The sequence below is a fragment of the Aquibacillus albus genome (assembly GCF_016908325.1).
Taxonomy (GTDB): domain Bacteria; phylum Bacillota; class Bacilli; order Bacillales; family Amphibacillaceae; genus Aquibacillus_A; species Aquibacillus_A albus.
This window is the reverse complement of the sequence record NZ_JAFBDR010000004.1, coordinates 57,672-115,342: the sequence shown is the minus strand read 5'-3', so window position 1 is coordinate 115,342 and position 57,671 is coordinate 57,672. Positions and strand designations below refer to the sequence as shown.

At 37.0% G+C, this 57,671-nt stretch carries 51 protein-coding genes and 1 pseudogene (2 of these 52 cut by a window edge); 40 read left to right on the top strand and 12 right to left on the bottom strand.

Annotation, left to right across the window (positions count from 1 at the left end; genetic code table 11):
* A protein-coding gene (locus JOC48_RS05280; protein WP_204498027.1) for an ABC transporter substrate-binding protein crosses the window boundary here: on the top strand, nucleotides 1-360 show its end. 645 nt of this gene lie to the left of the window's left edge; 360 of the gene's 1,005 nt are visible here — the last part of the coding sequence; its start codon lies beyond the left edge, outside the window; its stop codon occupies nucleotides 358-360.
* Nucleotides 361-456: 96 nt separating this feature from the next.
* Here the strand turns inward: JOC48_RS05280 and JOC48_RS05275 are convergent, their stop codons facing one another.
* The 4 genes from JOC48_RS05275 to JOC48_RS05260 form a co-directional block, all read right to left on the bottom strand.
* Nucleotides 457-1,824 carry an FAD-dependent oxidoreductase gene (locus JOC48_RS05275; protein ID WP_204498026.1) on the bottom strand — a complete coding sequence of 456 codons (1,368 nt, stop codon included), beginning with the start codon at nucleotides 1,822-1,824 and terminating at the stop codon, nucleotides 457-459.
* A gap of 236 nt (nucleotides 1,825-2,060) precedes the next feature.
* Nucleotides 2,061-2,207, bottom strand: a complete 147-nt coding sequence (locus tag JOC48_RS05270; protein WP_204498025.1) for a hypothetical protein — start codon at nucleotides 2,205-2,207, stop codon at nucleotides 2,061-2,063.
* A 74-nt stretch (nucleotides 2,208-2,281) separates the two neighbouring features.
* On the bottom strand, nucleotides 2,282-2,776 hold the full coding sequence (locus tag JOC48_RS05265) for a hypothetical protein (RefSeq protein WP_204498024.1): 495 nt from the start codon (nucleotides 2,774-2,776) through the stop codon (nucleotides 2,282-2,284).
* 346 nt (nucleotides 2,777-3,122) lie between these two features.
* Nucleotides 3,123-4,745 (bottom strand): ABC-F family ATP-binding cassette domain-containing protein, encoded by a 1,623-nt coding sequence (locus JOC48_RS05260; RefSeq protein ID WP_204498023.1) that lies wholly within the window; start codon nucleotides 4,743-4,745, stop codon nucleotides 3,123-3,125.
* 253 nt (nucleotides 4,746-4,998) lie between these two features.
* Between JOC48_RS05260 and JOC48_RS21750 the strand changes: the two genes are divergently transcribed.
* Together JOC48_RS21750 and JOC48_RS05255 are read left to right on the top strand one after the other, a co-directional pair.
* Nucleotides 4,999-5,112, top strand: coding sequence for a TlpA family protein disulfide reductase (locus tag JOC48_RS21750; protein WP_420829208.1), 114 nt, complete (start codon nucleotides 4,999-5,001; stop codon nucleotides 5,110-5,112).
* 15 nt (nucleotides 5,113-5,127) lie between these two features.
* Nucleotides 5,128-5,778 (top strand): TlpA disulfide reductase family protein, encoded by a 651-nt coding sequence (locus JOC48_RS05255; RefSeq protein ID WP_204498125.1) that lies wholly within the window; start codon nucleotides 5,128-5,130, stop codon nucleotides 5,776-5,778.
* 51 nt (nucleotides 5,779-5,829) lie between these two features.
* Here JOC48_RS05255 and JOC48_RS05250 read toward each other — a convergent pair whose 3' ends face one another.
* On the bottom strand, nucleotides 5,830-6,279 hold the full coding sequence (locus JOC48_RS05250; RefSeq protein WP_338024237.1) for a CBO0543 family protein: 450 nt from the start codon (nucleotides 6,277-6,279) through the stop codon (nucleotides 5,830-5,832).
* Nucleotides 6,209-7,336, bottom strand: coding sequence for a DUF2515 domain-containing protein (locus JOC48_RS05245; protein WP_204498021.1), 1,128 nt, complete (start codon nucleotides 7,334-7,336; stop codon nucleotides 6,209-6,211). Before JOC48_RS05245 ends, JOC48_RS05250 begins: the two co-directional genes overlap by 71 nt.
* 300 nt (nucleotides 7,337-7,636) lie before the next feature.
* Between JOC48_RS05245 and JOC48_RS05240 the strand changes: the two genes are divergently transcribed.
* From JOC48_RS05240 to JOC48_RS05230, 3 genes are all read left to right on the top strand, one after another.
* Complete coding sequence (locus JOC48_RS05240; RefSeq protein WP_239584209.1) at nucleotides 7,637-9,535, top strand: LTA synthase family protein; 1,899 nt, start codon at nucleotides 7,637-7,639, stop codon at nucleotides 9,533-9,535.
* Between the two features lie 248 nt (nucleotides 9,536-9,783).
* A complete protein-coding gene (locus tag JOC48_RS05235) occupies nucleotides 9,784-10,161 on the top strand; it encodes a 2Fe-2S iron-sulfur cluster-binding protein (protein ID WP_239584208.1) in 378 nt (125 codons plus the stop codon).
* Between the two features lie 141 nt (nucleotides 10,162-10,302).
* Nucleotides 10,303-10,776, top strand: coding sequence for a hypothetical protein (locus tag JOC48_RS05230; protein WP_204498020.1), 474 nt, complete (start codon nucleotides 10,303-10,305; stop codon nucleotides 10,774-10,776).
* 341 nt (nucleotides 10,777-11,117) lie between these two features.
* On the opposite strand, the gene JOC48_RS05225 is transcribed toward JOC48_RS05230, so the two are convergent.
* Entirely contained in the window at nucleotides 11,118-11,966 is an 849-nt protein-coding gene (locus JOC48_RS05225) for a family 1 encapsulin nanocompartment shell protein (protein WP_204498019.1), read from the bottom strand.
* Nucleotides 11,959-12,570 carry an IMEF encapsulin system ferritin-like cargo protein gene (locus tag JOC48_RS05220; RefSeq protein ID WP_204498018.1) on the bottom strand — a complete coding sequence of 204 codons (612 nt, stop codon included), beginning with the start codon at nucleotides 12,568-12,570 and terminating at the stop codon, nucleotides 11,959-11,961. The genes JOC48_RS05225 and JOC48_RS05220 overlap by 8 nt, the downstream gene beginning before the upstream one ends.
* A 510-nt stretch (nucleotides 12,571-13,080) precedes the next feature.
* Here JOC48_RS05220 and JOC48_RS05215 point away from each other — a divergent pair.
* The gene (locus JOC48_RS05215) at nucleotides 13,081-13,665 is read left to right on the top strand and encodes a nitroreductase family protein (protein ID WP_204498017.1); all 585 of its coding nucleotides are present in this window, start codon (nucleotides 13,081-13,083) and stop codon (nucleotides 13,663-13,665) included.
* Between the two features lie 124 nt (nucleotides 13,666-13,789).
* Entirely contained in the window at nucleotides 13,790-15,967 is a 2,178-nt protein-coding gene (locus JOC48_RS05210; RefSeq protein WP_204498016.1) for a DNA topoisomerase III, read from the top strand.
* 199 nt (nucleotides 15,968-16,166) lie between these two features.
* Here JOC48_RS05210 and JOC48_RS05205 read toward each other — a convergent pair whose 3' ends face one another.
* On the bottom strand, nucleotides 16,167-18,173 hold the full coding sequence (locus JOC48_RS05205; RefSeq protein ID WP_204498015.1) for a beta-galactosidase: 2,007 nt from the start codon (nucleotides 18,171-18,173) through the stop codon (nucleotides 16,167-16,169).
* A 248-nt stretch (nucleotides 18,174-18,421) separates the two neighbouring features.
* On the opposite strand from JOC48_RS05205, the pseudogene ribB reads away from it, so the two are divergent.
* The 6 genes and pseudogenes from ribB to JOC48_RS05175 all read left to right on the top strand — a co-directional run.
* Nucleotides 18,422-19,018: pseudogene (gene ribB, locus JOC48_RS05200) on the top strand (3,4-dihydroxy-2-butanone-4-phosphate synthase); the annotation flags it as partial.
* Nucleotides 19,019-19,563: 545 nt separating this feature from the next.
* Nucleotides 19,564-20,550, top strand: coding sequence for a carbohydrate ABC transporter permease (locus JOC48_RS05195; protein ID WP_204498013.1), 987 nt, complete (start codon nucleotides 19,564-19,566; stop codon nucleotides 20,548-20,550).
* 17 nt (nucleotides 20,551-20,567) lie between these two features.
* A complete protein-coding gene (locus JOC48_RS05190; RefSeq protein ID WP_204498012.1) occupies nucleotides 20,568-21,392 on the top strand; it encodes a carbohydrate ABC transporter permease in 825 nt (274 codons plus the stop codon).
* A 116-nt stretch (nucleotides 21,393-21,508) separates the two neighbouring features.
* Entirely contained in the window at nucleotides 21,509-22,834 is a 1,326-nt protein-coding gene (locus JOC48_RS05185) for an ABC transporter substrate-binding protein (protein ID WP_204498011.1), read from the top strand.
* Nucleotides 22,835-22,962: 128 nt separating this feature from the next.
* On the top strand, nucleotides 22,963-23,907 hold the full coding sequence (locus JOC48_RS05180) for a nucleoside hydrolase (RefSeq protein ID WP_204498010.1): 945 nt from the start codon (nucleotides 22,963-22,965) through the stop codon (nucleotides 23,905-23,907).
* Nucleotides 23,897-24,823 (top strand): nucleoside hydrolase, encoded by a 927-nt coding sequence (locus JOC48_RS05175; RefSeq protein ID WP_338024236.1) that lies wholly within the window; start codon nucleotides 23,897-23,899, stop codon nucleotides 24,821-24,823. The genes JOC48_RS05180 and JOC48_RS05175 overlap by 11 nt, the downstream gene beginning before the upstream one ends.
* Nucleotides 24,824-25,030: 207 nt before the next feature.
* On the opposite strand, the gene JOC48_RS05170 is transcribed toward JOC48_RS05175, so the two are convergent.
* Nucleotides 25,031-26,089 carry a LacI family DNA-binding transcriptional regulator gene (locus JOC48_RS05170; RefSeq protein ID WP_204498009.1) on the bottom strand — a complete coding sequence of 353 codons (1,059 nt, stop codon included), beginning with the start codon at nucleotides 26,087-26,089 and terminating at the stop codon, nucleotides 25,031-25,033.
* A gap of 412 nt (nucleotides 26,090-26,501) precedes the next feature.
* Between JOC48_RS05170 and JOC48_RS05165 the strand changes: the two genes are divergently transcribed.
* The 10 genes from JOC48_RS05165 (at nucleotide 26,502) to JOC48_RS05120 (ending at nucleotide 39,150) form a co-directional block, all read left to right on the top strand.
* A complete protein-coding gene (locus JOC48_RS05165) occupies nucleotides 26,502-27,938 on the top strand; it encodes an L-fucose/L-arabinose isomerase family protein (protein ID WP_204498008.1) in 1,437 nt (478 codons plus the stop codon).
* Between the two features lie 51 nt (nucleotides 27,939-27,989).
* The gene (locus JOC48_RS05160; RefSeq protein WP_204498007.1) at nucleotides 27,990-28,820 is read left to right on the top strand and encodes a transketolase; all 831 of its coding nucleotides are present in this window, start codon (nucleotides 27,990-27,992) and stop codon (nucleotides 28,818-28,820) included.
* Nucleotides 28,817-29,782, top strand: coding sequence for a transketolase family protein (locus JOC48_RS05155; RefSeq protein WP_204498006.1), 966 nt, complete (start codon nucleotides 28,817-28,819; stop codon nucleotides 29,780-29,782). The genes JOC48_RS05160 and JOC48_RS05155 overlap by 4 nt, the downstream gene beginning before the upstream one ends.
* A gap of 15 nt (nucleotides 29,783-29,797) precedes the next feature.
* Nucleotides 29,798-31,300: a glycerol kinase GlpK gene (gene glpK / locus JOC48_RS05150; RefSeq protein WP_204498005.1), complete on the top strand. Its 1,503-nt coding sequence runs from the start codon at nucleotides 29,798-29,800 to the stop codon at nucleotides 31,298-31,300.
* Between the two features lie 250 nt (nucleotides 31,301-31,550).
* Nucleotides 31,551-33,059, top strand: coding sequence for a DUF1593 domain-containing protein (locus JOC48_RS05145; protein ID WP_204498004.1), 1,509 nt, complete (start codon nucleotides 31,551-31,553; stop codon nucleotides 33,057-33,059).
* A gap of 305 nt (nucleotides 33,060-33,364) precedes the next feature.
* Nucleotides 33,365-35,665 carry a glycoside hydrolase family 3 C-terminal domain-containing protein gene (locus JOC48_RS05140; RefSeq protein ID WP_204498003.1) on the top strand — a complete coding sequence of 767 codons (2,301 nt, stop codon included), beginning with the start codon at nucleotides 33,365-33,367 and terminating at the stop codon, nucleotides 35,663-35,665.
* A 337-nt stretch (nucleotides 35,666-36,002) separates the two neighbouring features.
* The gene (locus tag JOC48_RS05135; protein WP_204498002.1) at nucleotides 36,003-37,394 is read left to right on the top strand and encodes an MFS transporter; all 1,392 of its coding nucleotides are present in this window, start codon (nucleotides 36,003-36,005) and stop codon (nucleotides 37,392-37,394) included.
* 149 nt (nucleotides 37,395-37,543) lie between these two features.
* A complete protein-coding gene (locus JOC48_RS05130; RefSeq protein WP_204498001.1) occupies nucleotides 37,544-38,026 on the top strand; it encodes a DUF2975 domain-containing protein in 483 nt (160 codons plus the stop codon).
* 10 nt (nucleotides 38,027-38,036) lie between these two features.
* Nucleotides 38,037-38,264, top strand: coding sequence for a helix-turn-helix domain-containing protein (locus JOC48_RS05125; RefSeq protein ID WP_204498000.1), 228 nt, complete (start codon nucleotides 38,037-38,039; stop codon nucleotides 38,262-38,264).
* 67 nt (nucleotides 38,265-38,331) lie between these two features.
* Nucleotides 38,332-39,150 (top strand): DUF817 domain-containing protein, encoded by an 819-nt coding sequence (locus tag JOC48_RS05120; protein ID WP_204497999.1) that lies wholly within the window; start codon nucleotides 38,332-38,334, stop codon nucleotides 39,148-39,150.
* Between the two features lie 145 nt (nucleotides 39,151-39,295).
* Here JOC48_RS05120 and JOC48_RS05115 read toward each other — a convergent pair whose 3' ends face one another.
* Complete coding sequence (locus tag JOC48_RS05115) at nucleotides 39,296-42,193, bottom strand: alpha-L-rhamnosidase (RefSeq protein WP_204497998.1); 2,898 nt, start codon at nucleotides 42,191-42,193, stop codon at nucleotides 39,296-39,298.
* A gap of 146 nt (nucleotides 42,194-42,339) precedes the next feature.
* Between JOC48_RS05115 and JOC48_RS05110 the strand changes: the two genes are divergently transcribed.
* The 4 genes from JOC48_RS05110 (at nucleotide 42,340) to JOC48_RS05095 (ending at nucleotide 46,684) form a co-directional block, all read left to right on the top strand.
* Nucleotides 42,340-43,572 carry a helix-turn-helix domain-containing protein gene (locus JOC48_RS05110; RefSeq protein WP_204497997.1) on the top strand — a complete coding sequence of 411 codons (1,233 nt, stop codon included), beginning with the start codon at nucleotides 42,340-42,342 and terminating at the stop codon, nucleotides 43,570-43,572.
* Nucleotides 43,573-43,667: 95 nt separating this feature from the next.
* The gene (locus JOC48_RS05105) at nucleotides 43,668-44,999 is read left to right on the top strand and encodes a glycoside hydrolase family 30 protein (RefSeq protein ID WP_204497996.1); all 1,332 of its coding nucleotides are present in this window, start codon (nucleotides 43,668-43,670) and stop codon (nucleotides 44,997-44,999) included.
* 144 nt (nucleotides 45,000-45,143) lie between these two features.
* Nucleotides 45,144-45,452 (top strand): PTS sugar transporter subunit IIB, encoded by a 309-nt coding sequence (locus JOC48_RS05100; RefSeq protein WP_204497995.1) that lies wholly within the window; start codon nucleotides 45,144-45,146, stop codon nucleotides 45,450-45,452.
* A 128-nt stretch (nucleotides 45,453-45,580) separates the two neighbouring features.
* Nucleotides 45,581-46,684: an alpha/beta hydrolase gene (locus tag JOC48_RS05095; RefSeq protein ID WP_204497994.1), complete on the top strand. Its 1,104-nt coding sequence runs from the start codon at nucleotides 45,581-45,583 to the stop codon at nucleotides 46,682-46,684.
* Between the two features lie 66 nt (nucleotides 46,685-46,750).
* Here JOC48_RS05095 and JOC48_RS05090 read toward each other — a convergent pair whose 3' ends face one another.
* A complete protein-coding gene (locus JOC48_RS05090) occupies nucleotides 46,751-47,263 on the bottom strand; it encodes a hypothetical protein (RefSeq protein ID WP_204497993.1) in 513 nt (170 codons plus the stop codon).
* Nucleotides 47,264-47,429: 166 nt separating this feature from the next.
* On the opposite strand from JOC48_RS05090, the gene JOC48_RS05085 reads away from it, so the two are divergent.
* The 12 genes from JOC48_RS05085 to JOC48_RS05030 all read left to right on the top strand — a co-directional run.
* Entirely contained in the window at nucleotides 47,430-47,726 is a 297-nt protein-coding gene (locus tag JOC48_RS05085; protein WP_204497992.1) for a metal-sensitive transcriptional regulator, read from the top strand.
* A 21-nt stretch (nucleotides 47,727-47,747) separates the two neighbouring features.
* On the top strand, nucleotides 47,748-47,960 hold the full coding sequence (gene copZ, locus JOC48_RS05080; protein WP_204497991.1) for a copper chaperone CopZ: 213 nt from the start codon (nucleotides 47,748-47,750) through the stop codon (nucleotides 47,958-47,960).
* Nucleotides 47,961-48,038: 78 nt separating this feature from the next.
* A complete protein-coding gene (locus JOC48_RS05075) occupies nucleotides 48,039-50,474 on the top strand; it encodes a heavy metal translocating P-type ATPase (RefSeq protein ID WP_204497990.1) in 2,436 nt (811 codons plus the stop codon).
* Between the two features lie 238 nt (nucleotides 50,475-50,712).
* Nucleotides 50,713-50,955 (top strand): SHOCT domain-containing protein, encoded by a 243-nt coding sequence (locus tag JOC48_RS05070; protein ID WP_204497989.1) that lies wholly within the window; start codon nucleotides 50,713-50,715, stop codon nucleotides 50,953-50,955.
* Between the two features lie 192 nt (nucleotides 50,956-51,147).
* Complete coding sequence (locus JOC48_RS05065) at nucleotides 51,148-51,876, top strand: urease accessory protein UreH domain-containing protein (RefSeq protein ID WP_204497988.1); 729 nt, start codon at nucleotides 51,148-51,150, stop codon at nucleotides 51,874-51,876.
* 39 nt (nucleotides 51,877-51,915) lie between these two features.
* On the top strand, nucleotides 51,916-52,626 hold the full coding sequence (locus JOC48_RS05060) for a cytochrome c biogenesis CcdA family protein (RefSeq protein WP_204497987.1): 711 nt from the start codon (nucleotides 51,916-51,918) through the stop codon (nucleotides 52,624-52,626).
* Nucleotides 52,627-52,701: 75 nt separating this feature from the next.
* Complete coding sequence (locus JOC48_RS05055) at nucleotides 52,702-53,907, top strand: F510_1955 family glycosylhydrolase (protein ID WP_204497986.1); 1,206 nt, start codon at nucleotides 52,702-52,704, stop codon at nucleotides 53,905-53,907.
* 30 nt (nucleotides 53,908-53,937) lie between these two features.
* Nucleotides 53,938-54,639: a response regulator transcription factor gene (locus JOC48_RS05050; RefSeq protein WP_204497985.1), complete on the top strand. Its 702-nt coding sequence runs from the start codon at nucleotides 53,938-53,940 to the stop codon at nucleotides 54,637-54,639.
* Nucleotide 54,640: 1 nt separating this feature from the next.
* Nucleotides 54,641-56,017 carry a HAMP domain-containing sensor histidine kinase gene (locus JOC48_RS05045; protein WP_204497984.1) on the top strand — a complete coding sequence of 459 codons (1,377 nt, stop codon included), beginning with the start codon at nucleotides 54,641-54,643 and terminating at the stop codon, nucleotides 56,015-56,017.
* 11 nt (nucleotides 56,018-56,028) lie between these two features.
* Entirely contained in the window at nucleotides 56,029-56,241 is a 213-nt protein-coding gene (locus JOC48_RS05040; RefSeq protein ID WP_204497983.1) for an LPXTG cell wall anchor domain-containing protein, read from the top strand.
* A gap of 77 nt (nucleotides 56,242-56,318) precedes the next feature.
* Complete coding sequence (locus JOC48_RS05035) at nucleotides 56,319-56,909, top strand: class I SAM-dependent methyltransferase (RefSeq protein ID WP_204498121.1); 591 nt, start codon at nucleotides 56,319-56,321, stop codon at nucleotides 56,907-56,909.
* A 39-nt stretch (nucleotides 56,910-56,948) separates the two neighbouring features.
* On the top strand, nucleotides 56,949-57,671 hold the start of the coding sequence (locus JOC48_RS05030; RefSeq protein ID WP_204497982.1) for a copper resistance protein CopC. It continues 1,188 nt past the right edge of the window; the window shows 723 of its 1,911 coding nt (coding positions 1-723); it begins with the start codon at nucleotides 56,949-56,951; its stop codon lies beyond the right edge, outside the window.

Sequence of the window (57,671 nt, the reverse complement as noted above, 5' to 3'; positions counted from 1 at the left end):
TATGGGGTGCCTAGCTTTTATGAGCTTGTATTTGTAACAAATGATACGACTTGGGAAGAAGAAAGTGATGTTATCCGTGCCTTCTGGCGTGGGGCTACAAAAGGTTACGAATTTATGGTAGAGAATCCAGATGAAGCCCTTGCTATTTTATTAGATAACCAAGATGAATCTAATTTCCCACTTAATGAAGAAGTAGAAAAACAAAGCTTAGAAATCCTGTTGCCAAAAATGGAATCTGAAGATGGGTTTGGAAGTCAAGATGCTGAGTCTTGGCAAGAAACAATTGACTGGATGAAAGAGTACGAACTAATTGATTCTGAACCATCACTAGAAGATATTTATGTAAATATTGTAGAGTAAATGTTAATAGACCACACCCTGAACATGATGTGAGCAATGCTTTTCATCATGTGCGGGGCGTGGTCTTTTTGATAGGAATAAACCCGATTACCCTTTTTAAGACAAAGCGTAATCCGTTTTTGCTCTTTCTTTTTCATTGGCCAGTGCTTCTAACGCTACTTGGTTTAAATAGTTCCAAGGCTTGTTGTAATGTGGTTGGAAAAAGAAGTCAGTTAATGCCAACTGTTCGATTGTCATATTGTTAGCAATGCTCACGCTTAGCGTATTGATTGCTTGGGTGAAGTCTGCATCAGAAATGACCTGTGCCCCTACAATTCTATGCGTACTAATCTCATATACTAACTTTAGCTTAATCACAGCATTATCTGGCATGAAATCTGGACGATACGTGTCCTCGATAAAGGAGTTGCGTACGTTCATACCAGCTAAACGTGCTGCAGATTCCGTTAGGCCTGTAGATGCAAGGTTATGCTGATAAATTTTTAGTCCAGATGTTCCTTGTGTTCCGGGATGCGGTAAAACAGGTTCTGTTAAATTGTGTGCAACTAACGTACCCATCCGAACTGCATTTGTTGCTAAAGGAATATAAGCCGGTTGGTTTGTAGCATTATTATGAACAGCACAGCAATCTCCAGCCGCATAAACGTCCTTCGCACTTGTTTGCATGTACTCATCAACAATAATAGCACCGTTGTCCAACATATCCAATTGCCCTTTTAGTAGGTTCGTATTTGGACGGAAGCCAATACACATAACGACAAGGTCGGCATCGTATTCTCCTTTATCCGTAACCACTTTTTCTACATATCCTTCTCCGGTAAAGGTTGAAACAGTTTGACCAAGTGCTAAGTTAATTCCACGTTCCTCAAAAGATTTTTCTACTGGAGCAGTAAACTCCTGATCTAAATATTTGTTTAAAATTCGGCTTTCACTATCAATTAATGTTACATTTTTTCCGTTTTCTTCAAAAGCCTCAACTAATTCTACTCCAATATAGCCAGCTCCAACTACGACAACATTTTGTACGGATTCCGCACGCTTCATAATTTCTTTAGCATGACCAAAGTTTTTACAAAGTAGTATGTTATCAAGATCTGCACCAGGAATTGGTGGAGTTACCGGCCATGACCCTGTTGTAACAATGAGCTTATCATACTTGTAACGAGTAATGACGTCTGTTTTCATATCCTTTGCTAATAATTCCTTGGTAGCTGTATTACAAGATAAAACCTCATGCTCCATGTGCATGTGTACACCATTTTTTTCGAATTGTTCTACAGATGCGTAAAACAGTCCATTCGCGTCTGTTACTACACCACCAACGTATAGGGCGATCCCACAAGATAAAAACGATACATTATCATTCTTCTCAAAGACGTCAATTTCTGCCTCGGGGTACCTGTTTAAAATAGTTGAAATTGCTGCTGTTCCTGCATGTGTACAACCAATTACTGCTACTTTCATCTATCATCAACCTCCAAAAATTTTATTGTTCATCACTTCACATGTAAATGTGATAAAATTCACAATCGATTTATAAACTTATTATACGACTATGTTAAACAATTCACAAGTAGTTTGTTCAAAAGTTCACATATCTGTCAAACATGGAGATAGCTATGGCTGTTTTTAAAAAAGACCAACCCTTAGTGGATTGGTCTTACTTTTCTTGTATTGGCTTATAACGGGACTTAGAGGTTTTATGTATCGGTTTTTTTCTGTCTACCTGGCTTATCTGCATTATTTTTTTGATGTTGTTTGGTGATATCGGTGTTCATTTGTAAAGTTGAATCGTCTAAATTATTATTTAATGCAGCTTCTTCATTAAGTCTCTCTTTTTTCGCCATATCAATGTTCCCTCCTTTTAAAAAAGTGATTACATTAATTTGCCCATACCATTCAATAAAATGTATTGGCTAAGTTAATTTTTATCTTTAATAAATTTAATGTGCCACGGAAGAAAAAGAAAGTACATAATCAAATAAAAAGGTATAGAATACCAAATTTCCCACCCCTTTTGTATTAGGAAACCAACATTAACTAGAAGATACTCCGCACTCAAAGAACCAACAGTAAAAATAGTTGCAAGAACCCATTTTGATTTTGAGGAAATATAATAATTACAATAAATCACACTAATACAAGCCGGTGCAATCGCAAACATAATTGTGTCTGGAATGCTTCCTATGGAGGGTTTTCCCGAATCAAGAAAATCGAATTGGTAGAAAAATATAATGTTTCCAAGCCATGCTAGGAATCCTACTACTCCAAAAGTTGTGTACCACTCTCTCCATGTGAGGTTTTTTCTTAAGAAAAGAGAAAAAGGTATTAAGATTGCACCAGCTAGATATACCAGCCATACGCCTTCAGGTGTCAAGTCTAAACGTTTTATGAATTCACTCCAATAATTACTCATAAATGTTCTTTCCCTTCTTATACCTTTGGACTGGCAATTTAGGTATTCTTCAAAAGTCCTATAAAAACGGGTTCAAAAAATCGATAAATCAGAAACAAGAAGGTTGAGGCGGCGTAGTTTTGAGGACCGGACTTATCATTTGAAGACCTCTTGTACAAACTTATAACTACACCAACCTTTCAATTTGTTAGTATTGTCTCCGTTTTCTCTTTAACTATCCAGATGTTTCACAAGTATGCTAAGAGATTCAAATGTTAAGCTAAGAGATTCAAAATTTAAAAAGCCCTGAATTTAGATGGTATTAAAAAAATGGCCACCCATTCCGGGTAGCCATTTTCTTCATTCTTTAGACTGCATACATCTCTTCAATTTGCTTTTGTAAACCTTTGTCCGCTACATATTCATCATAGCTCATCTCTTTATCGATAATTCCGTTTGGTGTAATTTCAATCAAACGATTTGCGATACTATTCACGAATTGGTGGTCATGAGATGTGAACAGCACAGATCCCTTAAATTTGATCAATCCATTATTCAAAGATGTGATGGATTCCAAATCCAAGTGGTTCGTAGGCTCATCGAGTAACAACACATTCGCATTACTAAGCATCATTTTTGACAACATACAACGAACCTTTTCTCCACCAGACAATACATTAGCTTTTTTCAATGCTTGCTCACCGGAGAATAGCATTCTTCCTAAGAATCCACGCAAGAACGTTTCCGTTTGATCATCTGGTGAAAATTGACGTAACCAATCTACTAAAGTCATATCGACATTTTCGAAATATTTGGAGTTGTCTTTCGGGAAATAAGATTGAGAAGTTGTTACTCCCCATTTATAGCTTCCTTCGTCCGGCTCGATTTCACCCATCAAAATACGTAACAACGTCGTTTTGGCAATTTCGTTTTTACCAACAAGCGCAATTTTGTCATCTTTATTCATGGTAAAGCTAACGTTATCTAGCACTTTTTCGCCATCAATCGTTTTTGAAATCCCTTCAACACGAAGCAGGTCATTTCCAATTTCACGCTCAGGAGTAAATGCAACGTAAGGGTATTTACGAGACGATGGTTTAATATCATCTAACGTAATGTTATCCAGCATCTTTTTACGAGACGTTGCTTGTTTTGACTTCGATGCATTAGCACTAAAGCGAGCAATAAAGTTTTGCAGCTCTTTCATCTTTTCTTCTTTCTTCTTGTTTTGCTCCTGGGCCATTTTCAACGCCAATTGACTAGATTCATACCAGAAGTCATAGTTTCCAACATAAATTTCAATTTTTCCGTAGTCAACATCGGCTATATGCGTACATACTTTATTTAAAAAGTGACGGTCGTGTGAAACGACAATAACGGTGTTTTCGAAATTTATTAAGAACTCTTCTAACCATTGAATCGCTTGAATATCTAGGTGGTTGGTAGGCTCATCCAGCAGTAAAATATCTGGATTTCCAAATAGCGCTTGTGCAAGTAGTACTTTTACTTTTTCTGAACCAGGCAGGTCAGCCATTTTTTTCGTATGAAGCTCTTCATTAATACCTAGACCCTTTAATAGAACAGCTGCATCGGATTCAGCTTCCCAGCCATTCAGTTCGGCAAATTCACCTTCCAGCTCTGCAGCTTTCATTCCGTCTTCTTCGGTAAAATCGCCTTTCATATAGATGGCATCCTTCTCTTGCATAATTTCATACAAGCGTTCGTGCCCCATAATGACGGTTTGAAGTACTTCCTGTTCTTCATAAGCAAAATGGTCCTGCTTTAATACAGCTAATCGCTCATCCTTGCCAAGAGCCACTTGCCCTGTTTGCGGTTCAATTTCACCAGAAAGGATTTTTAAGAAAGTGGATTTACCGGCACCGTTCGCACCAATTAATCCATAACAATTACCAGCAGTAAACTTAATATTTACATCCTCGAATAACTTTTTGTCCCCATATCTTAAACTAACATTCGTAGCTTGCAACATATTTTAATAATTCCTCCAAAATAAACGTAATCAAGGTTAGCTTAAGCGATTTAGGCGTTGAAGTCAATGGAAGGAGTTCTCAGTACAATAAATCAATCTCAGATGTGCTTATCTTATTCGTCTTGAAATTTCAGTTCAAAATGGTTTAAAGCCATATGGTTGGGTGTTTGCATTCATGGAAGATTTAATGAGTAAATGATTTGTGTCCATACTATAGAAAGAAGTAGACTAATGAGGAAGGAGGGTGACATAAATGCTATTAGAAAAGCTTGAGAATATGCAGTTTTCTGATTTAGAAGGAAATCAAGTGTCTATTGATGATTTTCGTGGAAAAAACACATTGATTTTCATGTGGGCGTCCTGGTGACGTTGTAGAGATCAACTGCCTGGATGGCAGGAATTTTATGAAAAATACAAAGGTGAGGGCTTTGACATATTATCGGTGTCCGTTGATATTCAAGGTGCAGATGTAGTAAAGCCTTATGTACAGGATACAGCTTTTACGACGGTTGTCGATGCTGAAAATAAGTTGGCTAATTTGTTTGGATTTAAAATTGTACCAAATGGTATCTTTATGGATAAAGAAGGAACGATTCGTTTCATTAAACAAGGGTTTCAGGTTACAAATGAAGAACATGTTGAAGCCATTAGAAAATTAATCTTTGGTGAAGTGGAAAAAGTTGAGCTGGATGATCAGTATTATACCCCGATAGATATAGCGAGTGATGTTGAGAAGCAGCTTGCTCAAACAAAGTTTAAATTAGGGATGGAATATTCCAACAACGGAAAGAAAGAGGAAGCATTAAAAGAGCTGGATGAAGCCTTACTTCTTGATTCCGATAATTTTTTAATCCGTAAACAACGCTGGTATATACGCTATCCCGAAAAGTTTTCGCCAACGATTGATACGGAATGGCAACAAAAACAGTTAGAAAAAGAAAAAGCAGAAGAAGCGCAATTAAAAGGGGATATGATCTGTGGTCCGGAAGGCTGTGTCATCCCTGGAACAACCAATAATAAAAAGGATAAATAATTTAGAGGGCAGATAATCTCTGCCCTCTAAATCATGTTAGGGAAAGTGCGTTTAACCTTGGTCACACACCCAACGATAAAACAACCATATAACCCAAATGAATAAAAAATATCCAATAATCGAATACGAATGATTCCATGTGTTCGCATGGATAAACAATCCAAGTAATTCAGCGAAGTGCTCACCAATAGCTATTAGTACACTTATTGAAATACTTACCAATAGCTGTAATCCTTTGCGGAGTCTTCTAAACAAATAAATAATGAAGAAGCTGAACATAGGTAATAGAATAATTGTAAATAAAATATTGATCGAAAATACCGCAGGAAAAGGTCGAGCAGGGAACGAATAATACCCTCTTCCCACGAACGCTAAGTCAAGGTAGGTACCAATAAGCGAGGCGAAAATGAATGTACATACATAGGCTTTATTATTTGGTTGAAAAGGTTTCCTTTGCGAGGATAGCGAGCTCAATCCTCTCCAGCGTTTCACAATACTCATCGTAAATATCCCCATCCACTGTTTGATGATATGGCTTTAAATAATCAATAACTTTCCAATTGGAGTACCAATCTCCTTTTTCTGCTTTTTCATGATCTATCTTTTCCCAGGCATATTCCAATCTAGGACTATATATTCGACTGGAACCAGGCTTTAACTGACAGTTTTTAATTCTTCGATGATGTGCTTTCCCTGGAACGGATTCGTTAATATCATTAAATAACTGTGGCCAATAATCCTTTCGTGATCCAGTGTGCCGGTTTGCAGAAGCCCACGTAAAGAACTTAGGGTGGTTTTCCTTGTCAAAAAGCAATTGATATAATCGTTTTCCTAATAAAATTCGTTCATGTAGCGAAGCGAACTGATGAATCGATTGTCCGCTGATTTTTACCTTATTTCCTTCCTTGTAGGGAAAAAGGATTTCATTCAAATTTAAAATATCTTGAAGCTTAAATTCTATTGTTTCTAATACAGTGTTCTTATAATGAGCATGTTGCATGACCCTTTTCTCCAAATAGCTTTGCTCATTAATAACGAGTGCAATCGCTAACAGGTAGGTATCTTTATTACCGAAAAAATAATTCCAAATGACTTCCATAAACTTCGAAACCCCGAAACAGGATAATAAGTAAAATAAGTTGGTATTTCTTTTTTTACTTTCCTCATATAATAATAGCTGTGGAAACACATCCTGAAAAATTAACCAGTTACCGCGCTCGAGAAACTGGAAAAAATTCGTTTGCTCCTCTTCAGATAATATTTTTGCTAACAAGTCGCCTTTAAGATCTGTCATATTCCAGCCACCATTACGAGAAACCATATGACCTAAAAAAGCCCAATGAATTTCAGGAAATTGCTTGTAATAGTCTAAATAGGCTTCTGTTCTAGTGATATTATTTAGATTTCTTTTTGCTGTTTCATTTTTAATACGATGAATAAGCTGCCGATTTTCTACAGCTAAATCTGCTTCTGAAATGGGCTGATGGTAGGCTTTTAAATCCTGTTTTATTTGTTTTAAAGGAGGAGGCAGTCTATTAGTGATAGATGGAAATCCCATTTGTTCACCTCTGTCTGATTCATATAGGTGTGATGAAAAAGATACTTATCTATATGCGACGAATCCACCAAGCATGAAATTTCGTTGGGATAAAAGAGGTGTTTGATAGATATGAATACCATGTCAATGGATGTAATATTAATAATTGATTAAATTTTTTACATTCAAATGAAACTTATTTCATTTTGATAACGTCTTATTTATATAGGTTTACTTAAGGTTGACAGTGGTATATAAATAGAAATTGTAACAATTTTTTTGTTTATTTTTAATAGGTGCTTTCGTGAGGGGGAATGAAACATGATGTTTAATAAACGAAATGTTCCATTATATATATTGGCAAGTGCTCTATTTGGATTAAAGACATATATTGTTTATCGTTTTCTATTTAATATTTCAATAGAAAACTTCTTGCAGGAATTGATCTTATTTATCAATCCGTTTGCGTCTGCATTCATCCTTTTTGCTGCAAGTGTTTGGTTCAAACAGAAGCGACAAATGGGATTTCTGCGTTATTCGGCGTTAATAGGAACAATCATTCTTTATTTTAATGTAATGTTTTACCGAAACTTTACCGACTTTATTACGATTCCAGTATTGTTTCAGGGCAGTAATGCAGCTGATTTAGGGTCTAGTTTTCTAGCATTAATTAATATTCCAGATATTCTCCTATTTGTTGATGTAGCAATTATTTGGTATCTCAGCAAAAGGTATCCTGGCTCTGTAGCCGTTAATTACCCAAAGAAAACGAAAATGACTGCATTAGCAACATCCATTGCGATCTTACTAGGAAACTATATTTTAGCAGAGATTGAGCGTCCGCAGTTGTTACAAAGAACGTTTGATAGAGAGTATTTAGTGAAAAACATCGGTGTATTTAACTATCATATTTACGATGTAATTTTACAATCAAAAACAAAAACACAACGAGTATTTGCTGATGGCAATGAAATGTCTAAAATTGAAGAATATGTAGATGAAGAAGCAACCAGTGAAGAAGAATCGAAATTGTTTGGTGTTGCTGAAGATAAAAATGTCATTATTGTTTCACTAGAGTCTGTCCAAAGCTTTGTGATTAACAACACAGTAAACGGTGAGGAAATCACGCCATTTCTTAATGAACTAATAGAAGAAAGCTATTATTTTGAAAACTTCTACCACCAAACAGAACAGGGAAAAACATCAGATCATGAATTTTTGATTGATAATTCCCTGTATCCTTTACCTAGAGGTGCGGTATATTTCACGCATAGTCAAAATGAGTACAATTCTGTTCCAGACATTTTAAAAGAACATGATTATAACTCTTTTGTCTTCCATGCCAATAATAAAAGTTTTTGGAATCGTGATGTCATGTATGAGAATACAGGCTATGCACATTATTATGATCAAGCGGCTTATGAGATTAATGAAGCAAACTCCGTTGGCTGGGGATTGAAGGATAAAGAATTCTTTGAGCAGTCGATAAAGTATCTACAATCATTGCCAGAGCCGTTTTATTCTAGATTTATCACATTGACGAACCACTATCCATTTGAATTGGGAGAAGAGGATGCTTCCATTGAACCGTACAATTCTAATTCGAAAACATTAAATCAATATTTCCCAACTGTTCGCTATACGGATGAAGCATTGGAACAGTTCTTTGATGATTTAAAAGCTTCGGGGGTTTACGAAGATTCAATTATCATTGTAATGGGAGACCACTATGGAATTAGTGACTTTCACAATAAAGCAATGAGTCAGTATTTAAATAAAGAGGAAATCACACCATATGACCAGGTACAGCTACAACGGGTACCATTTTTGATTCATATTCCGGGCCATGAGGGAGAAAAATATTCAAAAATTTCTGGTCAAATTGATGTGAAACCAACATTGCTTAACCTGTTAGGGATTGAAAATGACGATGATATTACGTTTGGTACAGATTTATTCACGAATGATAGAAAAGATTTTATAGCGTTAAGGAACGGAAGCTTTATCACGGATGATTATATTTACAGCAAAGATCAGTGTTTTGACCGAGAGACGGGTAAGTTATTAGCAATCGAAACAAACGTGTTGCAAGGTTCACCCGAAGAAAACGCCAATGCATGTGAACCATTCAAAGAAAAAGTTGAAAAAGACTTATCCTATTCTGACAAAATCGTATACGGAGATTTATTCCGATTTTATGACTTTAACAGCAGCGAATAACCGCTGCTGTTTTTTTGATGCCTGTCACCACCCGATTAGACCAGGTTAACTTAAAATTGTTGCAAATGGTTTATCAAATGGATAGAAAGGAAATTACTATAAGTACGTGTTCAAAAGTTGACGATTAGAAACAAGCTAACGATGTGATTCGCTGTTTATCATTTGGTGACTTTTTGAACAACCTCTATAATTAATAAGTATAAATGGATAGTTTAGTATGTATAAATCTCAAAACAGGTGGTATGAACATGGATACACGTCGATTAACAGTTGGCTCTTTAAAAGAACGTCCAGCCAAACCTTCAGTGAATGTAACAGCAGTTGAGAAAGGGCCGACAAAAGTTATGAAAAGAAAAAAGCCGGTCCCAAGTATTAAGGTGTTACAAAATAATAGCGTTTATAAAGTTATTCCTAAAGCAAATCAAACACTGCTTGATACAGCACTTAATCAAGACCAAATGCTTTCCTTTAAGTGTAAAAAAGGAACGTGTGGAAAGTGTATGGTCAAAGTGTTAAACGGGATGGAATGTTTAAGGGAACCTACGATACAAGAGGATAAAAAACTAGAAACCAAATTGAATCAAGGCTACCGCTTGGCCTGTCAGGCAGTGGTGAAGGGAAGGTAATATAAAAAAATAGCTGGGTATAATCATAGTTATTTTGTTTTCAGAATTTTCCATTGACGATTTATTGATTTTCATATAGAATGAGAATCAATATCAATGATAATGAGATTCGTTCTCATTGAATTCGTGGAGGGGCGGAAAATGGGAAATCAAATTAACGGTTACTATGATTTTTACACAGTTATTTCAAATGAGCGGAAAATTGGTGGGGTGATTGAAGCTGAAGAAATTCAACTTCGGTCTGGGGAAAGCTTCCAATTTCCAGTTTTTACAAATATTGATTATTCAGGTTCAACGTTTTATACGATTTGTTTCATCACAGATAATTGTACGAAAATGATCGTTCATGTGGATGACATTCGTTCAATTAAATCACCGGTTCATAAACGAATTCAAGATATTAAGAATGAATACTACCGGGAAATTAAAATTAATGAAAAAGTAAATTACTTAAAGCGATTATGTCAAGCAGACCAAGGGGCATATACGAAGCCTTTTGTAGAAGAAGCTAAGCTTGTCATTGATGATATAGGGTATAAAAATGTAGAAAACTTAAACGATGTGAATATTAAGTTATTAACGAAGAGTGAAGATAAGGTCTTTAAAATAGCATAACCGAGGATGTCAAAAAGTCACTAAATGATAAGCGGCGCATCTCTTTGTTGGCTCGTTCTTCCGGTCCTCATGTAGGGAACAGCATCAGAGGAGCTTCTACTAAGAACGTGCACGTCCTGTGCACAACGTAGAAGTCAGCACATCCTGTGCAAGTCCGGTCCTCAGAAGCTTCGCCGCCTCGACCTGCTTGCTTCTAATTTACCGACTTTTTGAACACATACTAATCGAATTAAATACTTGTAACTTTAAAGAGCCAAAGCAAAGGATTTTCAGTTGATAATCCTCCGTTTTGGCTCTTTTTTGATTAACTGTGTTAAAGTTTGGATAATTTTTGTTTCAATTTACTCATTGGGATTCTCTAATGTGCAAATAGCACTCGGACGTTTAATTCTAGGTACAATACATTCATATATTCTAAATAAATGGTTCATTTGCTCACTGTCCATATAGGCTGTTTCCATATCTTCAGCAATAGCTAAATCCAGATTATGCCTTCCTGTTGCAACTAACAAACCAGTTTGCCCTTTTAATACTGGGGACTGGAAAACACCATCTGTGACTAGTTCACGAACATGTTCAATCTCAAGCACATTTGTCCCTTGGTGAACCCGGTGAAGCAGTGCATAGAGGTCAGGAGATAATACTAAGGCATATGGTCCACTATGTCCCATTTGCAGCAGTTTATTTCGTCCCTCAACAATGTCGTTAAATGCATTTCCTGATTTCATCCAATCCGAGCGAATATGAGACAAGTGTCCTTTTACGTTAGACAGTCCAGATATATTAAATTCGGTTGATCCATTAAAGATTAGATCATCTTCTAACAGTGCGCATTGCGTGACAGCATTAGCAGCTTGAGAAAAATCAATCGGGATATCTAACGCTCTTGCTTGCTCTAAATCACGCCAAAACAAGGTGAAATCTTTATATAACAATGGAATCGTTAAATGGATCCGTTTGGTGGAATTAGATGTTTCCAGTTCTTCTCCATGAAAACTTAGCTGTCCTCTGCCTGTTTCATCAAAAACGTCATTGATTACCGATTGAACCCCTTGTCCCAATGGACCATAAATATCTATAAAGCGTCTTCCGATTAAGTTTCTACGAGCGTTTTCAATGACAACTTCTTCCAGTCTCTCCCATTCTTTTTCCGATAATGGCGCATCATGATATTGTTGTACTTTATTCATCTATTAAAATCCTCCCATTATTTTTTAGGCTACCAACGGTTAATTGTTTCGTGGGTTTATTTTCGTAAAATGTTGTTTCTTCACGATCATTTGTTATATATTTTTCAATTTTTAATTGTTGATTCACATCTTCTTTTTCATCAGTCGGTACGGAACCTGGTGCGGATGCAGCCCCATCAAACGTATCATTCAGATCAGATAAAATGACTTTTATTGTTTGGTAATCTGTATCCGTGGAATTTCGCATCCGAGTTAAATTTTCTGCATGCTCTGTATCTTTAAATGTAAACAAAGCTAAGTCAAGGTGTTCTAAGAAATTATGTAATCCAAACTTTTCAAGACTAATATCCTGCAGTATATGTATAAAATCGAAATTATCAGCTGATCTAGCATTGTCGTTGTCGATAAAGTAATCCAGCTTAGGAATTAATGCATTTAATCGATCCAGCCGTTGTTCCTCTTCTTCATAAATATGGTGGTAATAAAGACGTTCATGATCATCTTTAGCGTTTTCGATACGTGGCGTTAAAATAGCCATAAAATCGTGAATATTCTCTCTCGTTCTCAAAAATATCTCATTTAATTCCGTAAAGGAGTTGGCCATATGTCACTTTTCCTTTCTATTTGATAATCAGGCGCGGTTTTAATAGATAAACGAAACATATTATTAATTTTGACCAAATTTTTATAAGAATAAAACAAATTATTCAAAAAAGAGTGAGGGGTAACCTTCAAAACGGTTTATCTAGATAGGAGTTTGACAATGAGAATAGTTATCACTTATACTTAATAACAGATAATGATAATCATTCTCATTATATTTCACTAGCTGGAGCCCGAATACTTTCACTCAACCCCCTTTAAAAATTTATTGCCTTCGGGTTCCTGCTAAGCTTTCACTTACACCTAGTCCATTTTAGGAAAACATTTGAAGGAGGGAATGAATGATTTGTTATTGGTGCGGGTACATATTTCAAGATGAGGAATATCTAAACAATAACTATCAATGCCCTTGCTGTGAGGTGTATGATATTGAAAATAATCACAATTAAAAAATGATGTGGAGTTAATCTATAGGTTCATTATAATAGAGTTAAAAAAGAGGTTGAAAAATATGGATGTATTTGAAGCAATACAAAGTAGAAGAAGTATTGGAAAGGTTAAACCTGACCCTATTGATGAGGGAACAATTAAAAAGCTATTAGAAGCTGCAACATGGGCTCCGAATCACTACCATACGGAACCGTGGAAATTTTTTGTTTTAACAAAAGAGGGCAGACGACCATTGGGAAGAACGTTAGCAGAAATAGCAAAAGAAAAAATGGAAGATCCGACAGAAGAGGAAAACCAGCTCATACTCAAGAAGCAGGAGAATAAAGCATTTCGCGCTCCTCTTATTATTGCAGTGGCTGTTGTACCATCAGATAATCCAAAAGTGGTACCGGTTGAAGAAATTGGAGCTGTTAATGCAGCGATACAAAATATGTTACTTGCAGCTCATGCCTTAGGGCTTGGGGCTATTTGGCGAACAGGAAATCCATGCTACCATCCGAAAATGAAAAAATTATTTGGTTTATCAGGAGATTCTCAAGTTCTAGGCTTCGTTTATATCGGGTATCCAGACATCAGTAAAACAGAAAGTCCAAGGATTTCTTTTGAAGAGAAAACAGTATGGGTGAATTCTGACACTGCGTATTGATGGTGTCTGTCACCAACCGGATTTTGTCAGATTTTGTCGGTTCTCTTATGGTGGGGATTTGTTTCATTTTCAAGTAGAAGGTGTGTTAAAGTGGAGGGAGTAGCTTTCGAAAGGAATGGAATAAATGAGTAAAACCGTAGTTTTAGCTGAAAAGCCTTCAGTCGGAAGAGATATTGCCAAAGTTCTACAATGTAATAAAAAAGGAAATGGCTTTTTTGAAGGCTCTAAATATATCGTTACTTGGGCGCTCGGGCACTTAGTTACCCTGGCAGATCCAGAGGTTTATGATGATAAATATAAGACATGGAAGCTTGAAGACTTGCCGATGCTTCCAGCTCACCTAAAGCTTGTCGTCATTAAAAAAACAGGCAAGCAATTCAATACTGTTAAAACACAATTAAATCGGAAAGACGTGCAAGATATTGTTATTGCAACCGATGCCGGCCGTGAAGGGGAGCTTGTGGCACGTTGGATTATTGAAAAAACCCGCGTGAAAAAGCCAGTGAAGCGACTGTGGATTTCGTCTGTCACGGATAAAGCAATCAAAGACGGTTTCCAACATTTAAAGCCGGGCAAACGTTATGAAAATTTATATGCCTCTGCTGTTGCTCGCTCTGAAGCAGATTGGTATGTCGGCTTAAATGCCACTCGGGCATTAACGACGAAATTTAATGCCCAGCTATCTAGTGGACGGGTACAAACACCGACACTTGCAATGATTGCAGCTAGAGAAGAAGAGATTAAAAGCTTTAGGCCAAAAGATTTTTACGGGATGAAAGCAGAAACGAATCAAGGCTTTTCGTTAACCTGGAGAGGTGCGAATAATGAAACGCGAATTTTTTCTAAGGAAAAAGCGGAAAAGCTAGTAGAAGCATTGGCGAATCAGCCAGCTGTTATTACAGAAGTCGATAAAAAACATAAAAAGAGCTTTGCACCGCAGCTTTATGATTTAACAGAGCTTCAACGGGACGCTAACCGCATATTTGGTTTTTCAGGAAAACAAACACTGTCGCTCATGCAAAAACTCTATGAGCAGCACAAAGTTTTAACCTATCCAAGAACGGATTCTAAATATATATCAACGGACATTGTCCCGACATTAAAGGATCGCCTGAAAGCTTGTGGTGTTAACCAGTATGCAAAGGTAGCTTCATCGATTGCGAAGCGAAGCATTAAGACGAACAAGGCGTTTGTTGATGATAATAAAGTTTCGGACCACCATGCCATCATACCAACAGAGCAGCCGGTTTATTTATCAGAGCTAAATGATAAGGAACGAAAAATTTATGATCTCGTTATCAAGCGATTCTTGGCTGTACTTTCTCCTGCCTTTGAGTATGAGGAGATTACATTAACAGCCAAAATTGGAAAAGAGACATTTACTGCCAAAGGTAAAAATGTAATCAAGCAGGGCTGGAAGGAAATCTATCATGACCGTATCGATGATGAAACAGCGGATGAAAAGGATCAGGTACTTCCAAAAATCGAAAAAGATACGAAAATTAACGGAGTAAAGCTTAAATTAACAAAAGGGCAAACAAAGCCACCAGCTCGATTTACCGAGGGGGAGCTGCTGCAGGCAATGGAAAACCCGGCTAAATATATGGAGCAAAAGGATAAGGGACTTGCTCAAACCCTGAGCCAAACAGGTGGACTTGGAACCGTTGCAACGCGAGCCGACATCATAGAAAAGTTATTTAACACCTTCTATATCGAAAAAAGAGGGAAGCATATTTTTATTACGTCCAAAGGAAAGCAGCTGCTTGATCTAGTTCCGGCTGATTTGAAATCGCCAGTACTAACAGCAGAATGGGAACAAAAGCTATCCGCCATTTCGGAAGGGAAGTTAAATAAAGACGCCTTTATTAAAGAAATGAAAAGCTACGCGAAAAAAGTCGTTGTCGATATCAAAAATAGTGAAACGAAATTTAAGCATGACAATATCACCGGAACAAAGTGTCCAGAGTGTGGCAAGTTAATGCTCGAAGTGAATGGGAAAAAAGGTAAAATGCTCGTCTGTCAGGATCGTTCATGTGGGGAAAAGAAAAACATCGCAAAGGTCACCAATGCCAGATGCCCAAAATGCCGCAAAAAGTTGGAACTACGTGGAGAGGGAGAAGGCCAAATGTTTACCTGCAAGTGTGGCCATCGAGAAAAGCTATCCACATTTAATGAACGGAAAAAGCGCGAGCAAAAGAATAAAGTCTCTAAAAAAGATGTAAACAAGTATTTAAAGAAACAGGATGACGGATTTAAAAATAACGCCTTAGCGGATGCATTAGAAAAGTTGAAGTCGAAGTAAGGGACAGAGGGACAGGTTCCGTGTCCCTCGACAAAATATGACAAAACTCGGGTGGTGACAGCACCGTTAAGTAAAAACACTATTTTCCGCAAAAAGCGGAAAATAGTGTTTTTACTTACTGTTCTTACGTTATAAGAAGAAGTTCCTATCTAACAATCCTTAATTCGGAGTGGGACGAGGGACCTGTCCCTCCGTCCCGCTATTGTTCTTCTAAGATGATGATTCCCCATGGGTCTATCTCTATTTCTTGGTTGTCATCGATTACTTGATCAGTCAACAGCGCTTGTGCTTTTCTGTGCGGGTAAGTGAAAGATAGTGTGTCATCTGAATAGTTAAAGTAATAACGAATCGTATTCCCCGTTTGATTTGTCCCTTTTTTCGTGATGAGTGGGAATCTCAATTCCTGATCAACACCCCATAATCCAGCATCCTTCACCGCATTTTCTAGCACTTTAGCCATAATTGCTTCACTTGGAATACAAGCGATATAAGTTGCAACGCCTTTTCCGAAGTTGTTTTTCGTAATCGCTGCATATTTACCCCAATGCGGATGGTCATAGTAGGCTAACACTTCAGCAGTTGTAGGAGTTACAAGCTCCATCCATGTGTCAACTGTATTATTTTCTTCTCCAACCTGATAAGGGTCATCTTTTAAGGAAACATTTTTTGGTTCAACAAACATGTTGTAATAGATGCCGCAAGCTTCATCAATGATTCCGGGCTGATGGGCAGTTCGTACTTTTACATTTTCATCGGTGAATCCGCTCTTGAATGTATAGACGATGTGACCGCCATTTTCAACGAAAGTATTTAATTGCTTCAACAGCTCGTCTGATGCTGTGTAAAGCGCAGGAACAATTAACAGATCATAGGAATCTATATTTTCGCTAATTGGACTTACAAAATCACATTCTATGTTCATTTTATATAACTGATCATACGTTAAGCGTATGATATCATTGTAATTTTTCGTGCTCGTAAAATTAAATTTAAACCATTCCATCGCTGTTAACGATTCATTGCTTACTAGAATCGCCACTTTGTTGTCTTTCTTGGCATTCACTAGTTTTGGAGAAAGCTTAGCAAAATCCCGCCCAATCGTTTTTGCTTCGTTATAAACTGGATTCGGTTCAAAGTCGTGACTTAATAGCCCTTTCCAGTAGGTTTCTAGCGAATTATGAATCGAATGCCAATGCCAATATGCTACCATGTTCGCACCGGAGGCAACATGGCTAAATGCTTGCAAGCGTAACTGACCTGGGTAGGGTGTCCAGTGGGTAAACGCTTGAGCTTCCGTTTCTAAAACAAAGTAATTTTTCCCCTTTGTAGAACGTGCAACATCACCGCCAAAGGAAATTTCAATCCCTGTTAAATCATCCTGTGATGGATGATAAATATCAACACCGGTATAATCAAAGGCTTTCGATGCCTCAAAATGATCAACGTCCGGTTGAATCCCGTACGAATACCCTCTCCACTCAAAATCAAAATTTTGGGTAACGAATTGATCGGAATGCTTATACTCATTAACAATAGACACTTGCCATTCCAAGAAGTCCTTCACGAGCTTTCGTTGGAATTTTGAAAACTCGGAGCCTAAGCTGCCATTAATCGTCCCAACAACAGACGGGAAGTCCTCCCAGCTGTTAATTCTATTACTCCAGTAATCTAATCCGAAAGCTTTATTAATATTATCGAGTGTTTCAAATTTCTCTCTCATATACTTTACAAATTGAACTTGTACATTAGGACCAACGGTGTTGTAGTGTTTCGTTTCATTGTCCGTTTGGTACCCAATCACAGCAGGGTGATCCTTCACACGACTAATTAACTTGCGAATTATTCGCTCAGCATAATAGAGGTACGTTGGATGAGTAATATCCATAATCTGTCTAGCACCATATTTCCCTTTTCCTGCAGGGGTTTCAGCTAGTACATCCGGATGTTCTTTTACCATCCAAGTAGGAACTGCATAGGTTGGAGTGCCGACAATTACTTGAATACCTGCATCATGCATTGCATCTAGTACACGATCAACTGATGAAAAGTCAAACACACCATTTTGAGGCTCGTGCGTGCTCCAAGTGGATTCTGCAATCCGCACCATATTAATGCCGGCATCTTTCATCATTTGGATATCTTTCTCCAGCCGATCATACGACATGTACTCGTCGTAGTATGCGACACCATAGATAAGTTTTTCCATTATTCAATTCCTCCTAAGTTTAAAAGTTATACTGAGAAGTAAGTGATAAATAGCTATATACAAGATTAACCGCGAACATTCTATTATAATAGTCTAATTATTGGAATGTTTATTGTTTTATTTTAACCATTTTAGTAATTTATTAATATATAACATAAATAAAAGGTCTGAAGAACGTATTTTGACAAACAGAAATATATTTTTTACATTAAAATATAAGAATATTATAAAAATGAAGGAGTGTTAAAATGTTTAGCAGTATTTTAGAGGCAGTTGACGTTTTAAAACAGGGAAAGATGATAATAGTAATAGATGATGAAAATAGAGAGAATGAGGGCGACATTTTAGCACTTGCAAATAATGTATCCATGGAAACAATCAATTTTATGATTACATATGGCCGTGGTTTAGTCTGTTGCCCTATAACAGCAGAAAGAGCTAAGAAGTTAAATTTACCTTTAATGGTATCAAATAATACTGAAAACTTACGAACTGCATTTACTGTTTCTGTTGATCATGTTTCAAATACAACGGGGATATCTGCTTCGGAACGGGCAGAAACGGTAAGGGCATTAGCAAGCGACGAAGCCAAACCGGTAGACTTTAAAAAGCCGGGGCATACTTTCCCGTTGATTGCTACTGATGGAGGCGTTCTAGAACGACCAGGACATACAGAAGCTGCAGTAGATTTAGCTAAATTATGTGGTGCTGATCCATCAGGTGTAATCTGTGAAGTTATTAAAGATGACGGAAGTATGGCACGTTTACCGGATTTAATTACTTTTAGTGAAAAACATGATTTAAAAATAGTTACTATTGCAGATTTAGTTAAATATCTTAAAAACTAAATCAGACGAACAAAAGAGTTTCAGTCTGAATCAAAAAAAGCCGTAGTCCTATATAAAGGGTTGCGGTTTTTATTTTATATATAGTGGAATAAAAGTGTAATCACTAAACAAAGAGTTTAGTATAAAAATATTAATATACAATCTAAATTTTTTATAAACATAAGTTCACTTCTGTTAAACAAATAAACTTTTTTATATGTTTTTAGTTATTTTAGTGAGTTGGTTGGGTTTTATAAGATTGTCATTTTTAATGGGGAGTGAATTGACCCCGTGCATTGAATAGGGAATGACGAACAAGTATATATTTAGTAATGCGATGTTTTTTTAGTTTATCTTAGAATTTAGTTTATCTTTTGTTTAGTTAAGAAGAGTGTAATAACTAAAAAAATTCATAAAAAACATTGACGTTAAGTATAATTTGTTATAAAATTCAATTAACTTATTAAACTAAATTTTCTGGTTTTTTCTTCGTAAAGATGTTAAAAAAGTTTAGTTTTATATTTAATCATTTTTTGAAAACGCTTTAATCAGGAGGGGGATTTATGGGACAAGAATCAAACCAAGTGGATACGTCTCTAGAGCTGAATACTGAAAGACCACTTGAAGTAAAGAAAAACAATAATCTTAAATTAGAAATTAAGTCACAAAGAAGATTAAAGTTACAAAGAAGTCTAAAACCGTTCTATTTTATGGCGCCAGCTTTGTTCATTTACTTGATGGTCGTAGCGGGGCCTGCCTTCTACACGATGTATTTAAGTTTTTTTGAAACAAATGGAATTAATGCTGCAGGCAAAGTATTTATAGGATTGGGAAACTATATTGAATTGTTTACAAATGATTCTGTGTTTATAACAAGTCTGAAAAATAATATCATTTGGACTGTTTGTTCACTAGCATTTAATTTAACTTTTGCTTTAATGTTGGCACTAATGCTAAACAGAAGTTTTAAAGGTAGAACAATTTTTAGAGCAGTTTTCTATTTTCCGTTTATATTATCAAATATTGTTGTCGCAATGATTTGGGTTTGGCTGTATCACCCGAATATAGGGTTATTCAATGAAATTCTTAGTGTATTTGCAATTGAACCAGTTGGTTGGCTTTCAAATCCAGATTTAGCTCTGTTTTCAGTTTTTGCTGCCTCTTCATGGCAACATGTTGGTAGCTCTATGATCATTTTTTTAGCAGGGTTACAAACTATTCCTAATGAACCATATGAGTCAGCAAAAGTAGATGGTGCAAATAGGATTCAGGCTCTTTGGTACATAACACTGCCACTTCTACGAGAGACTTATATTATTGTGTTTGCTACTACTCTATTTTATTCTATGAGGGTTTTCGATATTATTTACGCCATGACCGGCGGTGGACCTTCACAAAGTACACAAGTTCTGGGTTCGTGGATGTATTATCAAACGTTTAATCATAATAATGTAGGCATTGGTTCTGCAATTTCAGTAATCTTGCTCATAGTTGTAATGGCTGTAGCTATTCCTTATATATTATGGCAACAGAAAAAATCTCATGTTTAATAGGGGGAGGTTAAACGATGAAAAAACAACCGGCACGAGTTCTATTTTACATCTTCATTATTACTTTTGGTTTAGTATGGTTAATTCCAGTTTTCTTTTTAACGATTACGGCATTGAAATCTAATGGGGATTTATTCTCTAACCCTTTGTATGCACTACCATCAAAATACCACTTTGAGAACTTTATTGAAGCGTTCAACGAGGGAAATATGATCGTTTACATGAGAAATAGTGCATTTATATCTATCATCAAAGTTCCTTTGGGAATCCTTGTAGCAGCACTAGCGGCATTTGGATTAACTAGACTTAGTTTTAAATGGGAAAAACCATTTTACATCTTTTTTATATTAGGTATGACAATACCATTTCAAGCATGTTTAGTTCCTCTAGTAATTATGTTAACGAAAGCAAATTTAATGAATACGTATGTTGGTTTAATCTTCATTTACATTGGTTTTGGAATTCCTTTCGCGATGTTAATTTTAACAGGATTCTTTAAGGGGATTCCAAGAGAACTAGATGATGCAGCAAGAATTGATGGTTGTAGTGATTTAGGATTGTTTTTCCGTATTATATTACCAGTTGCAAAACCAGCGATAGCAACTTTGATAATCATGGACTTCCTTGCGACTTGGAATGAATTTCTATTAGCTCAAATCTTTATTTCTTCTGATAACTTGAAAACGGTTACTACTGGAATTATGAGTTTTACAGGAGAATATTCAACAGATTATCCGTTAATGATGTCAGGGGTTCTATTATCAGTCTTACCAGTTTTACTAGTCTATATCATATTCCAAAAACACTTTGTTAAAGGTTTGGGTGGAGCTGTCAAAGGTTAATTTTCTAATGATAATATCAACTCAATTAATTTTGGGAGGTGATCTGCTAACCAATCTTGCTGTTATTGTATTATCTTATTTAGGGAGACGAGAAAAGTTAATTAGGAGGGTTCAATTTGAAAAAGAATCTATTAAGTTTATTGCTAGTGTTTGCAACTATCTTAGTATTAACTGCATGTAATTCGGGTACGAGTGGAGACCAATCTGATGGCGTTGATCAATCGAGTGGAAGCAATTCAAGTGATCAGAGTAGTGACAGTGGAAATGATAATGGTAGTGAGTCAGTAACAGTAGAATTTTGGACGCTTGATGATGACAAGCCTATGTATGAACCAATTATTGAAGATTTTGAAAATGAAAATTCAGGGATTACTATTAATATGTCTACTCGAGCGGTTGATGCACATAAAGAAGGGCTAAAAGTTGCTGCTTCTTCTGGAACATTGCCTACGGTTTGGTTTAACTGGGGTGGAACATTAGGTAGTTTCTATCCAGAGAATGGATTGACTTTAGATTTAACGGAATATGCAGAAGCTAATGATTGGAGCGAAAAGTATCAGGAAGCTGCTGTAAACTTAGTTGAGTATGAAGGTCAATTAACAGGTGTACCTACTTCACTGAATGGCTTAGCAATCTTCTATCGTAAGGATATTTTTGAAGAACAAGGTATTGAAGTGCCAACGACATTTGATGAATTTGAATCTGTGATGGCTACGCTAAAAGATAATGGCGTTACACCAATCTCAGTTGGTGGAAAGTTTGGTTGGCATACAATGAGATTTACGGAAGTAGTTCTTGAACATTTTGCAGGTCCTGAATTGAAAGATAGCTTAATCAATATAGATGAGTCTTGGGACAACGAAGTAGTTCTTAAAACTTATGAAAAACTAAATGAATGGAATGAAAAGGGTTATTTCCCTAATGGCTTTATTACTACTGACCCTTCAGAGGCAAAAATTCCATTTTACAGTGGCGACGCTGCAATGGTTTTAGAGGGACCTTGGTTTGATTCGAATATTATTGCAGATGAATTTGATATGGATAAAGTAGGAGTATTTGCATTCCCAACTGAACATAATCCACAACGTGTTTCTAGTTTCGTTGAGATGCTTCAGATTAATGGAAGTGCAACTGAAGCTGAACAAGAAGCTGCTGTTAAGTTTGCGGAGTATGTTACTGCTCCAGAAGTGGTTGAAAAATATCAAGATGGCTATAGAAACTTCCCATTACCAAGAAAGAATGGGCTTATTCTAGAATCAACTCCTCATGTTGCTGATATCAATGAATTAATGTCTGAAGGTAACTTCCTGATTACTGACCAAGCATTACCTCAAGAGCTTGTAACGAAGTTCTTTGAAGCTCAAGATAAAATTATTACTGGAGAGATGACACCAGAAGAAGCAGTTGATTTCATGGCTGAATCTGCTGAAGAATTTAAATAAACATTCAGTGGTACTTAAATAAATAGAATAGAGAAGGAACGTTATAGTATTAATGTCTATTGAGTATGTTCCTTCTCTATTTGGAATTACTTAAATATACTTCTTATTATTGAAAGGAGTTATCTAGATTGAATTATAATTATCAAGTCCCAGAACATAAAAAATTAAGATTAATTATTAACACAGATGCTAAAAATGAAGCAGATGATCAGTTTGCTATCGTGCACGCGTTGCTTACACCAAAATTCGATATAAAAGGTATCATCGCTGCTCATTTTGGTGAAAGAAAAAGTGACCGATCAATGGAAGATAGTTACGATGAAATAGAAAAATTGCTAGGACTAATGGATCTTCAGTCAGAGGTTAATGTAGTGAAAGGTGCTCCTAAGGCAATGCCTGGTGAGGAAACCTCAGTTATGTCAGATGGTGCGCAATTAATTATTGACGAAGCGATGAAGGATGACTCTAAACCGCTTTATGTAATTTTTCTAGGACCAATAACCGATTTAGCTTGCGCTTACTTACAAGAACCCAAAATTGCTGACAAATTAACGGCAATATGGATTGGTGGCGGTGTATATCCGGAAGGTGATAGAGAATTCAACTTGTCAAACGATATATCTGCTGCAAATGTCATTTTAAAATCCGCAATTCCTTTATGGCAAGTTCCAAAAAATGTGTATCGCATGGTGAAAGTAGGCATTGCAGAATTAGAACATAGAATTAGACCACATGGAGAAATTGGGAACTATTTATTTGAACAATTAGCAGAATACAATCATAGCCCTTACTGGAGAAATCCGTGGGGAGATAGTTGGTGTCTAGGTGATTCACCAGCTGTATCACTTCTTATTGATGATCATCCATTTCATTACGAGGAAAAAGATGCCCCATTAGTTACAGAAGATATGTGTTACGTAAGTGGAGCAAGTAATAGTAGTAGAAAAATAAGAGTCTATAACTATATTGATTCTCGCTTTACGTTAGAAGATATGTTTGCAAAGATAGCATTAAATTACCCGGAAAAGAGTAAAACGTTATTAAATAAAGAGGTGGTTAATAGTGAAAACTAATTACAGCATGCCAGAACATAAAAGACTTAGACTTATTATTAATACAGATGCTAAAAACGAAGCGGATGATCAATATGCAATTGTTCATGCCTTGCTTACACCCAAATTTGATATAAGAGGGATTATTGCAGCTCATTTTGGAAAGTATCGTTTTGGAACAGTTCCGGTAGATGATTCGATGGAACAAAGTTATGATGAGATTAACAAAGTGCTACGCCTAATGGATTTAGAGGGCAAAGTAACTGTGAAAAAAGGTGCTGAGGAAGCATTAGTAGATGAATCAACTCCCCTAGTATCAGATGGAGCAAGATTGATAGTAGAAGAAGCTTTAAAAGCGGACGAACAGAATCCACTTTATGTAATTTTTCTAGGGCCAATAACGGACTTAGCTGCTGCTTACTTAATGGAACCAAGTATTGAAGATAAGGTTACCGCGGTATGGATCGGTGGTGGTAAGTATCCTGAAGGTGGAAGAGAATTTAACTTATCTAATGATATTAACGCTGCTAACGTTATTATGAAGTCAAATATTGAGCTATGGCAAGTTCCGATTAATACTTATCGTCTAATAAGGACAAGTATTGCAGAATTGGAACTTAAAGTTAGGCCACATGGTGAACTAGGAAAATATTTATTTGATCAGTTAGCAGAACTAAATAGTGATCCAGCTTGGCCGCTTCCATTCGGCGAGAGTTGGTGCTTAGGAGATTCACCTGCAGTGTCCCTGTTGGTCGATGATCATGATCATCATTATAGAGAAATTGCTGCACCACGTATCACGAAGGATATGAGATATGTCCACTATCAAAAAGAAAGAAAAATCAGAGTTTATGACTATGTAGATCCACGATTTACATTGGATGATATGTTTTCAAAAATTGCAGTGAATTTCCCGGCAGAAAAAGAAAAAGTTTGATTCTTGTAGATTTAATAGTTGCTTATTCATATTGCTAGGTTAATAACGCCTAAACCAATATAAGATTTTGTATTGGTTTAGGCTATGTTTGTTAACAAAATCAAAGTTAAAGTGTCTAATACTTTGCTCAGTAATGTATTTTATGGTAACTAAAAATATTAAAAAGGACCAACAGTAATTTAGCTACAATTGATCCAAAACTTATTTTTAGTTATTGGCAACCTTTTGGGTCACACTGTGTACCTTACAAGAACCACGTTCAACCAATTCTGTATCCACTATTAATTTACTTTTATCATTTTCATCTTCATTAATAAATTTTATTAGCTTTTCAACAGCTAGGGATGCGATTTTATCCTTTTTTACATTAATGGTAGTCAGCTCTGGTGTAATTACTTTAGATTCAAATATATTATCAAAACCAATGACAGAAATATCATCTGGTACGTTTATATTTAGTTCAGTTAAGGTTTTAATTACGCTGATTGCCATATAATCACATTCACAAAATAGTGCAGTTGGTAAAGTTTTTTTGCGCCTTTGAATTTCCTGTTTGAATTTATCCTGTGATGAAATATCGGTTGGAGATAGTTTAAAAAAATCGTTGTTAGCTACTGATAAATTATGTTCAGATAGTATCTGGAGAAATCCTTGTTTTCTCATGTCAAAGTTATACATTCTTGTATTCGATTCAACATACCCTATATCTTTGTGACCTAATTTTATTAAATATTCTCCAGCCTGATAAGCACCGAATAGATTATTCATAACTACAAAATTCGTATCAAGTGTTTCATAACATGTATCTAAAACAACTAAATTAGGCTGAACGTTAGATATAGTCTTTATTTGTTCCTTAGTTAGATTTGTACCTAATAATAAAATACCAGCAGATTTTTGTTCACTTTCTAATCTTGTTATTTCATCTCGCAAGTTTTCAATATTTATTGAAGACACCATTAAAGAGTATCCACTTGATCCAGTGTGTTTATCTATACTATTAAATAGCTCATTAAAGAAAGGTAGAGATTCATACTGCTCAGTAACAATACCGGCATTTGTACAAGCTACTAACCTGAGAATTTTTGGTTTTGATTGTGAATATTGACTGGCTTTTATTATTGGACGAGGAATATAGCCATGTTCTTGAGCGATCTTTAAAATTTTCTCTCGTGTTTGCTCGCTAACTCCATTTTTTCCATTTAAAGCTAATGATACAGCAGATTTTGAAACATTAGCTATTTTCGCAATGTCATCTATCTTCATAAAATTTTACACCTACCCTATTTATATAAAATATGCTGTTTATAAACACTCATACTGTTATTATATCATAAAGTAAAAAGTTTTAGTTATGTTTAGCTATCAAATATTAATGAATCTTAAAGTAAAAATGTAATTTATAGGTTGTTTTTGTAAGGGTCAGAGTCACATCAACTAAAATACTTTATTTTTTTACCTGTTATTAACTAAAAAAATTCATTAAAAATCATTGACTGTTTAGATGTGAATTGCTATTATACAATCAAAGCAATAAACTAATCAACTAAACACTTGGTAAGAGTTAGAAATGATTGTTTTAGTTTAGTATTTATGTATGCGCTTAATTTAGTGTGTTCACGTAACTAAATTAATAGACAAGTAAATTCGTAGAATTATAAAACTGGAGGTAAGGGGAATGGACAAAATTAAATTAGGATTTGCGCCTACAAGACGTTTTGTATTTAGTAAGGAAGATGCGTACAAGTATAAAGGTTTAATTCGAGACCAAATTGAAAGTTTTGGATTAGATATTGAGATTGTTGATTTAGAAGGGATTAACGACGAAGGGTTACTTTACAATCGGGCAGAGGAACCACAGGTCATTAAACGCTTTAGAGATGCAGGTGTAGATGCTTTGTTTTTCCCGCACTGTAATTTTGGAACGGAAGATATTGTTGCTCGTGTTGCACAAGCTATAGATAAGCCAGTCTTGCTCTGGGGACCAAGAGACGAAGCGCCATTAGAAAATGGAATGCGACTACGTGATACGCAATGTGGAATGTTTGCAACTGGGAAAGTGCTTCGAAGGTTTAATGTTCCATTTACATATATCACAAACAGTGCAGTTGATTCACACGTGTTTGAAAGAGGATTTAAGAATTTCATTGGTGCAGCTAACGTTGTTAAGCGATTCAAGGAATTAAGAATATTACAAATTTCCACTCGTCCTTCTGATTTTTGGTCAGTTATTTGTAATGAAGGTGAATTGCTCGAAAAGTTTGGAATTCAAATTCATCCGGTAACGTTAGATGACGTAAAGCAAAGAACGCTAAGGGTGGAAAAAACAGATAGTCCAGAACTAGATGAAGCAATTAAATATATAAAAGATACGCTTGACTGGAGTGAGGTTGGCGATGAACATGTTCGTCGAATCGCTTCATTAAAGGTTGCAATGAAGCAAATGGCCGATGAAACTAGCAGCTCGGCAATTGCGATTCAATGTTGGTCAACATTACAAGACATTATTGGAATCATGCCATGCTTAGCAAACGCAATCTTAACGGATGAGCAAATTCCAGTTACTTGCGAAACGGATATTCATGGTGCGATTACATCGATTATGGTTCAGGCAGCAACTTTAAATACGTCACCAACATTTTTTGCTGATATCACGGTTAGACACCCTGAAAATCCAAATGGAGAATTACTATTCCATTGTGGAAACTTTCCGGTATCACTGAGTGAAGAAGAAAAACCGAAGTTGAAAAGACATTTCTTGTTTGAAGACCATTCACCTGGAACACATGAAGGAAAAATCAAAGGTGGAGATATGACAATTGCACGATTTGATGGAGATCACGGGGAATACTCGATCTTCTTAGGAAAAGCGAAAGGGATTGAAGGGCCGTACTCAAGAGGTTCGTATGTGTGGGTAGAAGTGAACGATTGGCCATTGTGGGAAGAAACACTAGTAAAAGGGCCTTATATTCACCACTCAACAGGTATTCACGCTAATGTTATTCCGGTTATATATGAGGCTTGTCAGTACATTCCAGGATTGAAACCAGACCCAGTTGATCCTACAGAACAAGAAATTAAATCCTGGTTACGTGGAAGTGACATAAATAAATAAAGATAAAGGCTCACTTTTGCATATGGAACAATACTTAAGGAGGGTGTAAATATGGTAGATGATTTATTTTTGAAGCGAAAAGCAGCTCAAATTCGAAAAGATTTAATCAAGATGATTTATGAAGCAGGTACTGGCCATACAGGTTCATCATTATCAAATACAGATATTTTAACAGCTTTATATTATGGGGTTATGAATGTCGATCCTAAAAATCCGAATTGGGAAGATCGAGATCGTTATGTTCAAAGTAAGGGCCATGCTGTCGAGTCCTATTGGGCAGTCTTGGCGGATAAAGGTTTCTTTCCAAAGGATGAACTAAGCACATTCTCACAATTTAATTCTAGATTAATCGGACATCCAAACAATAAAGTGCCAGGTGTAGAAATGAATACAGGTGCGCTAGGACATGGATTATCGATTTCAGTAGGTATGGCCTTAGCAGCTAAAATGGACAACAAAGCTTACCGTGTTTACACATTGATGGGCGATGGAGAACAAGCGGAAGGATCTGTTTGGGAAGCGGCAATGTCTGCTTCACAATATAAACTGGATAATTTAATAGGTATTATTGATCGAAATCGTCTGCAAATTACTGGTAGCACATCAGATGTTATGAGTAATGAGCCGTTAGATGAAAAGTGGAGAAGTTTTGGTTGGGAAGTAGTGGAAGTTGATGGTAACGATGTAGTTGAATTAGTTAATACTTTCAAAAAAGCACCATATGCATCTGGAAAGCCAACACTGGTACTTGCAAACACAGTGAAAGGTAAAGGCGTTTCATTAGCGGAAAATGTAGCTGGTTGGCATCACAAAGTTCCTAGCCAGGAAGAGTATGAACAGGCGATGGGTGAGCTAACAAAGCAATTGGAGGTATTACAATGAATAATGTAGCGCTTAAAGCAAACAGTGGAAATAAAATAGCAAACCGCAAAGTAGTTAGTGATACGTTATTAGGGTTAGCAAACGTAAATAAAGATATTCTTGTTTTAACGAGTGACTCTAGGGGATCTGCATCCATGGTTCCATTCGCAGAAGAGTTACCGGATCAGTTAGTAGAAGTAGGAATTGCTGAGCAAAATTTGGTTGGAATAGCAGCTGGGTTGGCTGCTTCAGGAAAAAAGCCATTTGTAGCTTCACCGGCTTGCTTTTTAAGTATGAGAAGTATTGAGCAAATTAAAGTTGATGTTGCTTACTCGAGAACCAATGTGAAATTAATTGGTATTAGTGGTGGAGTAAGTTATGGGGCGCTAGGTATGTCACACCATTCCGTACAAGATTTAGCTGTAACCCGAGCAATTCCTGGTTTGCATGTCATGATGCCAGCCGACCGTCATGAAACGAAAAAAATGATTGAAGCGCTGATAGATTATGACACACCTGTTTATCTAAGAATTGGCAGAAATCCAGTTGAAGATAGCTACTTAAATGATGACTATCATTTCGAAATCGGCAAAGCAGTAACAATGAAAGAAGGAAATGACATTACCATCATAGCAACTGGTGAAACAGTACGTGTAGCTTTAGATACAGCAGAAGCACTGCAAAATGATGGTGTTAGCTGTCGAGTGCTTAATATGCATACCATTAAACCGTTAGATGAAGCTGCAATTATTAAAGCGGCTAAAGAAACGGGTAGGATTATTACGATGGAAGAACATAGTATTTATGGAGGGTTAGGGGCTGCTGTATCAGAAGTAGTTTCACAGAATCAGCCCGTACCAATGAAAATTATTGGTATTCCAGATGAACCAGCTATTACTGGCAAAACACCGGAAGTATTTAATCATTATGGAATAAGTGCTGCGAATGTTTCCAGGATAGCAAAACAAATGATTGGTAATTAAACGAGGTGTCTTATCATGAAAACAGACTATATCCTTGGATTAGACCAAAGTACTTCTGGAACAAAGGCACTAGTTGTTAATTCAGAAGGACAAATTATTTTTAAGGAATCAAAACAACATAAACAGTACTATCCACATGATGATTGGGTAGAGCATGATCCATTAGAAATCTATGAAAATGTAAAAAAACTTCTCAACGAAGTGATTGATACAGCACCAATCAAAGCTGGAGAAATCAAGGTCTTGTCCATTACAAACCAAAGAGAAACGGTTGTTGTATGGGATAAAGATACGGGTGAGCCAATTTACAATGCGGTTGTTTGGCAATGTAGACGAACGACAACTATTTGCCAACAATTAAAAGATCAAGGTTATGAACGTACGGTTAAATCAAAAACTGGTTTAACGATTGATCCTTATTTCTCAGCCTCTAAGGTAAAATGGATACTTGATCATGTAGAAGGTGCAAAGGAAAAAGCTGCAAAAGGTAAGTTACTATTAGGCACAATCGATAGCTGGTTAATATGGAAATTAACAGAAGGAAATGTTCATGCAACAGACGTAACGAATGCGAGTAGAACGCTACTATTTAACATACACACCTTACAATGGGATGATGAATTGCTTGAGATTTTTGATATTCCGCGTTCTATGTTGCCAGTTGTGAAAAACTGTGATTCGATGTATGGCGAAACGACGGATCTAGCATTACTCCAAGTACCGATATCAGGTGTAATTGGTGATTCCCAAGGTGCCTTGTTTGGCCAACGTTGTTTTGAAAAAGGGATGGCTAAAGCGACCTTTGGAACAGGAACATCCTTATTAGTTCATACAGATGACTTGGTAGAAACGAAGAATGGATTAGTTACTTCAGTAGCATGGGGATATGAAGGAAAAGTTAATTATGCACTAGAGGGAATTATTCGGGCAACAGGCGATGTCATTAATTGGATGTATAAGGACCTTGAGTTATTTAATGATTTTGAAGAAGCTGAACATTTAGTAAAAGATCTTTCTAGTAATCAAGGAGTCTATTTAGTTCCTGCATTTGTTGGTTTGGGTGCACCATATTGGAGCCCGAATACACGTGCTGCAATCATAGGGATGAGTCGAGCTACTGGCAAAGCACATATTATTCGAGCTGGGTTAGAAAGTATTGCCTATCAAGTGAAAGATATCATTCATTTAATCGAAAAAGAAGCGGGAATAAAAATAAAATCACTAAAGGTTGATGGTGGTGCAACGAGCAATCAATTCTTAGTACAATATATAGCTGATATGTTAGGGATTAGTGTAATAGCCTCCAATACAGCTGAGCTGTCAAGCATGGGGTCCGTATACCTTGGTGGTTTAGGGGTAGGTATTTGGAATTCAATAGATGAGATTATAGATTTAAATCAGAGTAATAAAGTTTATCTAGCTGAAATGGCTGATGAATATAGAGTAAGATATTATCAGGAATGGAAAGCGGCTGTGGAAAGTGTCTTAGTAGAAGATGACTTTATGGTGAGTAAATAAGTCATATATAAATTATAAAGTATCAACCATAGAAAATTTATGAACAAAATTGGTGTTACTGAACCTTTCCATCGGTATAAGAGAGATAAGAATGATTTAAACAATGGTGGAAAGAAGTACTCATCTGTCTTATAAAAGTTTGGAGCTTTTCTAGTTGACCGGAACATATTCCTGGACTAGGAGAGCTCTATATTTTTACTAAGAGGTCCTAAAAATTGATTTTAGATGAATAAGGGTTGGTGATTTTGAAATGGTATTTAAAGATGAGGAGCTTAAATTAAAACTTGAATCGAGACCTCGTACAGTTGTGACAACAGACGGAGAAGTAGACGATATGAACTCTGTTATCCGTTTTCTTCTGTATTCAAATGAAGTGAATTTGGAAGGGATCGTGCTTACTAGCTCTATGTACCACTATGCTGGTGATGAAAAACGGGGCATTGAACCGTTTAGATGGACAGGAACTCAATGGTTATTTGACATAATTGATGCTTATGAGGAAGCTTACCCTAATTTAATAAAACATGCAGTTGGTTATCCTGAGCCAGACTATATAAGAAAAGTGACTAAGATTGGAAATATTTCTAATGCGGGTGAAATGGAAAAAGTAACTGAGGGCTCAGAATTTCTAAAAGAATTATTTTTGGATAATGATGACAGAGATTTATATGTGCAAACATGGGGAGGGACAAATACAACAGCTAGAGCACTAAAGTCAATACAAGAAGAGTACGAGAATACGAGTGATTGGGAGTCTATCAAGAAAAGGGTAAGTGATAAATTAGTGATATATATTATTTTGGATCAGGATGAAAGTTATAGCTCCTACATTGCGGAAAATTGGTCGGACATTAGAATTATAAATGATCAATCAAATTTTTGGCATTTCGCTTATGCATGGAAGTTTCATGCAGACGAAGTGAATAGTAAGTTACAAGGAGATTGGAATTATGAACATATTAAGAAAGGTCATGGAAAACTACTAGAATTATATGCTCTCATGGGGGATGGCAATATCATCGAAGGAGAACTTCCAGAAGAGCAACGTGGTAGTGATGAATATTTAACAAATAACCCTCAATACAACCGCTATGATTTTATATCGGAGGGTGATTCACCATCATTCTTCTACCTAATTAATAATGGGTTAAGAAGTATAGAAGATCCATCTTATGGTGGATGGGGTGGACGTTTTGGTGTTGTGAATGAGAGGCTATATAAAAACACCGTTTTAGATTACGATGTATACACAAATCGATACGAAGCTGAGTATAGCTTAATGAGATGGTTTGATGATATTCAGAGTGACTTTGCTGCACGCGCAGACTGGGTAGTAGCCTCCAATTATGAGGATGCAAACCATAATCCTACTCTTACAGTTAAAGAAGGGCTAGATTTAGAGGTTGAGCAAGGTGAAGAAGTTACTCTCCATGCAATCGGCACAGATCCAGATGGGGATCATTTAACATACAGTTGGTGGAGGTATTTTGAGGCGGATACGTATGAAGATTCAAAGGTCTCGCCATTAAAAGTAGAACAAGTTCTTCAAGGTGATATGCAATTTGGGCTTCATCGAGAATTAAATAGCGGGGAAGTAACTGATAGTATTACTCTTTCAGGTAGTGATACGGATACTGTAACCTTAACAATTCCAGAAGACGCAAAGTCAGGAGACACAATTCATATAATAGCGGAAGTGAAAGATGATGGTATGCATGAACTAAAACATTACCAACGAGTGATTTTGACAGTTAGATAGCAAGTGAAAGTGTATCTATGAGTCTAATAATTGAAAAAGCAAATATTTAAGTGCTACCGTTTTACTAATAACTTAAACAATTAAGAGGCTTCTCATTATTGATTGTTACAATTTTGAAGGCCTCTTTTTTATTGGCTAGTAATTCTATGTTAATAGTAATTTGTAATTTTTAATGACTACACTAATGAAACGGGTATTAATAAAACGATAAAATAATTAAAAAAATACAATTTTTATTTGCATGTAAGCTTTATAATACTCTACATAGAAAGCGTTTACCGATTTCTTTTTTAGGAGGCAGGACAATGAGTAGAGATATAAAATCAATTATTTCACAAATGACATTAGAAGAAAAAGCAGGGATGTGCTCTGGATTAGACTTTTGGCATTTAAAAGGTGTAGAGAGGCTAGGAGTTCCTTCTGTTATGGTTACGGACGGACCGCATGGGTTGCGTAAACAAGCAGAGGATGCGGATCATTTAGGTTTAGCGAATAGTGTACCAGCGACCTGTTTTCCTTCTGCTGTTACATTAGCTAGCTCATGGAATAAAGAATTAATGAAAGAAGTTGGTGTAGCTTTAGGGGAAGAATCTCAAGCAGAAGATGTAGCAGTTATCCTCGGACCAGGAGCTAACATTAAACGTTCTCCACTTTGTGGTCGTAACTTTGAGTATTTTTCAGAGGATCCATTCCTATCATCAGAAATGGCAGCAAACCACATCCTTGGTGTACAAAGCCAAGGGGTAGGAACTTCGTTAAAACACTTTGCTGCGAATAATCAAGAGCATCGTCGTATGTCAACGAATGCAGTGATCGATGAAAGGACACTACGGGAAATCTATTTAGCAAGCTTTGAAAATACGGTTAAAAAAGCACAACCATGGACAGTGATGTGTGCGTATAACAAAATAAATGGCGAATTTGCATCAGAAAATAAAAATCTATTAACGGATATTCTTCGTGATGAATGGGGATTTGACGGTTTTGTCGTTTCTGACTGGGGAGCTGTCAATGAAAGAGATAACGGTTTAGAAACTGGATTAGACTTAGAAATGCCAGCAAGTAATGGCTTAGGAGAGAACAAAGTCATGGAAGCTGTGAAGAGCGGCAAGCTAGTCGAAGAAAAACTTGATTTAGCAGTGGAACGAATTCTAAAAATCATTTTTATGGCTGTAGACAATAAAAAAGAAAATGCAACGTATGATAAAAAAGAACACCATCAATTAGCAAGAAAAGCTGCTAGTGAGGGCATGGTTCTTTTAAAGAACGAGGACCACGTACTACCTTTGGCAAAAGATAAAAAAGTGGCGGTTATTGGAGCATTTGCTAAAAAGCCTAGATATCAAGGCGGCGGCAGTTCCCATATTAACCCTACAAAAATCGACAATGTATTTGAAGAGATTACAAGTCTAGTAGGCAACGATGCCCAGGTGAACTATGCTGAAGGATATCACTTGCACGATGATCAAATGGATGAACAGCTAATAGAGGAAGCGAAGCAAGCAGCTACACAATCCGATTCAGCTGTACTATTTGTTGGCTTACCAGATCGTTATGAGTCAGAGGGTTATGACCGTGTGCATTTGAATATTCCAGAAAATCACCGAATCTTAATCGAAGCAGTGGCTGAAGTACAACCGAACGTAGTGGTTGTCCTAAGTAATGGTGCTCCAATTGAAATGCCTTGGCTTGATAAGGTTAAAGGTTTACTTGAAGGATATTTAGGTGGACAAGCAGTTGGTGGAGCTGTTGCCGATATTTTATATGGAAATGTCAACCCGAGCGGAAAGCTTGCGGAAACATTCCCGATAAAAATAAGCGATAACCCGTCCTTCCTTAACTTCCCAGGCGAAGGAGACACGGTAGAATACAAAGAAGGCATCTTTGTCGGATATAGATATTATGATACAAAGGAAATTGAACCATTATTTCCATTTGGATATGGGTTAAGCTACACGAATTTTACGTACAGCAACTTACAGATTAGTGAAAAGCAAATCAAAGATACCGATACAGTAGATGTGACGGTTTCTGTTAAAAATACTGGGGAAATAAAAGGAAAAGAGACGGTGCAATTATATGTAAGAGATGTAGAAAGTAATGTTGTTCGACCTGCAAAAGAATTAAAAGGGTTTGAAAAAGTAGAATTAGAGCCTGGTGAAGAAAAATCGCTAATATTCACATTAGATAAGCGTGCTTTTGCTTATTACAATGTTGATTTACAAGATTGGCATGTCGAAACAGGTGAATTTGAGATTTTAGTCGGAAAATCATCGAGAGATATTGTGCTAACAGACACAGTTTTTGTAGAATCTACGGTTCCAGTGCGTGTAACAGTGCATCGAAACACGCTAGTAGGTGACTTGATGGCAAATCCAACACTTGCACCATTAGCAACCGAGCTATTAAAAGAAGCAAATAAAAACAATCCGCTCATGGATGTAGCGGACAATAATGAAGATATGGCAGAGATGATGGAAGCAATGATGAAGTACATGCCGTTACGTGCATTAGCAAACTTCAGTCAAGGTCACTTTACAGAAGAAATGCTTACAGAGATGATCGATAAGTTAAATCAAGCTAGTAAGGAACAAGTAGTTCAATAGATTAAATTAATCTTTACGAGTGTTTATAGGGAGGAATTAAAACGCAAATAATCCTCCCTATAAACACAGTTATTGTAAGAAAAGGATTCTGTAAAATGCGAAATTTGTCATAATTTTTAAAAAATAAAAGAATGATTATAAAATTACTAGTATTATTAAAAAAGTACCAAAAATAGAAAGCTAGAATAAGTAAACTAGCACCATAGGTAATAGTAAACGTTTTCGAACTCCACAAACGTTAATAATACTTTTATCTGTTTTATATGAAAAAAGAAAGCGCTAATCAGTAGTAAATTTGAAAGCGTTTATAAACAGCAAGGAAAAGGGAGTGTTAACCATGGCAAAGCCAGCACAACAAGTAGATTCCTTTAACAATCAAGGAAACAATGGGAAGATTGGTTTTACGGAAAAATTAGGTTATGGTTTCGGTGATATGGCTAGTAACATCATCGTAACAGCTGCAACGTCCTTTCTAACATTTTTCTACACAAATGTTGTCGGTGCATCAGCTGCCGCGATTGGTACCATTATGTTACTGTCAAGAATTTTTGACGGTGCAACTGACTTAGGAATGGGTGTTCTAATCGATAAGACAAAATCGAAACACGGGAAAGCTAGACCATGGATCTTATGGATGGCTATTCCAATGGCAATTATCACCATATTAACCTTTGCCGTACCACAAGGTTGGAGTGAAACAGGGAAGCTCGTCTATATTGCAATTACGTATAATTTATTATTCCTAGTTTATACTGCCATTAATGTTCCGTATGGCACACTGAATTCAATGATAACGCAAGATCAGCATCAACGTTCTATCCTAAACTTATTTAGAATGAGTATGGCTCTGGCAACAGCAATTATTATTACAAATGTTACGATGCCAATTGTAAACGTATTCGGTGGAGGTCAAAGCGGTTGGGTGATCGCATTCGCTATTTTCTCAGCTGTCGGTGTCGGTTTATTCTTAATCACATTCTTTACAACAAAAGAAAGAGTTCGTCCAGCTCAATTAGAAAGTGCAAGTACTAATATTCCGATGAAAGAAGGTATAAAAGCATTATTTAAAAATAAATATTGGGTGATCATGGTAATTATTATGGTGACAGTATTTGTATTCTTTGGTGTCATCACAGGTGTAACGATTTATTATGCACAATATTTGTTAGGTGATCCAGGACTTGTAGGTCTGTTAACAATGGTTTTATTAATCCCAGCAGTTGCGGCAATGTTTGTCCTATCTCCCATCTTAAAAAAGTTTGGAAAAAGAAATACAATGATGGGTGGATTAATCCTCATCATTCTTGGAAGTCTATTAATGCTAGTTAATCCAGAGAACTTAATCCTTATCTATGTTGCAACCGCTTTACGAGGTATCGGTTTTGCTCCATTAGTCGGTACAATCTTCGCAATGTTAGCAGATACAATCGAGTACGGCGAGTGGAAAACAGGTCTTCGTACAGAAGGTTTAGTATATAGTGGTGGTAGTTTTGGTACAAAAGTTGGTGGCGGTCTTGGTTCTGCATTAATTGGGTGGATTTTAGCAGCAGGTGGATTTATCAGTGATGGCAATGCTACGCAACCAGAATCAGCAATATTTGCAATCCAATTCATGTTTACATGGGTGCCAATTATCATAAGCGCGATCATGTTACTAATTTTACCTTTTTATAAATTAGATAAAATGTACCCACAAATTGTGAAAGACTTGCAAGAAAGAAACAGCTAATTAAGAATGTAGAGCATTTCTCTGTAATGAGGAATGCTCTTTATTTTGTTTAATACAATAATATTTTTACTATATTAAATAAAAATTTATTGTTAATCGATAAAATATGTGTTAAATTCAAATGGATAACAAATAAAGTGAGGTGCGTTATGAAACGAGGATCAACACTTTTTTTAAAGATAGCTGTTATTTTTATTGGAATGCCAGTTCTTGCTTTGTGCATATTTTTAGTGCCTAAGATAGCGGATTTTGGAGCAGAATTATATCCAGAAATTGCTTCTATGAAATATCTCGTTTCCATCGATTTGTATGCAACGGCCATTCCTTTTTACTTTGCTTTGTATCAAGCTTTTAAACTATTAAGTTACATTGATAAAAACATTGCTTTCTCGGAATTATCTGTCAGAGCTTTAAAGAAAATAAAACTCTGTGCAATTGCAATCAGTATCATGTATGTGGTAGGCATGCCACTCTTTTATCTCATTGCGGAGAGAGACGATGCCCCAGGTATCATATTAATCGGTATGGTCATTATTTTTGCTTCAATGGTTATCGCAGTATTTGCTGCTGTACTCCAAAGACTTTTAAAAGAAGCCATTAATATAAAATCAGAAAATGATTTAACGGTCTGAGGTGAATAACATGGCAATTATCATTAATATAGATGTGATGCTGGCAAAAAGGAAAATGAGCGTAACAGAACTTTCGGAAAGGGTTGGAATAACAATGGCTAACCTTTCTATATTAAAAAATGGAAAGGCAAAAGCAATTAGGTTTTCAACGTTAGAGGCGATTTGCAAGGCTTTAGACTGTCAACCTGGAGATATTTTAGAATACCGAAGTGATGAAGATATCCAAGATCAAGATTAGTTAAGCGGGATATTTGAGAAAGGGAAAGAAAGTAATCCATGAATCAAATTCATAAAAGGGGATACTTATGAATTTAACTATTCAAAATGATTCTCAGAAAAAAAGTATAAATTACAGGAGAGTATTAAAACAGTTCGTACGTTTTGGTTGGGAGCAGGCCTTATCATGTTTATTTCCTGTCGTTATTTTTGCCTCTTTGGCTTTCACACAAATTATATCACTTCCCTTCCTGCCTCGGTATGACTGGCTGCTCATCATCTGCCTTCTGATGCAGGTGTGGATGGTGCGATCTGGGCTTGAAACACGGGATGAACTAAAGGTTATCACATTATTCCACCTTATTGGGCTTGCTCTTGAACTTTTCAAGGTACATATGGGCTCCTGGTCTTATCCAGAGGAAGGATATTCTAAAATCTTTGGAGTGCCTTTGTATAGCGGATTCATGTATGCAAGTGTAGCGAGTTATCTTTGTCAGGCGTGGAGGAGGCTTAAGGTTGAACTCGTTAAGTGGCCGCCGTTTTTGGTAGTTGTACCCCTTGCGGCTGCGATTTATTTGAATTTTTTCACACACCATTATTGGATTGATGTTCGATGGGGCTTATCAGGACTTGTAATGATTGTCTTTTGGCGATCATGGGTCACATACGAGGTGAATGAAACGCGTTACCGTATGCCACTTGCACTTTCTTTTGTGCTTATCGGATTTTTTATATGGATAGCTGAAAATATTGCAACGTTCTTTAGTGCTTGGGAATATCCAAGCCAAACCGATGCATGGAGTCTCGTTCATCTAGGAAAGGTGAGTTCATGGCTTTTATTGGTGATTGTTAGCTTTCTTATCGTAGCGACGTTGAAGCGGGTTAAAAGGAAAACTCCATTAGGATAGACACTACTTTTTCATTAACAGATGCTTTAGTGTAACAACCAAATGTTAAATTATTAAACAACGCTTGGATAAGAATTTATTTCTATCCAAGCGTTGTTCATGTTGGTATGTTATTTTAAGTTTTCTACATGGGCAGCCCATACAATTATAATTTAATATTCTTTAATTTTTCATCCAGCTTAGCAAATTTGTCTTCTGACACAAATTGAGAAATGATCGGCATCGTTAGAAAATCTCGAATTGGTGTTTCCAGGTTTTGTTTTTTAGCTATTTCGTTATGGGCAATCTCCGGTAATTCTTTGTAAAAAATTTCTCGTGCTTGATTATTCCCTAGCAAATCTTTAATCGAGCTCTTCGAACTATAAGACAGCTGATAAGATTTTTTCGGTGTGTAATCAAAAACATAGGTGCCAGGTACAAGCTCGCATTTTACATTTTCTTTTGCTTGTACTGCATCCAGGTTAGTTCTGGAAAGGGCCTCTCCATTAACCTGTACCTCTTCCAAGTTAGCATGTGGCAGGACTAACTCAGCAGTTGTATCAAATGGAACGACAAAGCTAAAGATTAGCGATCCATCGGCTTTTAATTCCCAGCCGCTTTCGATATAGCCAGAAGCCGATTCTACCGAAGCTTTCGCATAGCTTAGTTGACCGTTCGGTTTTGGTGTGAGCGTCATTTTTTGGAATCCTGGTGACTGTTCGGCTGGATTAATCCCGCACATATGACGATACATCCATTCTGCAATAGATCCGTACGCATAGTGGTTCAGCGAGTTCATTCCAGTGCCGCTGATGCTGCCGTCTTCTAGTACAGAGTTCCATCTTTCCCAAATCGTAGTCGCCCCTTGTTTTACAGCAAATAGCCAGCTTGGATAATCTTCATTTAATAATAACGTGTAAGCAAAGTCATTTAAACCATTTTCGGATAATACATGACATAAATAAGGCGTTCCTACAAAACCAGTATTTAAGTGTAGACCGTCATCTAGCAGCTTTACTTTTAGATCTTCTATTAATCTAGGACGTTTGGATTCTGGGATTAAGTCCATGTACAATGCTACAACCATAGCCGTTTGTGTTGGAATTGCGCTGCTTCCATTTGCTGTAAAGTATTCATTGTAAATGGCTTCCTTAATCTCTTCAGCAAGCTGGTTGTATTCCTTTTCGATAGCAGTTTTGCCTATGACGTTGGCTGCTTTCGCTACAAGCGTTGCTGAATAACAATAGTAGGCTGATGCAATATAGAAGGGATCTGTCCCACCCATAAGTCCAGCAGGATCCTTGCCATCTAATGCTAACCAGTCACCAAAGTGGAAATTCACTCTCCACAATCGGTTTGAACCAGTTTCATCATCTAACCTTTTAATGTAATCGACCCAGTCTTTCATTGTATCGAACTGTTCTTCAAGTAATGCCTTATCACCGTAATGCATATACAGTGTCCATGGGATGATCGTTGCCGCATCTCCCCATGCTGCAGAGCCATTTCCGGTTACAAAACCAGGGTCATTCTCGGGCTTGATGGTTGGCACGATAAATGGAACGGATCCGCCAATTCGTTTTTGTTCTTCGCGTAAATCATACATATATTTGTTATAAAAAGCAGGGGAGTACATGTTATAACAAGCAGTTGAAGCAAAAATTTGAGCATCTCCTGTCCAGCCCATACGCTCATCTCGCTGTGGGCAATCGGTTGGCACATCAAGGAAGTTACCTTTTTGCCCCCACATCGCATTTTTAAACAACTGGTTGACGAGTGGATTGGATGTCTCAATTCTTCCTGTTTCCTCAATATCACTATACATAACACAGCCGGTAAAATCATCGATACTAATGTCTTCTGGAAAGCCAGTTAGTTTGACATAACGGAACCCATAAAAGGTGAAATGCGGCTGGACTTCTCGTTCACTGCCATCGGAAATATAGGTGTATTCTGCTTTTGCTGTCCGTAAGTTTTCGTTATAGAAATTACCATTTTGCAGGATTTCTCCATATTGAAGTTTTAATTTTTCATCTTTTGCAGCTTTTGCTTTAAAGCGCACCCATCCAGTCATGTTTTGACCTAAATCAAGTACGGTTTCTCCTGCTGGTGTGTGAATGATTTCGATTGGTTTTCTTTCTTCTTTAATTTTGACCGGCAAGCTTAAGCGTGCTTGAAATTCTTCAGTATCAACAGTCGTCTCGTGTACACCTGTCCAATCACTGTCATCGAAATTTGCGGTTGACCAGTTGGTTCTTTCTTTATTTGCATCATAAACTTCTCCATCATAAATGCCGCTAAACGCAATTGGAGATGCAGCACTTTTCCAGTCTCGATCACTGCCAATCACTTTTGTTGTACCATCAGCTAATGTGACGACTAGTTCAACGATTGCTGCGAATGTATCACCATATAGTTCATGATAGCCGCCATCAAAGCCGAATCGACCTTTGTACCAGCCATTTCCTAACATAATGCCAATCGCATTGTCTCCATTCGTTAATAAATCTGTTACATCATAGGTTTGATATTGCAACCAGAAATCATAGGCGTTAAAGCCTGGAGCAAAGTATTCATCACTAATTCTTGATCCGTTAATTTCAAGTTGATAGATTCCTAGACCGCAAACATAAGCTCTGGCAGTTACAACATCGCTAGGTAACGTGAAATTTTTTCGTAGTAATGGGTGGACTTCCTTATCAAGGTCAGGGGTAATCCATTTTCCTTGCCAGGATTCGTCTATTTTTCCAGTTTCAAACCAAGCAATCGAACTAGTAGCCTGTTCGTCATGCTCTCCCCAAATCGTCACTTGCCAGTAATAACGGGTTCGCGGCTTCAGTTGAATATCCGGTTGAAAAGCTAAACGATTGATATCGTCTCGTTTTCCACTATCAAAAATGATATAAGTTAAATCTGCATCTGTTGCAATCTGTACTTGCGCTGCTGATTGAAATAATGATTTGTCCGTTTCTTCTACTTTCGTAACCCAGGATAGAGTTAATCGATCATATTCAAATCCTAGTGGGTTTTCCATTTGGTTTGTTCTTAATTTAGTTATTTTCATAGGGAACCTCCTGCATTTCCGCTAATTGATCATCATTGGGTAGCGCTTTCTTTGTTCTAGTATAACGTAAATCGAATAGATTTTATGGTGTAATCCTTATATTTTTTGTAGAATATTAATATAGGCGTATAAAGGAGAATGGTAGCATGTTACCGAACAGTGAACATTTAAATTATATATGTAAGATCATCAGTCAATCTTATGACCTTCCTGTTTTTTTATTAGATAAAAATGGGAAGCTGCAATTTGAAGCTGCTTCTAATTTTGTAGAAAATCCCTTGCTGCAATCCAAAGAAGAATTGCTGAATCAATTGTTTAATCCAAATGATAGCGGCGAATTTCCGATTATCCGAATCACGAGTTATTTAGAAAATTTTATATCAATCGCTTTAAAAGATAGGGCTGGTTTTAGTGGTTCGATTTTGGTAGGTCCGATTATTGATTCTCGTTTAACAGAAGAGATGCTGGAAGCGCTGATGAGGGACCTAAATATCTCAAGAGATAAAAAAGAGGAAATCGTTCCATATTATAAGGAACTACCAGTAAAGAGTAAAATGAAGATTATCTATATAAGTCTGCACTTGTATTATATGATCTATCAAAAGCCGCTAGATCCCGCGGAAGTAATTGAAAAAAATAGAAAAATCAATAAGAATTATGTTGAAATAGAAGATCCGAATATTAGTATTTCCGAGAGGCGTCAGGATGTACGGCTACACCATGACATTATGTATGAAAAGAAAGTGCTGCAATGTATTGTAGAAGGTAAAAAAGAGGAAATTGTTCAGCATTGGCGATCATCGGGAGAATCAGGCGAAGTCGGGGTACTCTCAAAGAAAAGCCATCTAAGAAATAAGAAAAATCTTGGTGTAACTGTTATAACACTTGCAACACGAGCTGCCATGGAAGGTGGCATTCACCATGAAGTTGCTTACACACTTAGTGATTTATATATTCAGAATTTAGAAGAACTAAAAAATAGTAAAGATGTCGAAAATTTTATCGAATATGTATTAGGTGATTTCGCCGAACGTGTACAGAAAAACAGGCAGTTAAATTATTCAAAACCGATAAATAGTTGTTTGAACTACATCTTTAACCATTTATATGAGGAGATTAGTTTAGCTACACTTGCTGATATTGCTGGGGTTCATCCTAATTATTTATCTTCTATTTTTAAAAAAGAAGTAGGAATCAATATAAAAAATTACATTCTGAATGAGAAAGTAGAAGAGGCAAAAACATTAATGCGGTTCACGGATTATTCTTTATTAAAAATTTCAACGCTATTAAATTTTCATGATCAAAGCTACTTTACAAAAACCTTTAAAAAATTTGCTGGTTTAACACCAAACCAATATAAGAAAAATCCGAACTAACATTAAAATAGTACAAAATAGATTAAAATAAAACCATTCAATTCATGCCAGATAAGGTAGTATGAACGTATGATAGTTTTTGGGAGGGTGGGAGTATGAGCCATACTATTCAATGGTACTCAACATCAAAGCAATCGTATTGGAACAATAAGTCACCGATTGCAGAAGAAAGTAACAAACCAAACTTAACGATCATTGACAATGAATATCAAACCGTCGGTAGTTTTGGGGGCTGTTTTAATGAGTTGGGATTTGAGGCGTTAAAATACTTAAGTGGTGAGGACAGAGAGCAGGTTTACTACGATCTTTTCCACCCAGAAGGTGACCACAAATTTACGATGTGTCGTTTACCTATGGGCGCAAGTGACTATGCATTGGAATGGTATAGCCTGAATGAAACAGATGGGGACTTTTCAATGGAGCATTTTTCGATTGAAAGGGATAAAAAATATTTAATTCCTTATATAAAGGAAGCACTAAAGCATAATCCTGACTTAAAACTGTTTGCTTCGCCTTGGAGTCCTCCGACTTGGATGAAAACGCCAAAAGCTTACAATTATGGAACGTTGCGTTGGGAAAAAGAAGTTTTGGAGGCGTATGCATTATACTTTGTTAAATTTGTTCAAGCATATAAAGAAGAAGGGATTACCATTCACCAAGTCCATGTCCAAAATGAAGTGGTTGCAGATCAAAAATTCCCTTCGTGCGTATGGACTGGAGAGCAATTACAAGAATTTATCCGTGATTATTTAGGACCTGCTTTTGAAAAGCATAACCTTGATACGGAAATTTGGCTTGGAACGATTAATGCTCCAGAACCTTGGCAAGAGTTGATGAGTGATACGACATCAGACTACGATGTGTTTGCTGGTACTGTCTTGAGTGACCCGGAAGCTTATAAGTATATTAGTGGAGTCGGCTATCAATGGGCTGGCAAGTATGCGATTCAGCGCACAAGCCAAAGCTACCCGGAATTAAGCTATTCGCAAACAGAAAATGAGTGCGGCAATGGTAAAAACACATGGAATTACGCGAAGTATGTGTTTAATTTATACCAACACTATTTTTCAAACGGCGTAAATAATTATATTTATTGGAATATGGTGTTAGAGCCAAATGGCCGTAGCACGTGGGGATGGGAACAAAACAGTATGATTACGGTAGATCCTGAGACGAAGGAAAAAATCTATAACCCTGAGTACTATGTGATGAAGCATTTTTCTCATTTTGTTTCACCAGGATCAAAGCGACTAGGGCTAACTGGACCTTGGACTGGAAATGCACTTGCCTTCCAAAAGCCGAATGGTAAAAAAGTAGTTGTAATTGCGAACCCATTTAAAGATACCCGAACACTTAATCTATCAGATGGAAACCAAACACATACGTTTGAACTAGAACCAGAATCGTTTAACACGATTATGTTGTAAGGGGTCTGTTGTAAGGGGTCTGACCCCTCTTGTGGACATTTGTCCTCTGTGGGTGGACAGTCCCTTGTCTCATTCTTAACCTGTCGACAAAATAAGATGAAAATCGTGTGGTGCCAGCCACCGTTAAAAGGAGTGATAGTCATTATGAAAGAATTAGTTGTAGTTTGTACCATGGGGATTTCTACGGCTTTTACTGTAAGAGATATGTTGAAAAGTGCTAAATCAAAGAAGTTAGATATAAATATAAGAGCGTTAGCATTGGACAATTTATATGAAACGATAGAATCAGATTCGGTAGATTTAGTTTTATTAACACCTCCACTTGCATCACAGTACAAACAGATTAAAGAAAAGGTAGAAGATAAGGTTCCTGTTGCCATGGTTAGTGGAGAATACTATGTTAAATATAACGGAGAAGCGATATTGGAGGAAGCACTAGATTACTTGAAATAATCCTCCTTTAACAATGGGGAAGTAAATGGGACAGGGGACTGGTTCTATGCCCATTCTTCATCTTGCTGACAAAATAAGACAAAATTCGGATGGTGGCAGTACCGTCCAAAAATTCGAGGTGGTAGCCGATGAATTATTCCGAGATATTAGATGCATTAGCTAAGCAGAATAATCTAATGGAAGAAGAAGGGGCCAATATTATCTTTAAAAGGTCTCCTGAGCTTAACAAAGGTGAACTAGATCCACTAGTTTTAGCTGAAAAAAGGAAAGAAGAAAGTGAAGATAATCCTTTTGATGTCCCACAAGACGATTTACTAGATCCTGCAAAACTTGCGATAGAGTTACGTAAACGAATGGGTTCACCGAACATAGACTTATCGACAAATATTATGGAATCAGATGACGCGTTTGAAAATGAAGGCAGTACGATTAACTTTCATATTTATAAACCGGAAGATCAGAAGGACCATTTATTACCGGCCTTTGTATTTTTCCATGGCGGGGGGTTTTTTGGTGGAACGCCTGGTGTAGTAGCAAATGCGTGTAAAGGAATTGCAGAAAAAACACCTGCTGTCGTCATCAATGTTGATTATCGTTTAGCTCCTGAGTATCCTGCTCCGGCAGCAATTCACGATGCTTATGAAGCTGTGAAATGGGTAAGTAGAAATACGTCAAAATTAGGGATTGATCCAACTAAAATTATAGTTGGGGGAGATAGCGCAGGTGGAAATTTAGCGATTGCAGCCTCAAAACTCGACCGTGAAAAGGGCTCTAATCTTATAGGAATGCAGGCATTATTATACCCTGCTGTCTGTATAGACCCAGAAAAAAGCGTAGATTTTGCTTGGCCTGCTGAAACGTATCATCCACACCCAACATTTAAACCAAAGTTACAAGAATCTCTAGTTGGTTTTTCTGGTAGTATGTATTTAATAAAGGACGTCTATGTAAAAGATGAAGACCCTAGTGATCCAATCTTTTCCCCTATTTTTGAAGCCGAGTTATCCCAAATGCCAGCAACATTTTTAGCCATTGCAGAGTTCGATTATTTAAGACCTTCAGAAGAAAAATATGCTGCAAAATTACGAGAAGCTGAAGTTCCAGTTACAAGTATTTGTTATGAAGGAATGGAACATGCTTTTATAGACAAGTATGGGATCTATCCTCAAGCAGAGGATTGTGTGAATGAAATAGTAAAAATGATTCATTCTGTTTTTGAATTGGCAAATTAAGGGACAGAGGGACAGGTTCCTTGTCCCTCGACAAAATAAGACAAAACTCGGGTGGTGCCAGCACCGTTAATTTAATTTTTCAAATACAACAAAAATCACCCCAAACAACCCGATTAATGTTAGAGGATGACTTAAATAGTGCTTGTCTTCATTATTAATCATGTTGTGTATCATTTTAAATAGTAGAAGTATTATGGAAATAAACATAAAAAACATGATTTTTAGGATTGTTGAGTGATAGTCTGGCGCAATCATTTCTCCAAGCATTGCTCCCATTAACCCGCCCATTAGCCCGGAAAGTAATCCATCTAGGACTGCCATGATACTGACAGGTAATCCAGTTACAAAACCGGTACCCATTCCGATAAGCATCCCTGCTAGGCTAGACATGAATAAATTGCCTGAAAACAAAATCCCAAAAATAACTCCAATCGTTAAGCCAACATTCATCCCCATCGCCATGGCAATCATCATACCCGCCATACAAGTGATTCTTTTTCTGTTATGAATAGTCCTTATGATTACAATTAATGTGAAAATGAAAGTTAAAGCAATAACTACGAGTACTAATGCGTTCATTTTAATACTCCTCTCTTCTCTTGTCCTAGATGTTCACATAAGTAAAATATGACCATAAATCGGCGAATACCACTCATCTTTGAAAATAATTCTGCTTTTAAAGGGAAAGATAGTTGAATAAATGTTTTTATTATGTTTATATATACATAAGGGGGGTATAGTATTTATGGGTGAGAATAATGAAACATATAAATACCATGATCATAAAGATAAACTTCTGAAAAGGCTGCGAAGAATGGAAGGCCAGGTTCGTGGTGTTCATCGAATGGTAGAGGAAGACCGCTATTGTGTAGAAATCCTATACCAGCTTGCAGCTATAAAAGCAGCAACGAATAAAATCGGGCTTGAGCTTATTGAAGATCATACAAGAGGCTGTGTAGCAAGAGCCGTTAAAGAAAAAGAAGATAATGGTGATAGCCATATACATGAATTAATGGAAGTTTTTCGCGCATTTTCGAAATAATTAATAGGGGAGGTGACATGAATGGCAGTCGAAACAAAAACGTTAGACGTCAAAGGCATGTCCTGTGGGCATTGTGTCAATGCAGTTGAAAGCTCTGTAAATGAGTTAGATGGAATTGAGACGGTAAATGTTGATTTATCCGCGAATAAAGTGACTGTTTCGTTCGACGATTCCAAGGTACAACTGGAAAAAGTAAAAGAAGCAATTGAAGAAGCCGGTTATGATGTAGCATAGTTTAAGGAGCCAGTTTATAAACCTGGCTCAACCCCCTTTCCTATGGCTACACATCTTATTCAAAAGGTGGGTTTTATAATGAGTGAAGAAGCTAAAGTACTTGATTCAAAAGAAGAACAAATAACTCTCGGCATCACTGGCATGACCTGTGCGGCTTGTGCCAATCGTGTGGAAAAAAAACTATCGAAGGTCGAGGGTGTCCGTAGTGCTGGCGTCAATCTTGCAAGCGAAAAGGCGAGTGTGACATACGATTCTAATCAAACATCGGTTGAAAAATTAATGGAAACCGTTAAAAAAATCGGCTATGGCGTGCGTGAAGAAAAGACTACCTTAGCAATTACTGGCATGACCTGTGCAGCATGCTCGAATCGGGTTGAAAAAGTGCTTAACAAAGTTGACGGTGTAGTCCATGCAAACGTTAATCTTGCAAATGAAAAAGCCAATATCGAATACATTGCTGGCCAAACCAATATGGATCGATTGATTGCTGCCGTTGAAAAAGCTGGATATAATGCGAAAGCAGATAGTGATGCTGATGTGGATACTGAAAAAGCAGCACGTGAGAAAGAATACAAACAGCAAAGAAACAAATTTCTGCTAGGAGCATTGCTTTCGATATGGTTTTTACCACAAATGATTTCTGATCTACAAATGCAATATGGATTTAATGTAGGATTTCAATATCACATCAATCCATGGATTCAATTTCTATTAGCAACACCGGTCCAATTTTATGTAGGTGGCCATTTCTATCGAGATGCTTTTCATGCGCTTCGAGGTGGAAGTGCTAACATGGCAACATTAGTCGCTTTAGGAACATCAGCGGCGTATTTTTATAGTCTAGCTGTTGTTCTTACAGGTGCTAATACAGGACTTTATTTCGAAGCTGCAGCCATCATTATTACGTTGATTCTTCTCGGTAAACTGCTTGAAGCACGAGCAAAAGGCCAAACATCAGAAGCGATTAAAAAGTTGATAGGATTACAAGCAAAAACCGCACGGGTAATCCGTGATGGGGACGAGAAAGATGTTCCGATTGAAGATGTTGTCGTAGATGATGTGATTTTTGTAAGAGCAGGTGAAAAAATACCAGTTGACGGTGAAATTATCGAGGGAAGTAGTTCAATAGACGAATCGATGCTTACTGGAGAAAGCTTGCCGGTAAGTAAAGAAGTCGGTGATTCTGTAATTGGTGCTACGGTTAATAAACACGGATCATTTACATTTAAAGCAACCAAAGTAGGTAAAGATACTGCCTTGGCTCAAATTATTAAGCTGGTGGAAGAAGCTCAAGGCTCAAAAGCTCCAATTCAGAAGCTAGCGGATAAAATCTCGGGTATATTCGTGCCAATTGTGATTGGGATTGCAATGGTGACATTTATCATCACTTATTTCATAGCTGGCTTTACACCAGCTCTTATTAGTGCTGTTGCCGTTCTGGTTATCGCCTGTCCTTGTGCACTTGGTTTAGCTACACCAACAGCAGTCATGGTAGGTACTGGTAAAGGCGCGGAGAGTGGTGTTCTCATTAAAGGTGCAGAACACTTAGAAAGTGCACATCGTGTGAATACGGTTGTTTTAGATAAAACGGGAACTATTACAAAAGGTGAACCAGAAGTAACGGATATTATTCCAACAGAAAAATTTCAACCAGACGAGGTTCTTCGACTAGCAGGTTCTGCTGAAAGAGGATCCGAGCACCCCTTAGGAGAAGCAATTGTTAACCGTGCAAAAGAAAAAGGTCATTCATTAAGTGATGTCACTGCCTTTTACGCAATACCGGGGCATGGTATTGAAGTGAAGGTCGATGGGAAGCACCTCCACATTGGTAACAAAAAATTGATGGATCAACAAGGCATTGCGTTTGAATCACTCGTAAATAAGATGGCACAACTAGAAGGGCAAGGGAAAACGGCTATGCTGATGGCGGTTGATGGAGAACTAGCAGGTCTGATCGCTGTTGCAGATACAGTGAAGGAAACCTCAGCAGAAGCCATTGCAAAATTAAAGGAAATGGAAATTGAAGTAGTCATGATCACCGGTGATAACCAACGGACCGCAGAAGCGATTGCCAAGCAGGTTGGCGTGGACCGCGTGTTAGCGGAAGTACTTCCCGAAGATAAATCTGCAGAAGTGGAGAAACTGAAGAAGGAAGGAAAAGTCGTTGCAATGGTCGGTGACGGTATTAATGACGCTCCTGCTCTAGCTGCTGCAGATATTGGGATTGCGATTGGTACAGGAACAGACGTAGCTATTGAGGCCGCAGATGTTACACTAATGCGTGGCGACTTACTGGGTATAGTTGATACGATCCGTTTGTCCAAAGCAACGATGCGTAAAATCAGACAAAATCTTTTCTGGGCATTTGCTTATAACAGCCTTTTAATTCCTGTTGCAGCTGTTGGGTTGCTTAATCCAGTGCTGGCAGGTGCTGCAATGGCATTTAGTTCTGTTTCCGTTGTTACCAATACGTTGTTTTTACGTAGATGGAAGCCTGTTCGAGAAACTGGATAATAGATGAATGAATAGAGTTGAGGTTACTCGTAATAAGAGTAGCCTCTTTTTTGTAACGATACATTTTGTAAGGCTCAGATATGGCTAGATCTATGTAGTGGAAATGCTTGAATCTTCAAAAAAACTACACAATTATTGTTTAAACTTTTAGTTGAATGGAGGTGGAGGAAACACGTTTACTTATTAATTTTTATAAGTACATGGTATTTGACATAGAAAGGTAGGAGGTAGATTTATAATGATGAATGGTTTCAATTGTGATGGCATGGGTTTGTCTATGATGTTTGGTGGCGGGATCTTCATGTTATTGTTTTGGGGGTTAATTATTGCACTCGTCGTTTATCTCGTTAGAAATTCATCTCGGAAAAATTCAAGTAACAACACTGATAAAGCTGTAGATTTACTGAGGCAACGGTATGCACAAGGAGAAATAAGTTCTGAAGAATACAGTGAACGTTTAAATAGATTGATGGATCAATAATTCGGTCAAAATAACGGAGGAGGGAAGTAGTTCCCTTCTCCCCTTTTAAAATGAGAGATTCAGAAAACACTTTGCATTGCTTATTACGGAGTACAGGGATAAGGAAATGTTAAACCACATAAATTCTACACATTTATAGCGTACAATATATATTTGATCATTGCTTAGTACGGTTTAGTTGGAGGATAAACGATGTATCAATTTTTTAGTAATATTAGTAATCTAATAAGCAGTCCTTTTTTTAATTTAGCAAATCAATGGGAGGGCACTCCATTACTGTCAGCCCTTTTATTAGGTTTTGTCGGTGCAGTAGCTCCATGCCAATTCACCGGCAATATAGGTGCAATTACATTATACGGAAATCGATCGCTTCAAAAAGATATACCATGGATTAATATTTTTTTATTTGTACTAGGAAAAATTGTTGTTTTTTCCGTGTTGGGATTGATTGTTTGGTTGATTGGTAAGGAGTTCCACGCTAGTTTTACACAGGTTATTCCTATTATGCGAAAAGCAATCGGACCGCTACTAGTTGTTATAGGAATTTTTATGGCCGGCTTTATTCGTATGCGCTGGACATTAAATCTATGGAAAATTCCTGAGCGATATTTGTCCGATAGTAAAATTGGAAGCTTTTTGCTAGGTGTTAGTTTTACGTTAGCATTTTGTCCTACGATGTTTATTTTATTTTTTATGACACTAATGCCAATCGTTCTATCAACATCCTACGGGGCTGTATTACCATTCATATTTGGATTAGGTACATCAATCCCCTTTCTTTTTGCCATATTCCTTATTTGGTATTTCGAATTAGGCGGAAAGTTTATGAAACGAGGAAGAAAGTTTGGGAAAGTCATCCAACGAGTGGCAGGTTGGGCATTAATCCTATTAGGGGTTCTTGACACGATGACTTATTGGTAAATCATCGAATGTTACCTTTTAAAAAAAGTGGGGGATAAAATGGGAGATGTCACAATAGTATTAGCTTTTACAGCAGGCCTGTTATCTTTTATTTCACCCTGTTGCTTGCCGTTATACCCGGCATTCTTATCTTATATAACGGGTATGTCCATCGATGAATTAGAGAATGGAAAAGGGATTCTGCAGAAACGAGCATTTTTGCATACAATCTTTTTTTTAATTGGTTTTTCGATTATTTTTATTGCATTAGGATTTTCGACCTCTCTATTGGGCGAAATATTTATTTATTATGGAGATTTGGTTCGACAGCTTGGTGCGATTTTGATTGTACTTTTAGGTTTTTTTATATTAGGAGTATTTAAACCTTCATTTTTGATGAAAGAAAAACGAATAACACTGAAGAATCGGCCAGCAGGATATCTTGGTTCAAGTCTGATTGGTTTTGCTTTTGCTGCAGGTTGGACACCTTGTACGGGCCCGATTCTTGCTGGGATTATCGCTTTAGGCGTTTCGAATCCAGATCAAGCTCTATTTTATATGGTCGCCTACGTTCTTGGTTTTTCGATTCCATTTTTGTTCATGTCGTTTTTTATTGGGAAAATGAAATGGATAAAGAAATATAATCAGCTTATTATGAAAATCGGTGGGGCGACTATGATTGTCATGGGAGTTTTCTTATATTTTGATTGGATGTCAAAGTTAATTACGATTATTTCTAACAGCCTCTTTAATGGTTTTACTGGTTTTTGAAGTTGATTTAAGGTAAAGATGAGTAATAAAAGGATCATTTAAAGTATAATTTTGCTAGGAGTGAAACATGCAATTATGAAAAAAATATTAATTTTAGGCATTATTCTATTTTCTATACCTTTTAAAGTACTTGCACATGGTACGGAAGAGGAACATGCATTGGAACAAGCAGTTAATTATTGGAGCTATGGTTTAATTGCATCACTAGTAGTGCTCGTTGTTTTTCTTGCCTTGTTTTTACTAACAAAACAGAAAGCAAGCAAAATTAGCATGAAAAATAAAGCGAATCGGAAAAAACATCAAACATGGATCGCCAAAGCAAACATCTATAAATGGGTCATGTATGGTTCAATTGTATTAACCGTTCTGTTTTTAATCATGACAAATATTACAAATGAGCCTGGATATCTAGCAAATGAACTGGATGGAACAGCACAAGATAGTGTTCATGAAGGAAAGGAAGAAAAGGTAAGTTTTAGACATATCCATGGGCTTGGTTATTCGAGTGACGGAGAAGAAGTTTATGTTCCTGCCCATGATGGGTTAAGAGTATTCAAAGATGGAGAATGGACGATTCCACCAGTAGGCGAAAAACATGATTACATGGGTTTTTCTATGTTTAAAGATGGATTTTACAGTAGTGGTCATCCTGCACCCGGTTCAGATCTAGCCAATCCACTAGGGATTGTGAAAAGTACCGATATGGGAGAAACGATTGAAATGGTTGATCTATATGAAGAAATTGATTTTCACGGGATGACAGTAGGCTACGAAACAGAAGATATCTATGTCTTTAACCCATCAGAAAATTCACGGATGGAGCAACCAGGGTTTTATTATTCTACCGATCAAACAGATACGTGGAACCAAGCACAGTTACAAGGACTAGAAGGACAAGCTACGGCGTTAGCTGCACATCCAACAAAATCTGGTACAGTTGCAATCGGAACAGATCAAGGTGTTTTTCAGTCGGATGATTATGGTGATAACTTCCAAAAGCTGTCTGTGTCTGATGCTGTATCGGCTGTTTCTTTTGACCATCAAGATAATCTAATGGTTGCCACGGATGAAGGAGAGCTTATTCAGGTAAATTTAGCCTCGGGTGAAGGAAATGAATTAAGCATTCCTGATTTAGCAGGAGATGTCATCACCTATATCAAACAAAATCCTGTGACTAGCGATTCACTCGTTCTTGCCACTAGTGAAAAGGACATCTACTTTTCAGAAGATGGTGGAAAAACGTGGGATCAAAGTGTTCATGAAGGTGTCGCACAAGAATAGAAAATGCAATCAAAAAAATGAGGGTTGTAGATGACACATAAAATTTTAGTGGTTGATGATGAATGGAACATGCGTAACTTAATAAAGATTTATTTACTTAATGAAACCTTTGATATCGATGAAGCGAGTAATGGTGCTGATGCAATTTGGATGGTTGAGCAAACCCGTTATGATTTATTGGTATTAGATATTATGCTTCCAGATATCGATGGATGGGAGGTGTGCTCTACCATTCGTAAAACAAAGAACATACCTATTTTGATGTTAACAGCAAGAAACGATATGAAGGATAAGGTATTTGGCTTTGATATTGGGGCAGATGATTACTTGACGAAACCATTTGCGCCAGAGGAAATGGTTGCTCGAGTTAAAGCATTACTTCGCCGTAGTAATCGAACAGTTATGGAAGAGGAAGACACCCTTTTATTCATTGGTGAACTATCCATCAATAGTGAAAGTAGAGAAGTAAAGCTTAACGAACACCTCATTGATTTAACTCCAAAAGAGTTTGATATTCTCTATTTAATTGCAGCACATCCAAAAAGAGTATTTACAAGGGAAATACTGTTAGATAAAGTATGGCCTACCAACGAATTCCGTGATGCAAGAGCGGTTGATACGCATGTGAAAAATTTACGGGAAAAGCTTCGAAAGGCAGGGCTATCCTTTAATCCAATTAAGACGGTTTGGGGAGTAGGATACAAATTATTCACACCAGAGGATCGAGCATAACATGAATAAAATTGTTATGAAGCTTGGCGGAACTATCATGGCTCTGTTTTTCGTAGTGCTGTTACCTTTAGGCTATGTTGCCAATCAAATTTTTACTAACTTTTATTACAGTCAAGTCCAACAAGAAATAGGGGAGTTATCACAAAAATACGCTCGTACCATCCCTTCCCTTGAAGATGAAACTATTATCGGTATGTTTATGAATTTAGCAGAATTAACAAACAAAGAAATTGTGATTCTTGATGCATCTGGTACGGTGATTGCAGATTCAGGCACACAGATTGTAAATGTTTCTAATGAGGACATGAAGCATTTATCAGAGGGATATCCGGTCCAAAAAAGACTTGGTGATGCGGAAAATAACAGTAGTTATCTTGGATCAGGCCACCCGATTATCGAGTCCGGTATGTTTAAAGGTGCCTTCTTTGTTCTAGCTTCAGTAAACGATGTGGAAGAGCCTGTTAAAAAAATTAGAGATTTACTCATTTTGTCTGCCGTCGGAGCATTGTTTTTAGCGCTCGGGTTTACGTTTATCCTATCAAAGAAAATGTCCGATCCTCTTTTAGAGATGGAGAAAGCAACGCGGGAAATTGCCAAAGGAAATTTGGATATCCGAGTAAGTGTCCCTTCGGATGATGAACTAGGTTCTCTAGGTAAAGCCATTAATAACCTTGCAGTGGAAACAAACCGTTATCGATCTAATCGAAGCGAATTTTTTGCGAATATCTCGCATGAATTACGTACACCGATCTCGTATTTGCGAGGCTATTCTCAAGTATTAAAACAAGGCCTTTATCAATCGGAAAAAGAAAAGCAACAATATTTGAATATCATAGAAGATGAAACAGACCGGTTAGTTCGGCTAATTAATGATTTGTTTGATTTATCAAAAATGGAAGAAGGCAAACTAGATCTTGCGTTCGAAAAAGTAAAGCTTGATGATATATTGGAAAAGGCTCTTCTTAAAGTGAGTATGGAAATGGAACAAAAAGGGTTATCTTTAAGAAGTGATATAGATAAGAAAATCTCTTCTATAGATGGAGACCCGGTTCGCTTAGAACAAATTGTTGTGAATTTATTAGGAAACGCGATTCGATATACTGAGAAGGGGTTTATTGATGTAAAAGCATGGTACGAAAAGAATCAAGTTCATGTGATCATAGAGGATACCGGTGTTGGGATTCCTGAAGAAGAGATCCCGTTTATTTTTGAACGGTTTCACCGCGTTGAAAAATCGCGTTCAAGGGAGCTTGGAGGAACTGGGTTAGGATTATCGATTGTAAAAAACTTGGTTGAACTACAGAATGGAACTATTTCCATAGATAGCAAGGTTGGTAAAGGGACAAGATTCGAGTTAAGATTCCCAGCAGCAGAGTAAGGGGGACAGAAATGAAAAAGATAGAATGGTTAATCGTTATTTTACTAATTACAATGGGCTTGGGGTGTCTAACGGTTTCGGCTACAACGATGTGGGGAACTGAGTCATTCGAAACTTATTTAACGACGTTTCTGCAGCTTTGCCTATGGATGGGTTTACCTATTTTAATTTTAGGAATTGTATATCTTTTATTTTTAAAGAAAAGAAAAAATAATAAGAAATAAAGCTCCTTGCAAAAAGGGGTCTGACCCCAGGGGTCAGACCCCTTTGAATAATATGGAGGATGGACGAGGTGATGCATATGGGGAAAGGCTTTTCTCATTTTTATGATATTGCGATGAAGCCCCTTGAGCAGACAAAGTTTAAACGAATTAGAAAGGGCCTGTTAAAGGAAGCTGTTGGAAGGGTGCTTGAAATTGGTTCAGGAACAGGAGTTAATTTTACCTATTATTCAAATGCACTTCAGGTAGATGCTATCGAACCTAACCCTCTAATGATGGAACAGTCATTAAAACGCCAAAGAAAAGCAAAAATTCCCATTCAAACTTATTTAGTTTCAGCTGAAAAACTTCCTTTTAGCGATAATACGTTTGATTCAGTCGTTGCAACATTAGTATTTTGCACCATTCCGGATCCAGAGAAAGCCCTTAGAGAGATAGAACGAGTAAGTAAACCTGGTGCTACCCTGTTACTTTTTGAGCATGTAAAAATGAGTCATCCTTTTTTAGGGAAAACCCAAGAGGTGTTAACGCCGTTATGGAAAAAAGTTTGTGATGGGTGCCATCTAAACCGTGATACTTTGAAGCTAGTAGAACGGTCCAGTTTTTCTATAATGAATGTCCATACATTCTATAAAGGATTATTCATCGTGGTGACATGTGAGAAAGAATAGAATAATTAGTTTTGTTGATCAAAGGGGACAAGTTTTTTTATGTTTTATATAATTCAAAGGATTAGCTTGTTGCTTATCATAGCTGTGGCAACTAATTTTACAATGTTTAGTACGTTAGCAGAAGCTCATTCCTCATTAAAGGAAACTTATCCGGAAGGGAACGCCGTATTGGAAAAGTCACCTTCAGAGATTCAAGTTTGGTTTCAAGATCCTGTAGTCATCCACGGGGACTCTATTAAAGTAATGGATTCGAAAGGAAAGGAAATCCCAACTAGGAAGAGCGAATTGGATCCTGAAGACAAACGGCATATCGTTACTAAACTAGAAGAAGAGTTAGAAGCTGGTAAGTACAAGGTAAAAATAAATGTCATTGCTCAGGATGGCTTTGTTGTGGAAGAAGCGTTTACCTTTTCAGTTGATGGAGAAAAAAAAGAATCGGAATATAAACAGCTTGAATTAGTGGAATCGAACGTATCTGATGGAAAAATCTATAATGAGGCACCAAATCAGATTGATTTAGGCTTTAACCAACCTGCTGAAATCACTGCATTTGGAATTTTTGATGATAACTATCAACCGATTGCAACAGAACAAGCAAAAATAAATGAAGAGAATCCCAACCATATCAAGGTGCCAGTCAAGGAAAAGCTTGACCCTGGTACTTATCAAATTACCTGGTATGCATCTCCCATTAACAAAGAAGACAGCCCGGTACAAAGGGATAGAGTAGGTGTCTTTTATTTTGCTGTCGATGAGTTTTCA

What these genes read in the sequence shown, in the direction of transcription:
- JOC48_RS05275 (WP_204498026.1), bottom strand. Translation starts at nt 1,824, where the DNA reads ATGAAAGTAGCAGTAATTGGTTGTACACATGCAGGAACAGCAGCAATT.
- JOC48_RS05270 (WP_204498025.1), bottom strand. Translation starts at nt 2,207, where the DNA reads ATGGCGAAAAAAGAGAGACTTAATGAAGAAGCTGCATTAAATAATAAT.
- JOC48_RS05265 (WP_204498024.1), bottom strand. Translation starts at nt 2,776, where the DNA reads ATGAGTAATTATTGGAGTGAATTCATAAAACGTTTAGACTTGACACCT.
- JOC48_RS05260 (WP_204498023.1), bottom strand. Translation starts at nt 4,745, where the DNA reads ATGTTGCAAGCTACGAATGTTAGTTTAAGATATGGGGACAAAAAGTTA.
- JOC48_RS21750 (WP_420829208.1), top strand. Translation starts at nt 4,999, where the DNA reads ATGCTATTAGAAAAGCTTGAGAATATGCAGTTTTCTGATTTAGAAGGA.
- JOC48_RS05250 (WP_338024237.1), bottom strand. Translation starts at nt 6,279, where the DNA reads ATGAGTATTGTGAAACGCTGGAGAGGATTGAGCTCGCTATCCTCGCAA.
- JOC48_RS05245 (WP_204498021.1), bottom strand. Translation starts at nt 7,336, where the DNA reads ATGGGATTTCCATCTATCACTAATAGACTGCCTCCTCCTTTAAAACAA.
- JOC48_RS05240 (WP_239584209.1), top strand. Translation starts at nt 7,637, where the DNA reads ATGATGTTTAATAAACGAAATGTTCCATTATATATATTGGCAAGTGCT.
- JOC48_RS05235 (WP_239584208.1), top strand. Translation starts at nt 9,784, where the DNA reads ATGGATACACGTCGATTAACAGTTGGCTCTTTAAAAGAACGTCCAGCC.
- JOC48_RS05230 (WP_204498020.1), top strand. Translation starts at nt 10,303, where the DNA reads ATGGGAAATCAAATTAACGGTTACTATGATTTTTACACAGTTATTTCA.
- JOC48_RS05225 (WP_204498019.1), bottom strand. Translation starts at nt 11,966, where the DNA reads ATGAATAAAGTACAACAATATCATGATGCGCCATTATCGGAAAAAGAA.
- JOC48_RS05220 (WP_204498018.1), bottom strand. Translation starts at nt 12,570, where the DNA reads ATGGCCAACTCCTTTACGGAATTAAATGAGATATTTTTGAGAACGAGA.
- JOC48_RS05215 (WP_204498017.1), top strand. Translation starts at nt 13,081, where the DNA reads ATGGATGTATTTGAAGCAATACAAAGTAGAAGAAGTATTGGAAAGGTT.
- JOC48_RS05210 (WP_204498016.1), top strand. Translation starts at nt 13,790, where the DNA reads ATGAGTAAAACCGTAGTTTTAGCTGAAAAGCCTTCAGTCGGAAGAGAT.
- JOC48_RS05205 (WP_204498015.1), bottom strand. Translation starts at nt 18,173, where the DNA reads ATGGAAAAACTTATCTATGGTGTCGCATACTACGACGAGTACATGTCG.
- JOC48_RS05195 (WP_204498013.1), top strand. Translation starts at nt 19,564, where the DNA reads ATGGGACAAGAATCAAACCAAGTGGATACGTCTCTAGAGCTGAATACT.
- JOC48_RS05190 (WP_204498012.1), top strand. Translation starts at nt 20,568, where the DNA reads ATGAAAAAACAACCGGCACGAGTTCTATTTTACATCTTCATTATTACT.
- JOC48_RS05170 (WP_204498009.1), bottom strand. Translation starts at nt 26,089, where the DNA reads ATGAAGATAGATGACATTGCGAAAATAGCTAATGTTTCAAAATCTGCT.
- JOC48_RS05165 (WP_204498008.1), top strand. Translation starts at nt 26,502, where the DNA reads ATGGACAAAATTAAATTAGGATTTGCGCCTACAAGACGTTTTGTATTT.
- JOC48_RS05160 (WP_204498007.1), top strand. Translation starts at nt 27,990, where the DNA reads ATGGTAGATGATTTATTTTTGAAGCGAAAAGCAGCTCAAATTCGAAAA.
- JOC48_RS05155 (WP_204498006.1), top strand. Translation starts at nt 28,817, where the DNA reads ATGAATAATGTAGCGCTTAAAGCAAACAGTGGAAATAAAATAGCAAAC.
- glpK (WP_204498005.1), top strand. Translation starts at nt 29,798, where the DNA reads ATGAAAACAGACTATATCCTTGGATTAGACCAAAGTACTTCTGGAACA.
- JOC48_RS05145 (WP_204498004.1), top strand. Translation starts at nt 31,551, where the DNA reads ATGGTATTTAAAGATGAGGAGCTTAAATTAAAACTTGAATCGAGACCT.
- JOC48_RS05140 (WP_204498003.1), top strand. Translation starts at nt 33,365, where the DNA reads ATGAGTAGAGATATAAAATCAATTATTTCACAAATGACATTAGAAGAA.
- JOC48_RS05135 (WP_204498002.1), top strand. Translation starts at nt 36,003, where the DNA reads ATGGCAAAGCCAGCACAACAAGTAGATTCCTTTAACAATCAAGGAAAC.
- JOC48_RS05130 (WP_204498001.1), top strand. Translation starts at nt 37,544, where the DNA reads ATGAAACGAGGATCAACACTTTTTTTAAAGATAGCTGTTATTTTTATT.
- JOC48_RS05125 (WP_204498000.1), top strand. Translation starts at nt 38,037, where the DNA reads ATGGCAATTATCATTAATATAGATGTGATGCTGGCAAAAAGGAAAATG.
- JOC48_RS05120 (WP_204497999.1), top strand. Translation starts at nt 38,332, where the DNA reads ATGAATTTAACTATTCAAAATGATTCTCAGAAAAAAAGTATAAATTAC.
- JOC48_RS05115 (WP_204497998.1), bottom strand. Translation starts at nt 42,193, where the DNA reads ATGAAAATAACTAAATTAAGAACAAACCAAATGGAAAACCCACTAGGA.
- JOC48_RS05110 (WP_204497997.1), top strand. Translation starts at nt 42,340, where the DNA reads ATGTTACCGAACAGTGAACATTTAAATTATATATGTAAGATCATCAGT.
- JOC48_RS05105 (WP_204497996.1), top strand. Translation starts at nt 43,668, where the DNA reads ATGAGCCATACTATTCAATGGTACTCAACATCAAAGCAATCGTATTGG.
- JOC48_RS05100 (WP_204497995.1), top strand. Translation starts at nt 45,144, where the DNA reads ATGAAAGAATTAGTTGTAGTTTGTACCATGGGGATTTCTACGGCTTTT.
- JOC48_RS05095 (WP_204497994.1), top strand. Translation starts at nt 45,581, where the DNA reads ATGAATTATTCCGAGATATTAGATGCATTAGCTAAGCAGAATAATCTA.
- JOC48_RS05090 (WP_204497993.1), bottom strand. Translation starts at nt 47,263, where the DNA reads ATGAACGCATTAGTACTCGTAGTTATTGCTTTAACTTTCATTTTCACA.
- JOC48_RS05085 (WP_204497992.1), top strand. Translation starts at nt 47,430, where the DNA reads ATGGGTGAGAATAATGAAACATATAAATACCATGATCATAAAGATAAA.
- copZ (WP_204497991.1), top strand. Translation starts at nt 47,748, where the DNA reads ATGGCAGTCGAAACAAAAACGTTAGACGTCAAAGGCATGTCCTGTGGG.
- JOC48_RS05075 (WP_204497990.1), top strand. Translation starts at nt 48,039, where the DNA reads ATGAGTGAAGAAGCTAAAGTACTTGATTCAAAAGAAGAACAAATAACT.
- JOC48_RS05070 (WP_204497989.1), top strand. Translation starts at nt 50,713, where the DNA reads ATGATGAATGGTTTCAATTGTGATGGCATGGGTTTGTCTATGATGTTT.
- JOC48_RS05065 (WP_204497988.1), top strand. Translation starts at nt 51,148, where the DNA reads ATGTATCAATTTTTTAGTAATATTAGTAATCTAATAAGCAGTCCTTTT.
- JOC48_RS05060 (WP_204497987.1), top strand. Translation starts at nt 51,916, where the DNA reads ATGGGAGATGTCACAATAGTATTAGCTTTTACAGCAGGCCTGTTATCT.
- JOC48_RS05055 (WP_204497986.1), top strand. Translation starts at nt 52,702, where the DNA reads ATGAAAAAAATATTAATTTTAGGCATTATTCTATTTTCTATACCTTTT.
- JOC48_RS05050 (WP_204497985.1), top strand. Translation starts at nt 53,938, where the DNA reads ATGACACATAAAATTTTAGTGGTTGATGATGAATGGAACATGCGTAAC.
- JOC48_RS05045 (WP_204497984.1), top strand. Translation starts at nt 54,641, where the DNA reads ATGAATAAAATTGTTATGAAGCTTGGCGGAACTATCATGGCTCTGTTT.
- JOC48_RS05040 (WP_204497983.1), top strand. Translation starts at nt 56,029, where the DNA reads ATGAAAAAGATAGAATGGTTAATCGTTATTTTACTAATTACAATGGGC.
- JOC48_RS05035 (WP_204498121.1), top strand. Translation starts at nt 56,319, where the DNA reads ATGGGGAAAGGCTTTTCTCATTTTTATGATATTGCGATGAAGCCCCTT.